Here is a 57,671-nt window from a genome sequence, read left to right as displayed (position 1 = left end):
CTTCCTCGACCTGACCCCCTCACAGCCGACCGTGGATGTGCTGCGCGACCAGGGCTTCATGATGGGCTTCGGCATCGACGTGAAGGATCCCAACAAGATCGGCGATGAGGACGATGCCCGCATCGTCGGCCACGACGTCACCAACGGCAATGAAGAAGGCGGCCGCAAGGCGATGGAAAACCTTCTGCAGAAGGACAACTCCATCACCGTCATCCACACCATCAACGAGCCCGCCGCTGTCGGCGCCTACCAGGCGCTCAAGGCGGTCGGTCTCGAAAGCCAGGTGCTGATCGTCTCGGTCGATGGCGGCTGCCCCGGCGTGAAGTCGGTGACCGAAGGCGTCATTGGCGCCACCTCGCAGCAATACCCGCTGCAGATGGCGGCACTCGGCATCGAGGCGATCGCCGCCTTCGCCAAGGACGGCGCCAAGCCGAAGCCGACCGAAGGCAAGAACTTCTTCGACACCGGCGTCAACCTCGTCACCGACAAGCCGGCCAATGGCGTGAAGTCGATCGACACCAAGGAAGGCCTCGCCAAGTGCTGGGGCTGATGGCTGTCTGACAGCCAGCGACAAGCTGACGGCCGGGGGCTTGATCCCCGGCCGCTTCGGGTGGACGATGCGTCACGCGAATAATCCCGGCAGCAGACCGGACAGGCGCGAGCGGGTATCGGCATGGAGCTGAAGCCCAGGGGAGGAAACATGGCTCAAGCACAGGAATTCGAGAAGGTTCTCTCGAGCAGCGACACAAGCGTTGCCGCCTTTGACGAGCACAAATCGGCCGTCAAGCGCATCCAGCATTTCCTGCACTCCACGCCGGCGGCGGTGCCGCTGATTGTGCTGGTCCTGTCGATCGTAATTTTCGGCATCGCCATTGGCGGGCGTTTCTTCTCATCCTATACGCTGACGCTGATCCTGCAGCAGATCGCCATCGTCGGCATCCTCGGTGCCGCGCAGACACTGGTCATCCTGACCGCCGGCATCGACCTGTCGATCGGCGTGATCATGGTGATTTCGGCCGTGATCATGGGCAATTGCGCGGTCAGCTACGGCATGCCGGCCGTGCTCGCAGTGCCCATCGGGCTTGCCGCCGGCGCAGCCTGCGGCCTGCTTAACGGTTTGCTGGTCGCCTACATGAAGCTGCCGCCGTTCATCGTCACGCTCGGCACCTGGAACATCGTCATGGCGACCAACTTCATCTATTCGGCCAACGAGACGATCCGCGATACCGACGTCGACGCCCAGGCGCCGCTGCTGCATCTCTTTGCCCTGAGTTTCAAGATCGGCACGGCGGTGCTGACACTGGGCGTCATCGCCACGGTCGTGCTCGTTTTGATCCTCTGGTACGTGCTCAATCACACCGCCTGGGGCCGCCATGTCTACGCCGTTGGCGATGATCAGGAGGCGGCGAAGCTGTCTGGTATCCAGACCAAGAAAGTGTTGATGACGGTCTACACCCTTGCCGGGTTGATCGCCGCTTTCGCTGCCTGGGTTTCCATCGGCCGCAACGGCTCGATCTCGCCGTCAGCCGCCGTCACCGACTACAACCTGCAGGCGATCACCGCGACGGTGATCGGCGGCATTTCACTGTTCGGCGGGCGCGGCTCAATTCTGGGCACGCTTTTCGGCGCGATGATCGTCGGCGTCGTCTCGATGGGCCTCAACATGCTGGGCGCCGATCCGCAATGGAAGGTGCTGCTCACCGGTGTGCTGATCATCGGCGCCGTGGCGATCGACCAATGGATCAGAAAGGTTTCGGCATGACCGTGGAACCCATCCTCACCGCGCGTGGCCTGATCAAGCGCTATGGCCGCGTCACCGCCCTCGATAATGCCGACTTCGACCTCTACCCAGGCGAAATCCTGGCCGTCATCGGAGACAATGGCGCCGGCAAATCATCGCTGATCAAGGCGATTTCCGGCGCCGCCGTGCCCGACGAAGGCGAGATCCGTCTTGAAGGCAAAGCTGTCGCTTTCAAATCGCCCATGGAGGCGCGCGAGGCGGGCATCGAGACGGTCTACCAAAACCTGGCTTTGTCGCCGGCTCTGTCGATCGCCGACAACATGTTCCTCGGCCGCGAGATCCGCAAACCCGGCTTCCTCGGCGACTGGCTTCGTATGCTCGACCGGCCCGCAATGGAAAAGCGCGCCCGCGACAAGCTGACCGAGCTTGGGCTGATGACCATCCAGAACATCAGCCAGGCGGTGGAAACGCTGTCGGGTGGCCAGCGTCAGGGCGTGGCGGTGGCGCGCGCCGCCGCTTTCGGCAGCCGTGTGGTGATCATGGATGAGCCGACCGCGGCACTCGGCGTCAAGGAGAGCCGCCGCGTGCTGGAACTGATCCTCGACGTCAAGAAGCGAGGCCTGCCGATCGTGCTGATCTCGCACAACATGCCGCATGTCTTCGAGGTTGCCGACCGCATCCATATCCATCGGCTGGGTCGCCGCCTCTGCGTCATCGATCCCAAGCAATATACCATGTCCGACGCCGTCGCCTTCATGACGGGAGCGAAGGTTCCGCCGGAGGCTGCACTCGCTGCCTGATCCGCTCGACGGATAAATTGCCGCAGGGGAACTGGCGGCATGCTGGTCTAAATCGATTGAACGTATGTTGCGATGCACTAGGATAGGCTGGGACTGAGAGCGAAAGCCGGTATGATCGCAGCACGATCACGAGAGGCAGTATGACGCGAACAATGACAGCCAAAGCCCCCGATCTCGAAATACCCGATCCCAAGACGCTGGCCGACGAAGTCTTGCTGGCTCTCAAATACCGGGTCGGCAAAGGCACCTCCGTTGCCACGCAATATGATTGGCTGACAGCCTCGATCAAGGTCGTGCGCGACCGCATCGTCGATCACTGGATGCAGGCGACGCAGGAGGCCTACGCCCAGCAGGAAAAGCGCGTCTATTACCTGTCGCTCGAATTCCTCATCGGCCGGCTGATGCGCGATGCCTTCTCCAATCTCGGCCTGATGGACAATATGCGAGAAGCGCTCAAGTCGCTGGGCGTCGACCTCGACCTCATCGCCGGGCTCGAACCGGATGCAGCGCTCGGCAATGGCGGTCTTGGCCGGCTCGCCGCCTGCTTCATGGAAAGCATGGCGACCGTCGACATTCCCGCGCATGGCTACGGCATTCGCTACGCCAACGGCATGTTCCGCCAGGAGATCCATGATGGCTGGCAGGTCGAACTGCCCGAAACCTGGCTCGACCACGGCAACCCATGGGAGTTCGAGCGCCGCGAACGCGCCTTCGAGGTCGGCTTCGGCGGCTCGGTGGAATCGATCACCTCCAAGGATGGCCGGCTCGAACGTCACGTCTGGAAGCCGACCGAGCATGTCCAGGCCGTCGCCTACGACACCCCGGTGGTCGGCTGGCGCGCTAACCGCGTCAACACGCTGCGGCTTTGGTCCGGCATGCCGATCGATCCGATCCTGCTCGACAAGTTCAACGCCGGCGACCACATCGGCGCGCTGGCCGAAAGCAACAAGGCCGATGCCTTGTCGCGTGTGCTTTACCCCGCAGATTCCCACAAGGCCGGCCAGGAACTGCGGCTGCGGCAGGAATATTTCTTCTCCACCGCGTCGCTGCAGGACATCGTCCAGCGCCATCTCAGCCAGTATGGCGATCTCGCCTCGCTGCCCGACAAGGCGGCGATCCATCTCAACGACACCCATCCGGCGATCGCCGTGCCGGAGCTGATGCGCCTGCTGATGGACGTCCATGGCATGGATTTCGACCAGGCCTGGGATATTACCAAGCGCACCTTCGGCTACACCAACCACACGCTGCTACCGGAGGCGCTGGAAAGCTGGCCGGTGCCGCTGTTCGAACGGCTTTTGCCGCGCCATATGCAGATCGTCTACGCCATCAATGCGCAGGTTTTGCTTGAGGCCCGCGCCACCAACCAGTTTTCCAATGAGCAGATCAGCCGCATCTCGCTGATCCAGGAAAATGGCGACCGCCGCGTGCGCATGGGTAACCTGGCCTTTGTCGGCTCGCACTCGATCAATGGCGTGTCGGCGTTGCACACCGAGCTGATGAAGGAGACGGTGTTTGCCGATCTCCACAAGCTCTATCCCGATCGCATCAACAACAAGACCAACGGAATCACGCCACGCCGCTGGCTGATCCAGTGCAATCCAGGCCTCACCGCGCTCGCCCGCGCGGCGATCGGGGACCGTTTCCTCGACGACATCGACGCCATCAAGGGGCTCGAAGCCTTTGCCGGTGACGCCGCCTTCCGCGACAAGTTCGCCGCCGTCAAGCGCTCCAACAAGATCAAGCTCGCCAATCTGGTCGCCGACCGGCTCGGCATCAAGCTCGACCCGTCGGCGCTGTTCGACATCCAGGTCAAGCGCATCCACGAATACAAGCGCCAGCTGCTCAACATCCTGGAAGCGATCGCGCTCTACGACCAGATCCGCTCGCATCCCGAACAGGACTGGATGCCGCGCGTCAAATTCTTCGGCGGCAAAGCGGCGCCCAGCTACCACAATGCCAAGCTGATCATCAAACTGGCCAACGACGTTGCCAAGGTCATCAACAGCGACCCGTCGGTGCGCGGCCTGCTGAAAGTGGTGTTCGTGCCGAACTACAATGTCAGCCTGGCCGAGGTGATGATGCCGGCCGCCGACCTGTCCGAGCAGATTTCGACTGCCGGCATGGAGGCGTCGGGCACCGGCAACATGAAGTTCGCGCTGAACGGCGCCTTGACCATAGGCACGCTCGACGGCGCCAATGTCGAGATCAAGGAATGCGTCGGCGACGACAACATCTTCATCTTCGGCCTGAGCACGGCGGAAGTCGCCGAGCGGCGCAGCAATGGCTACAACCCGCGCGCCGTGATCGAGGGCTCCCCTGAATTGGCGCAGGCTGTTGCCGCAGTATCGTCGGGCGTGTTCTCGCCCGACCAGCCGGATCGCTACCGCGAGCTGGTCGACGGTCTCTACAACAGCGATTGGTTCATGGTGGCGGCGGATTTCGACGCCTATGCCGCCGCCCAGCGCGATGTCGACGCCGTCTGGCGCAACAGCCCCGATTGGTACGCGCGCGCTATCCGCAACGTTGCCCGCGTCGGCTGGTTCTCTTCCGATCGCACGATCCGCCAATATGCGAAAGAAATCTGGAACGTGCCCGCCTGATATGATTGCATGAGGCCCACGACAATGGGTCTTGTGCACAAGAACTGGTTCCCAGGGAGGGACACCGCCTGATGAAGAAACCGCGCGCGACCGCGACGACGAGCGGGTCGGACGGGCTGGCGTCAGCCGGCGATGTCGCCGCAATTGTTGCAGGCACGCATGGCGATCCTTTTGCAATCCTGGGCGTGCATGATGCCGGCAAGAGCCTGGTTGCCCGCTGCTTCGTCCCCAATGCCGAGTTCGTCACCGCATACACGCTGGCCGGCAAGAACGCCGGCGAACTCACGCGGCGCGACGACGCCGGTTTCTTCGAAGGCAGACTGTCGATCAAGAAGCGCCAGCCGCTGCGGTATCACGCCAAAAATGCCGGCGGCGACTGGTGGCTGACCGATCCCTATTCCTTCGGCCCGGTACTCGGCCCGATGGATGATTATTACATCGCCCAAGGGTCGCATCTCAGGCTGTTCGACAAGCTCGGCGCCCATCTCCTCGACCATGAAGGCGCGTCGGGCGTCCATTTCGCGGTCTGGGCGCCCAATGCAAGGCGCGTCTCCGTGGTCGGCGACTTCAACGAATGGGACGGCCGCCGCCATACGATGCGCGACCGCCGCGACACCGGCATCTGGGAACTGTTCATTCCCGATATCGGCGCCGGCCACCCCTATAAATACGAGATCATTGCCCCGGACGGCGTGCGCCTGCCGCTCAAGGCCGATCCGTTCGCCTTCAAGTCGGAATTGCGCCCGGCCACAGCCTCAGTGACGGCGGTGCCGCCGGCGCATGAATGGGGCGACGAGGCGCATCGCGCTTACTGGCGAAAGGCCGATCCCCGGCGCGAAGCCATATCGATCTACGAGGTCCATGCCGGTTCGTGGCAGCAGCACGATGATGGCAGCTTCCTGTCATGGGACGAACTCGCCAACCAGCTGATCCCCTATGCTGTCGAGACCGGCTTCACCCACATCGAGTTCCTGCCGATCTCCGAACATCCCTATGACCCGTCATGGGGTTATCAGACAACCGGACTTTATGCCCCCTCAGCGCGCTTCGGCGACCCCGACGGCTTCGCCCGTTTCGTCGACGGTGCGCACCGCGCCGGCGTCGGTGTCATCCTCGACTGGGTGCCGGCGCATTTCCCGGTCGACGCGCATGGCCTGGCCAATTTCGACGGCACAGCACTTTATGAGCATGCCGATCCGCGCAAGGGTTTTCATCCCGACTGGAACACCGCGATCTACAATTTCGGCCGCCGCGAGGTGGTGTCGTTCCTGGTCAACAATGCGCTGTTCTGGGCCGAGAAATACCATGTCGACGGTTTGCGCGTCGATGCGGTGGCCTCGATGCTCTACCTCGATTATTCGCGCAAGGCCGGCGAATGGATCCCCAACGAGAAGGGCGGCCGCGAAAACCTCGAAGCAGTCTCCTTCCTGCAGAAGATGAACAAGGAGGTCTACGGCCACCATCCCGGCGTGATGACCATCGCCGAGGAATCGACCTCATGGCCGAAGGTCTCGGCGCCGGTGCATGAAGGCGGACTGGGCTTCGGCTTCAAATGGAACATGGGCTTCATGCACGACACGCTGGAGTATTTCGCCAAGGAGCCGATCTTCCGCAAACATCACCACAACGACCTGACCTTCGGCCTGACCTACGCCTTTTCCGAGAATTTCGTGCTGCCGCTGTCCCATGACGAGGTCGTGCACGGCAAGGGCACGCTGCTCGGCAAGATGGCCGGCGACGACTGGCAGAAGTTCGCGACTTTGCGCGCCTTTTACGCCTTCATGTGGGGCTATCCCGGCAAGAAGCTGTTGTTCATGGGCCAGGAATTCGCCCAGCACCGCGAGTGGAGCGAGGCGCGCGCGCTCGACTGGAACCTGCTCGACTTCCACCCGCATCGCGGCGTCTGGCAGACGGTGCGCGACCTAAACTATCTCTATCGCTCGCGCCCAGCGCTGCATGCACGCGACTGCGAGCCGGACGGCTTCTCCTGGCTGATCGTCGACGACAAGGAAAATTCGGTCTTCGCCTGGCTGCGCAGCGCGCCCGGCGGCAACCCGATCGCCGTCATTTCCAACTTCACGCCAGTGCCGCGCGACAATTATCGCGTGCCATTGCCCAAGGTCGGCAAATGGCGCGAAATCATCAACACCGACGCTTCGGACTACGGTGGTTCGGGCAAGGGCAATGGCGGTGTGGTCGAAGCCAGGGCGGAAGGAGGAGGCATTTCGGCAACGATGCTTTTGCCGCCGCTGTCGACGATCATGCTTGAACTCGTTGCGGACTAGGTCCGTCAACTCGTTTCGGATTAGGTCCGTCGACTCGTTGCGGACCGGGCGATGCTCCAGACTGGTAATTTGGGAGGGTAAAAATGGCAGACTTGAAGAGAACCCAGCCGCTGGCGCGCGATGCCATGGCCTATGTGCTGGCCGGCGGCCGCGGCAGCCGGCTCAAGGAATTGACCGACCGCAGGGCCAAGCCGGCTGTCTATTTCGGCGGCAAGACGCGCATCATCGATTTCGCGCTGTCCAATGCGCTGAATTCCGGCATCCGCCGCCTCGGTGTCGCCACCCAGTACAAGGCGCATTCGCTGATCCGCCACCTGCAGCGCGGCTGGAACTTCCTGCGGCCGGAGCGAAACGAAAGCTTCGACATCCTGCCGGCCAGCCAGCGTGTCTCGGAAACGCAGTGGTATGAAGGCACCGCCGACGCCGTCTACCAGAACATCGATATTATCGAAGCCTATGGCCCCGAATACATGGTCATCCTCGCCGGCGACCACATCTACAAGATGGACTACGAGCTGATGCTGCGTCAGCACGTCGACGCCAATGCCGACGTCACCGTCGGTTGCCTCGAAGTGCCGCGCATGGAAGCGACCGGCTTCGGTGTCATGCATGTCGACGGCAAGGACAACATCATCGCGTTCGTCGAAAAGCCCGCCGACCCGCCCGGCATTCCCGACAAGCCGGAATTCGCGCTGGCTTCGATGGGCATCTATGTCTTCAAGACCAAGTTCCTGATGGAGCAGCTGCGCCGCGATGCCGCCGAGCCGGGTTCAAGCCGCGACTTCGGCAAGGACATCATCCCCTACATCGTCCAGCACGGTAAGGCGATCGCGCATCGCTTCGCCAAATCCTGCGTGCGCTCGACGGCCGAGAACGAGGCCTATTGGCGCGATGTCGGCACGGTCGACGCCTACTGGGAAGCCAATATCGACCTGACCGACATTACCCCCGAACTCGACCTCTACGACCGTGACTGGCCGATCTGGACCTATGCCGAATTGAAGCCGCCGGCAAAGTTCGTGCATGACGAGGATGGCCGGCGCGGTTCGGCCGTCTCCTCGCTGGTCTCAGGCGATTGCATCGTCTCGGGTGCTTCGCTGAAGCGCAGCCTGATCTTCACCGGCGCGCGCATCAACTCCTATTCGACGCTGGAAGAGGTCGTCATGCTGCCCGACGTTCATGTCGGCCGGAACGCAAAGTTGAAGCGCGTCGTCATCGACCACGGTGTAAGGATACCGGAAGGGCTGGTGGTTGGCGAAGACCCTGTTCTCGACGCCAAGCGTTTCCGGGTTTCGGAAAAGGGCATCTGCCTGGTCACGCAGGACATGATCGACAAGCTGAAGCTGTAAGACGGGGTACCATAAACGCATGCAGGTTCTGTCGGTCACGCCCGAGATATTCCCGCTGATCAAGACCGGCGGACTTGCCGACGTGACCGGCGCATTGCCGATCGCGCTGGCCGCCAAGGGCGTGACCATGCGCACGCTCATCCCCGGCTTTCCCCAGGTGATGGACGCCTTCAAGAAAAAGAAGGCTGTCTACCAATACCCGCTGCTGCAGGGCGGCAAGGCTTCGGTCCATGCCGTCAAGATCGCCGGGCTCGACCTGTTCGTGCTCGACGCGCCGCATCTCTACGACCGTCCCGGCGGCCCTTACGGCAATGCGGCCGGCGCCGATTGGCCCGACAATTGGCGGCGTTTTGCTGCGCTGAGCCAGGTCGGTGGCGATATCGCCGGCGGCGCCATTTCCGGCTACCAGCCGGATCTCGTCCACGCCCATGACTGGCAGTCGGCGATGACGCTGGCCTATATGCGCTACGGCAAGGCGGTCGGCGTGCCGTCGCTGATCACGGTTCACAACCTTGCCTTCCAGGGTCAGTTCGGCGCCGGCATTTTTGGCGAGCTCGGCTTGCCGGCCGCGGCGATGGCGCTCGACGGCGTAGAATACTATGGCGGCGTCGGCTTCCTCAAGGCCGGCCTGCAGGCGGCCTGGGCGATCACCACGGTGAGCCCCACCTATGCCCAGGAAATCCGCTCGCCGGAATTCGGCATGGGCCTCGACGGCCTGATCAACATGCGCTCTTCCGACCTCTACGGCATCGTCAACGGCATCGACACCGACATCTGGAACCCGGAGACCGACAAGCATCTGGTGTCGGCCTACTCCGCCGCGACGCTCAAGGCTCGGCTTCCCAACCGGGCGGTTGTCGAGGACCGCTTCAGCCTCGAGCGCGACGACAGTCCGATCGTCTGCGTCGTCAGCCGGCTGACCTGGCAGAAGGGCATGGACATACTGGCGGCTGTGGTCGACGGCGTCGTCGCCACCGGCGCGCGGCTGGCGATCCTCGGCTCAGGCGACGCCGGCCTGGAAGGCGCGCTGCTGGCTGCCACCGCCCGCCATCGCGGCCGTGTCGGCGTCGTCGTCGGCTATGACGAGGGGCTTTCCCACACCATGCAGGGCGGCTGCGACGCCATCGTCATCCCGTCGCGCTTCGAGCCTTGCGGGCTGACCCAGCTTTACGGCCTGCGCTATGGCTGCGTGCCGGTCGTCGCCCGCACCGGCGGCCTTGCCGACACCATCATCGACGCCAATGAAGCAGCGATCTCGGCCGGTGTCGCCACCGGCTTCCAGTTCGCGCCCAATAGTGGCGGCGCCATGCTGCACGCCATCCGCCGGCTGGTCGATGCGCATTCGAGCCCGGCCGTCTGGGAACAGATCCAGCGCCAGGGCATGAAGGCCGATGTCTCCTGGGACAAGAGCGCCGACAAATACGTTGAACTCTACCGCCTGCTGCTTTCGAAAAGGGTTGCCTGAAGCATGATCCGGACCGTCGCCACCAAACCCTATCTCGACCAGAAACCCGGCACGTCCGGCCTGCGCAAGAAGGTGCCTGTCTTTCAGCAGGAGCACTATGCCGAGAACTTCATCCAGTCGATCTTCGACGCGCTGGAGGGCTTTGAGGGCAAGACGCTGGTGATCGGCGGCGACGGCCGCTTCTACAACCGCGAGGTCATCCAGAAGGCCATCGCCATGGCGGCGGCCAACGGCTTCGGCAAGGTGATGGTCGGGCAGGGCGGCATATTGTCGACGCCGGCGGCGTCGCATGTCATCCGCAAATACAAGACCTTCGGCGGCATCATCCTGTCGGCCAGTCACAATCCGGGCGGCCCGCACGAGGATTTCGGCATCAAGTACAATGCCGGCAATGGCGGCCCGGCGCCGGAAAAGCTGACCGACGCGATCTTCGAAAAGACCAAGACGATTTCGAGCTTCAAGACCGCCGACATCGACCAGATCGACATCGACAAGATCGGCACGGTGACCGCCGGCGGCATGGCGGTCGAGATTATCGACCCGGTCACCGACTATGCCGAATTGATGGAGAGCCTGTTCGACTTCGACGCCATCCGCGCCAATTTCAAATACGGCTTCCGCATGCGCTTCGACGCCATGCATGCGGTCACCGGCCCGTATGCCAAGGAAATCCTCGAGCGCCGGCTCGGCGCGGAGAATGGCACCTGCCGCAACTACAAGCCGCTGCCGGATTTTGGCGGCCATCACCCGGATCCGAACCTGGTCCACGCCAAGCATCTCTATGACGAGATGATGGGACCGGATGCGCCCGATTTCGGCGCCGCTTCCGACGGCGACGGTGACCGCAATCTCATCATCGGCAAGGGCATTTTCGTCACCCCGTCGGATTCGGTGGCCATGCTTGCCGCCAATGCGCAATTGGCGCCGGGCTACAAGGACGGCCTCAAAGGCATCGCCCGCTCGATGCCGACCAGCGGCGCTGCCGACCGCGTCGCCGAACAGCTCGGCATCGGCATCTACGAAACGCCGACCGGTTGGAAGTTCTTCGGCAATCTGCTCGATGCCGGCATGGCAACGATCTGCGGCGAGGAAAGCGCCGGCACCGGCTCGAACCATGTCCGTGAAAAGGACGGGCTGTGGGCGGTGCTGTTGTGGCTGAACATCCTGGCCGTGCGCGGCGAAAGCTGCAAAGACGTCGTCACCGAACATTGGGCGACCTACGGCCGCAATTACTATTCACGTCATGACTATGAGGAGGTCGAAACCGGGCGCGCCAACGCCCTGGTCGACGAGTTGCGCGCCAAGCTCGCTTCGCTGCCCGGCACCAGCGTGCGCGGACTGAAGATCGCCAATGCCGACGACTTCGCCTATCACGATCCCGTCGACGGTTCGGTGAGCAAGAACCAGGGCATCCGCATCCTGTTCGAAGGCGGCTCGCGTGTCGTGTTTCGTTTGTCCGGCACCGGCACGTCGGGTGCTACGCTGCGCGTCTACATCGAGCGCTACGAGCCGGACAAAGCGCGGCATGATCTCGACACGCAAGAGGCGCTCGCCGACCTGATCGCGGCTGCCGATGATATCGCCGGGATCAAGAGCCACACCGGGCGCAACAAGCCGAGCGTGATTACTTGAGGGTGGTGACGTCTTTACCCTCCCCCTTGTGGGGAGGGTCGATCCGCGCAGCGGATCGGGTTGGGGGTGCTCGTAAAGCGCTTTCCCCGCGCCGACCCCCACCCCGCTCACTTCGTTCGCGACCCTCCCCACAAGGGGGAGGGTGGAGGATGCGCCGATGACCCAGCTCGGCGCAACCGTCACTCCCGAAGGCATCCGCTTCGCCGCCTGGTCGTCGTCCGCGCGGCGGCTCTGGGTGTCGATCTTCGACGACACTGGCGCTCGCGAAACCGACCGGCTCGAACTCCAGCCGGAAGGCGAGGGCGTCCATGCGCTGTTCGTCGCCGGCCTTGCCGCAGGTACGTGCTACGGCTTTCGCGCCGACGGCGAATATGCGCCGGAGCGCGGGCTGTGGTTCGATCCCGACAAGCTGCTCACCGATCCCTACGCCGTCGAGATCGACCGGCCCTACCAGCATCATTGGCGGCTTGCCGCCCGGCGCAACGAAGGCGCCGACACCGCGCCACTGATGCCGAAGACCATCGCGCGGGCTCAACCGAAGCCGCTGCCGGCCAAGCCGCCTTTGTTCCAGCCAGGCGGCCTGATCTACGAACTCAACGTCCGCTCCTTCACCAGGCTGCATCCGGACGTGCCCGAAGCGCAGCGCGGCACCATTGCAGCCCTTGCCCATCCGGCTATCGTCGAACATCTCAAGAAGATCGGCGTCTCCGCCGTTGAGCTGATGCCCGTGACGGCATGGGTCGATGAGCGCCATTTGCCGCCGCTGGGCCTCAGCAATGCCTGGGGCTACAACCCAGTTACCTTCATGGCGCTCGACCCGCGCCTGGCGCCCGGCGGCATCGCCGAGTTGCGCGATACTGTGGGGGTGCTGCGCAGGGTTGGCATTGGCACCATCCTCGATCTCGTCTTCAATCATACCGGCGAAAGTGACCGGCTCGGGCCGACGCTGTCGCTGCGCGGCCTCGACAATCAAGCCTACTACCGCAGCGAGCAGGACGGCAGGTTGGCCAACGATACCGGCACCGGCAATACCATTGCCTGCGACCATCCGGTCGTTCGCGACATGGTACTCGACACGCTGCGCCATTTCGTCCGCCATGCCGGCGTCGACGGTTTCCGCTTCGACTTGGCGCCGGTCCTCGGCCGCGTCGATGGCGTATTCGATCCGGCGGCCCCGTTGCTCGAGACCATCGCTGGCGATCCTCTGCTTGCCGATAGGGTGCTGATCGCCGAGCCGTGGGACATCGGCCCGAATGGCTATCAGCTCGGCAATTTCCGGCCGCCTTACCTCGAATGGAACGACCGCTACCGCGACGACGTCAGGCGCTTCTGGCGCGGCGATGCCGGCGCGGTCGGTGCGCTGGCGACAAGGCTCGCCGGCTCCTCCGATGTGTTCGGCAGGGAGGGCCAATCCGCCAGCCGCACGGTCAACTTCATCGCCGCGCACGATGGCATGACGCTGGCCGATATCGTCGCTTATGAAGCCAAGCACAACCAAGCCAATGGCGAGAAGAACCGCGACGGCCACAATGAGAACCTGTCCTGGAACAACGGCGTCGAGGGCGAAACCTCGGACAAGGCGATTGCCGAGGCCCGTTCCCATGATCGCTTCGCGCTGCTCGCCACTCTGTTTGCCTCGCGCGGCACCATCATGCTGACGGCGGGCGATGAATTCGGCCGCACGCAAGGGGGCAACAACAACGCCTATGCGCAGGACAACGCCATCACCTGGCTCGACTGGGCCGGGCGCGACGTCGGGCTGGTAGCCCATGTGTCGGCGCTCGCAGCTCTGCGCGGCGCGGTGCCGGCGCTTTCCGATACGCGCTTCCTGACCGGAGAGCCGCCGGACGGTTCTGATGTGCCCGACGTCGCCTGGCTGACCGAGACCGGCGCGCCGCTCGGCGAAGCCGACTGGAACGATGGCTCGCGCCATCGCCTCGTCATGCTGCTCGGCGATGGCGAGGAAGGCCGCCTGGCTGTGATCGTCAATGGCGATCGCCGCCAATGCGTCTTCACGCTGCCCGCGCGGCAAGGGTTTGAATGGCAGCCGGCTGTTGAAGCGCAAGCGGTCGACCTCGCGTGGCCGCTGCCCGGCCGCAGTGTCAGTTTCATGATCGAGCGCCGGACCGCAAAGGCCCGCGCCAGGAAGGGTCCGTGATGGCCGACGACAATGCCCAGCCGGGACCCGAACAGAGCGCCGACTGGTGGCGCGGCTGCGTCATCTACCAGATCTATCCTCGCTCCTTCCAGGACACCACCGGCGACGGCAGCGGCGACCTCTCAGGCATCACCTCACGGCTGGCGTACGTCGCCTCGCTCGGCGTCGACGCCGTCTGGCTGTCGCCCTTCTTCAAATCGCCAATGGCCGATATGGGCTACGACGTCTCCGACTATCAGGCGGTCGATCCGATGTTCGGCACGCTCGACGACTTTGACGCGCTGGTTGCCGAGGCGCACAGGCTCGGCCTGAAGGTGATCATCGATCAGGTGTTGTCGCACTCCTCCGACAAGCACGAATGGTTTGTAGAGAGCCGTGCCAGCAAGGATAATCCCAAGGCTGACTGGTATGTCTGGGCCGACACCAGGCCGGACGGCAACGCGCCCAACAACTGGCTGTCGGTCTTCGGCGGCCCGGCCTGGGAGTGGGACGCGACCCGCCGGCAATACTACATGCACAATTTCCTCGCCTCGCAGCCGGACCTCAACTTCCACAATCCTGAGGTTCAAGACGCGTTGTTGCAGACGGTGCGGTTCTGGCTCGAGCGCGGCGTCGACGGCTTCCGCCTGGATACGGTCAACTACTATGTCCACGACCGCTGGCTGCGCAGCAATCCGCCGCTGGCGTCGAGCGTCGCCGGCACCAATGGCGAAACCAACACCTATCTCTTCCAGGAGCATCTGTTCGACAAGACGCAACCGGAAAACCTCGGTTTCCTCAGGCGCTTCCGCGCTTTGCTCGACGAATATGACGGCCGCGCCAGTGTCGGCGAGGTCGGCGACGAAGGCCGTTCGCTGCAGACGCTGGCCGCCTACACATCCGGCGGCGACAAGCTCAACATGTGCTACACCTTCGACCTGCTCGGTCAGCAATTCTCAGCCGCCCATGTGCGCGGCTGCGTCGAGGCCTTCGAGGCAGCTGTCGCCGACGGCTGGGTCTGCTGGGCGTTCTCCAACCACGATGTCGTGCGCCATGTCAGCCGCTGGACGCGGCCGGGCGGCGATCCAGATGCGGTGGCGACATTCGCTATCGCTTTGCTCTCCTGCCTGCGGGGCTCGATCTGTCTCTACCAAGGCGAAGAGCTTGGGCTGGAGGAGGCGGAACTGACCTTCGAGGATCTGCGCGATCCCGTCGGCATCCGTTTCTGGCCGGGGGTAAAGGGCAGGGACGGCTGCCGCACACCGATGGTCTGGGAAGCGGGCGCCGACAATGCCGGTTTTTCCTCGGGAAAACCCTGGCTGCCGGTGCCGGAAAGCCACCGCGCTCGGGCGGTCGATATCCAGAACGCCGACGACAAGTCCGTGCTCGCCGGCTACCGGACGATGCTCGCCTTGCGCAAGGCGCATCTGGCGCTGGTCAAGGGCCCGATCCGCTTTCTCGATACCGACGGCGATGTCCTTGCCTTCATCCGGCAGGGCGAGGACGCGATATTGCTCTGCGTCTTCAATTTCGCCGACAAGCCGGCCGACTGGCGGCTGCCGCCGGATCTCCAGCCTGTCGAGACGATCGCTCTGGGTGGCGGTGCCCTCCTGCAGGAGGAGGGGCTGTTGCTGCCGGCCCTGGGCTGGTTTGTCGGCAAGGTAGGCTGATCTTCAGGGACGCCGTCCGGCGTCAACAAAGATCGTGTCCGCATGCAACCGTGCCGAGTGATCCGTGCAACGCCACCGGCGCCATGTTTTTCATTTTCGGGCTTCTTCGGTACTTTCGTCGAGCTTGGCCACGAACGGCATTCCTGGAATGTTTCCAGATGGTTGCGCCAATTACAACTGCTGAGGGCAAAACGCAAAATTACAGGACAACCGCGAGCTGCACCCAATTGAACCTGGTAATATAGATTAGCTATGGCTGGTTTAGGGTGAGGATGCTCACTTAGCGTCAAGCAAGACTCGGTTGAAATAATATTTCCGTCTGTCTAGTCTCCTGCCACCAGCTGCCGGGACGGGAACCGGCGGCGCGCTCGAAGGGGCCAGAAATCGGTTCCGGGGCGTCAACACTCGTAAGGCGCAGCCGATGGGCAGCGCCACAGGGAGAGACTTCATGCTGAAAAATATGCTGAAGGCGACGCTTGTCGCCGCGACCATGACCTTTGCCGCAGGCACGTTCCTGACGCCGGCCCTTGCCGAGACCGTCTATAACAGAGGCAGCGCCGCCGAAGCGGAGACGGTCGATCCGCACAAGACCTCGACCGTCTACGAAGCCGATATCATACGCGACCTGTTCCAGGGACTGGTCATGCACGATCAGAAGACGAACCTCATCCCGGGCGCCGCCGAAAGCTGGACGGTATCGGATGACGGCACCGTCTACACCTTCAAGCTGCGCAAGGACGGCTTGTGGTCGGATGGCAGCCCGGTGACGGCCGAGGACTTCGTCTATTCCTTCCGTCGGCTTGAGGATCCGGCGACCGCCGCCGAATACGCTTCCATGCTCTATCCCGTAAAGAACGCCGAGGAAGTCAACACCAAGAAAGGCAAGCCCGAGGACATGGGCGTCAAGGCGATCGACACCAACACCCTGGAGGTGACGCTGAAGGCGCCGACGCCATACTTCCTCGAGATGCTGACCCACCAGGCTACCTATCCGGTCAACAAGGCCTCGATCGACAAGCTCGGCGCCGACTGGATCAAGGCGGGCAATCTCGTTTCGAACGGCGCCTATACGCTGGCCGAGTGGATTCCCAACGACCACATGAAGCTGGTCAAAAATCCGAAATTCTGGGATGCCGCGACCGTCAAGATGGACGTCGTCAACTACATCCCGACCGAAGACCGCTCATCGGCGATGAAGCGCTTCGAGGCCGGCGAACTCGACAGCTACGGCGACTTGCCGACCGAACAGCTCGCTGACCTCAAGACCAAGTTCGGCGATCAGGTCCGTGTCGGACCGTATCTCGGCACCTACTATTACGCGATCAAGACCGACAAGGCACCGTGGGACAATGTCGAGCTGCGCAACGCCATCTCGATGGCGATCGACCGCGACTTCCTGGCCGAAAAGGTCTGGCAGAATTCCATGCTGCCTGGCTATTCGATGGTGCCTCCGGGCATCGCCGGCTACACGCCGGCAATGGCCAAATACGCCGACATGCCGCAGATCGACCGCGAGGACGCCGCCAAGAAGATCCTTGAGAAACTCGGCTATACGCCCGAGCATCCGCTGAAGATGGAGATCCGCTACAACACCTCGGAAAACCACAAGAACACCGCGGTTGCCATCCAGGAACAGTTGAAGCCGCTTGGCGTCGAGATCACGCTGCTCAACACCGATACCAAGACCCACTATTCCTTCCTCGAGCAGAAGGGCAACTACGACGTGGCGCGTGCCGCCTGGATCGCCGACTACAAGGATCCCGAGACCTTCCTCGGCATCACCCGCAAGGCCAGCGGCAACAACTATTCGAGCTACGTCAGCCCGGCATATGAGGCGGCCATGGACAAGGCCGCGGCTGCCGGCGGCAAGCCGGAAGAGCGCATGAAGGACCTCACCGAGGCCGAGCGCATCCTTGTCGATGACGTCGGCAACATTCCGCTTCTCTACTACAGCTTCCACGATATCGTTTCCTCGAAGCTGCATGGCTTCGATGACAATGTGATGGACATCCATCCGTCCCGCTTCGTCTCCAAGGACTGATAATCATCCTTGACTGGACCGCCCCGCCCCCTCCGGGCGGGGCGGACTGGTCGGTCATCGCACCGGTCCGAAAGTCGTGGTCGATTTTCGGCAAGCCCGGTGCGAAGATTTGGCGCCGGAGCGTGGCAATGCGTCTGCATGGACGTATGTCGCTCTGGCCGAAGCGGGGCGCCGATGCTGCGATACATCTTACGGCGGCTTCTGACCGCCATTCCGACGCTGTTCGTCATCGTGACCATGGCGTTCTTCCTGATACGCGTCGCACCGGGCGGCCCTTTCAATCAGGAGCGGGGCCTCAGTCCCGAGATCAGGGCCAATCTGGAAGCACAGTTCGGCCTCGACGATCCGCTCTGGCTGCAATATGCCCACTATCTCGGCAATCTTCTGCGCGGCAATTTCGGGCCGAGCTACAATTTGCCTGACTTCACCGTCACCGAACTGTTTGCCAAGGGGCTGCCGATATCGGTCCAGCTCGGCACCTCGGCGCTGATCCTAGCGCTGCTGCTTGGTTCGGTGCTCGGCACCATCGCCGCGCTCAACCAGAACAAGCTTGGCGACTATACGGTGATTGCGCTGGCGACCGCCGGCAGCACTATCCCCACCTTCGTCATCGCTCCTGTGATTCAGCTGGTGTTCGGATTGACCTGGAAGCTGTTGCCGATCGGCGGCTGGGGTGATGGCGCATTGATCAACAAGATCGGCCCGGTGCTGACGCTGGCCTTGCCGCAGATCGCCATCGTTGCCCGCCTGATGCGCGGGTCGATGATCGAGAGCTTGCGTTCGCATCATATCCGAACGGCGCGTGCGCTCGGCCTCTCCGACTGGTCGGTGGTGGTCAAGCACGCGCTGCGCGGCGCCATCCTGCCGATCGTTTCCTTCACCGGCCCGGCAGCCGCGGCGCTGCTCACCGGTTCGGTCATCGTCGAGACCATCTTCTCCATTCCCGGTGTCGGCCGCTATTTCGTCGATGCCGCGCTCAACCGCGACTACACGCTGGTGATGGGGACCGTGGTGGTGATCGCGCTCTTCACCATCGTCTTCAACCTGATCGTCGACGTCATGTACGCGGTCGTCGACCCGAGGGTACGCTATGACTGAGGGTGCGCTATGACTGACATCACAGCCGCCGCCGCTCCGCCGGCCGTCGTCGGCCGCTCGCTCTGGGGCGACGCATGGGCGCGCCTCAAAGCCAACCGCGCCGCCATGTTCAGCCTCTATTACCTGGCCTTCATTGGCGTCATCAGCATCTTCGGCCCCTGGTTCGTGCCGCATCAGTACACCACCATCTATGCCGACTATGTGCGCACGCCGCCAAGCTTTTCAGCCTATCCGAAGCCCGACATGATCGAGACGGCGCTCAAGGATGCCATCAAGCGCATGCGCGTCGACATCAAGGAGTGGAAACTGGACGGCAGTCGCGTCACCGTCACCGTCACCTCGACCAAACCGATCGACGACCGCAACATCCGCTATCTTGACCGCTCCGATGCCTTCGACGATACCAAGATAGAGAGCAAATCGGCCGACGGGCTCGAATTGACTATGACTGCGTCGGTCAAACAGCAGTACTTCCTGTTCGGCACCGACAACACCGGTCGCGATCTTCTCTCGCGAACGCTGATGGCAGGGCGCATCTCGCTGGCCATCGGCCTGCTTGCCGGCATTGTCGCCGTGGTCATCGGCGTCCTCTACGGGGCGGCGGCCGGCTTTTCCGGCGGGAAGATCGACGAGGTGATGATGCGCATCGTCGACGTGCTCTATTCCTTGCCCTTCATTTTCTTTGTCATCATGCTGGTGGTGTTCTTCGGCCGCAATTTCGTGCTGATGTTCCTGGCGGTCGGGGCGGTGCTGTGGCTCGACATGGCGCGCATCGTGCGCGGCCAGGCGCTGTCGATCCGGCGGCAGGAGTATGTCCAGGCGGCCGAAGCCATGGGCGTCGGCCAGCGCGGCATCCTGCTGCGCCATGTCATCCCCAATCTGCTCGGACCAGTGGTGATCTACATGACGCTGCTGGTGCCGCAGGTCATCATCCTGGAAAGTTTCCTGTCCTTCCTCGGCCTTGGCGTGCAGGAGCCGATGACCAGCTGGGGCGTGCTCATCTCGGTCGGCGCCAAGAACATTGGCACCGCCAACTGGCTGCTTTTGTTCCCCGCCTTCTTCCTCGTGTCGACGCTGTTTGCGCTGTACTTCGTCGGCGACGGCCTGCGCGATGCGCTCGATCCGAGAGACCGATAATATGGGGACCAAATAAAATGGGGACCGTTGCGATGGAAACGCCCGAAACGATCCTCAGCGTCAAGGACCTTCGCGTCCGTTTCCGCACGCTCGACGGCGCGGTCGAAGCGGTCAAGGGCATCAACATCCACGTCAAGGCAGGGGAAACCGTTGCCGTGGTCGGCGAATCCGGATCCGGCAAGAGCCAGACCATGATGGCGGCGATGAGCCTGCTGGCGTCCAATGGCGAGGCGACGGGTCACGTCGATTATCGCGGCCGCAACCTTTTGACCATGAGCAAGCCCGACCTCAACAAGGTGCGCGGCGCCAAGATCAGCATGATCTTCCAGGAGCCGATGACCTCGCTCGATCCACTCTATTCGATCGGCAACCAGCTTATCGAACCGATCCGCAAGCACCGCGGGCTGAACGCAGCCGAGGCACGGAACGAGGCGCTCAAGTTGCTCAGGCTGGTGCATATCCCCGATCCCGAGCGGCGGATGAAATCCTATCCGCACGAAATGTCGGGTGGCCAGCGCCAGCGCGTCATGATCGCCATGGCATTGGCCAACGACCCCGACATCCTGATCGCCGACGAGCCGACGACGGCGCTCGACGTCACCATCCAGGCGCAGATCCTGGTGCTGCTCGCCGAATTGCAGCGCAAGCTCGGCATGGCCATCGTCTTCATCACCCACGATCTCGGCATCGTCCGGCGCTTTGCCGACCGCGTCTATGTCATGCGCTATGGCGAGGTGGTCGAGGAAGGCGAGGCGGAAGCACTTTTCGCCAACCCGCAGCATGCCTATACCAAAATGCTGCTGGCCGCCGAACCGACCGGCACCAAGGCGGCGCCGCCGCCCAGCGCTCCGGTGCTGCTGGAGGGCCGCAATGTCGAAGTAACCTTCAAGATCGGCGGCGGCTTCCTTGCCGGCGAACCGCTGCTGCTACGCGCCGTCGATCACATTTCGATCCGGCTGAAGCGCAACCAGACCATCGGTATCGTCGGCGAGTCCGGTTCGGGAAAATCGACGCTCGGCCGCGCACTTCTGCGCCTGTTGCCCAGCGACGGTGTCATCCGCTTCGGCGACCGCGACATCTCCACCGCCGACCGCCAGGCGATGCGGCCGCTGCGACGTGAGATGCAACTCGTCTTCCAGGATCCGTTCGGCTCGCTGTCGCCGCGCATGACCGTCGGCCAGATCATCACCGAAGGGCTTCTGGTGCATGAGCCGAACCTGTCAGGCAAGCAACGCGATCAGCGCGCCGTCGAGGCCTTGCTCGAGGTCGGCCTCGACCCCAACGCACGCAACCGCTACCCGCACGAATTCTCCGGCGGCCAGCGCCAGCGCATCGCCATCGCGCGTGCCGTGATCCTGAAGCCCAAACTGGTGGTGCTGGACGAGCCGACTTCGGCGCTCGACCGCTCGGTGCAGAAGCAGATCGTCGAATTGCTGCGCAAGCTGCAGGCCGACCACGAACTGTCCTACCTCTTCATCAGCCACGATCTCTCCGTGGTGCGCGCCATGGCCGACTACATCATCGTCATGAGGCAGGGCAAGATCGTCGAGGAAGGCCCGACGGAAGAGATCTTCAGCAACCCGCAGGCCGCCTACACCCAGACGCTGATGGCTGCGGCGATAGATGTCACGCGCTTCAGGCTGAGTGCTTAAGGCGTGACGTTCAGCAGATAGTCAGGGTAGGGCCAGTTCGCTTAGCCCGCTGACCTGGGGCATCTGTTGGCCCTTGTCGCGACAATGGCCTCTTGCCGCTGCTTCAGCAGTTCGATTCTGGCCGTCTCACGCTTGGCCACTGCGCTCTTCACGCGCGTGCCGCCGAGCAGCCAGTTCGGCACGCTGGTGTTGGCGACCTTGCCGCGGGTGATGGCGGTTTGCGAGATGTCGCGCGCGGTATCGCCTACGGCGGTGTTGAGCTCGGCGCATGTCATGCTGTCGTATTTCGCCGGGTTCACCGCGCTGCCCAGCGATGAGCAGCCTGCCGCCAGGGACAAAGCGAGCAGCGCTGACAGCCGGCTTGAAATCAACAAATTCATCTTCCGCAAACCTCGTTCCGGCCGCTGTCTCGGCGGCATTCCTATTATCGAGGTAGCGCGGAAGGTTGTCGCGTCAAAACACCATGCTGACAGCGACGCCGACGGTTTGCATCAAGCTATCTTGTGGGTCGGGAGAACAAACACCTAAGTGTCTGTTTTTTCTGGTCGGAGTGGCAGGATTTGAACCTGCGACCCCCTCGTCCCGAACGAGGTGCGCTACCAGGCTGCGCTACACTCCGTGACCAGACCGCGGGCTTATAGCTGCCGCATACCGTTCCTGCAAGCGGCAATGGCAGCGCTTCTGTCGCATTTCGTTGGCTTTCGTCGGCATTCCCGCAAAGCCAGGATGTTCTGTTGGGATAAACCCGGCTTAAAGCCTTGTGTGCTAAGTCGCAGCCTCGATAAATCGTGCTTTCGCCATCTGGAGCTCTGCTGCCTTGCCCCTGAAAATCGTAGGCGACGCCCGGTCCAACAGTTTCGAATTCGAAACCGAAGCGCTGATCAAGGCGTCTGGATTCCGTGAATACGATGCGCGCTGGTGGTTCGGCCACGCCGGCTCCGCGCAGCCGCCGGAGCTGAACCTGATCGGCGTCCAGGCGCTGGGCATGGGCCTGGGCACCTTGATCCGCCGTCTTGGCGCCGGGCCCGACATCGTCACCGGGCATGATTTCCGTTCCTATTCGCTTGCCATCAAGCTGGCGCTGGTTTCCGGCTTGATGGCCGCGGGCGCAAAGGTGAAAGACATTGGCCTGGCGCTGTCGCCCATGGCCTATTTCGCCCAGTTCGCGCTCGACGCGCCTTCCGTCGCCATGGTCACGGCATCGCACAACGAGAATGGCTGGACCGGAGTCAAGATGGGTGCGGCGAGGCCGCTCACCTTCGGACCGGAGGAGATGAGCGCCCTGAAACAGATCGTGCTGTCGGGCGATTTCGATCTTGCCGGCGGTGGCTCCTACGAATTCGTCTCCGGTTTTCGCGAGACCTATCTCGACGATCTGGTGAGCGACAAGCGCATCGCGCGAAAGCTGAAAGTCGTGGCCGCTTGCGGCAACGGCACTGCCGGCGCCTTCGCGCCACAGGCGCTGGAGCGCATCGGCTGCGAGGTGATCCCGCTCGATGTCCAGCTCGACCACAGTTTTCCGCGCTATAACCCCAACCCGGAAGACATGCAGATGCTGCACGCCATCCGCGACAAGGTGCTGGAGACCGGCGCCGATGTCGGGCTGGGCTTCGATGGCGACGGCGACCGTTGCGGCGTGGTCGACAATGAGGGCAACGAGATCTTCGCCGACAAGGTCGGCGTCATGCTGGCGCGTGATATCTCCAGCCAGCATTCCAGCTCGACTTTCGTCGTCGACGTCAAGTCGACCGGCCTGTTCCACACCGACAGCGTCCTGCGCGCCAATGGCGCGGTCACCGATTACTGGAAGACCGGCCATTCCTACATCAAGCGCCGCGTCGCCGAGCTTGGCGCCGTCGCCGGCTTCGAGAAGTCGGGCCATTTCTTCTTCAATCCGCCGATCGGCCGCGGCTATGATGACGGTCTCGTCACGGCAATTGCCATTTGTGAGATGCTCGACCGCAACCCCACAAGTTCGATGGCCGATCTCTATCGCGCGCTGCCGCTGACCTTCGGCACGCCGACCATGTCGCCGCATTGCGGCGACGAGGTGAAGTACGGCGTGGTCGATCGGGTGGTGGCGGACTTCCAGGCGATGCAGCGCGCCGGCAAGACTTTTGCCGGCCAGAAGATCGCCGAGCTGATCACCGTCAACGGCGTGCGCGTCGTGGCCGAGGATGGCACCTGGGGCCTGGTACGGGCGTCGTCGAACAAGCCGGAGCTTGTCGTGGTTGTCGAAAGCCCGATATCGTCCGACCGCCGCCGGCAGATGTTCGAGGCCGTCGACGCCGTGCTGCGCCGCAGCCCCGAAGTCGGCGCTTACAACCAGACGTTCTGATTGGACCTTTCATGACCGAGCGCATCGTCAGTTTTGTCATGAGCGGCGGTGTCGGTTCGCGGCTGTGGCCGCTGTCGCGCGAGGACAACCCGAAACAGTTCCACGATCTCTCCGGCGACGGCTCGATGCTGGCCAAGACCTTGCGCCGGCTGACGGCGCGGCCGGAAGGTGAGACGCCGATCTTCCTGATCGCCGCCGAGCGCCATGCCGAGCGTGTCCATGCCGACCTTGCCGGACTAGACCTCGCCGGCGGTGGCCCGCTGTTCGAGCCGACCGGGCGCAACACGGCTGCCGCCGTGGCGCTGGCCGCGCTGCGCACATTGTCGGAGTTCGGCGACAGCCTGGTGCTGGTGGTGCCGTCAGACCATGAAATCGCCACGCCCAAGCAGTTCTGGCAGAGCGTCGAGGCGGGCAGCCAGGCAGCGCTTGCCGGCCGTCTGGTGGTGTTCGGCATCAAGCCGACGCAGCCCGAGACCGGCTATGGCTATATCGAAGTCGCAGCCGAAAGCGGCGGCGTCTTCGACGTGTCGCGCTTCGTCGAAAAGCCCGACCTCGCCACTGCGCAGAGCTATCTCAGTGCGGGCACCTTCTACTGGAACACCGGCATTTTCCTGTTTCGCGCCGGCGCCATGCGCGACGCATTTGCGGCCTTCCAGCCCGACATCTGGCAGGCCACCGAAGCGGCCTACAAGTCAGCGACTTCGGATCTGTCCGGCCTTTACATGCCGCTCGACCTCTATGCCGCCATCCCGTCGAACTCGATCGACTACGCCATCATGGAACGGGCCAAGGACATCGCCATGGTGCCGGCCGGCTTCCGCTGGAACGACCTCGGCTCCTGGCAGTCGCTGCTGGATGTCGGCCCTGCCGACGCCAAGGGCAATGTCGTCGTCGGCGATGTCGTCGCCATCGATTGCGAAAACTCCTACATCAGAAGCGACGGCCGGCTTTTGTCGGCTATCGGCATGAAGGATGTCGCGATCGTCTCGACGGCGGACGCCACCTTCGTCGCCCCGGTCAGCCACAGCCAGCACGTCAAGAAAATCGTCGAGCAGCTGGAAAAGTCGGGCCGGCTGGAAACCAGGTTCACGCCGGCACACGACCGCGTCATCGAGAGCGGCGCCTGGCGTCGGCGCGTGCATCACTGGCTGTTCGAGGAGACCTTGCCGCTGTGGTCGACTTCAGGCGTCGATGAGCGTCATGGCGGCTTCCACGAGGCGCTGGGTTTCGATGGCAATCCGCTGTTGAAGCCCAAGCGTATGCGCACGACGGCCAGACAGGTCTATGCCTTTGCGGTCGCCAGGGCGCGCGGCTGGGACGGTCCGGCGGACCGGTTGATTAGCCACGGCATCGCCTTCATGGCCGGCAAGGGCCGCACCGACAGAGGCGGCTGGGTGCGCACGCTCAATGTCGACGGCTCCGTCAACGACCCAACCGAGGATGCCTACGACCATTCCTGCGTGCTGCTGGCGCTGGCGCATGCGCATATGTGCGGCAATCCGGATGCGCTGCGGCTGGGCCAGGAGACCTTCGTGTTCCTCGACGCGCATCTCGAGGACAGCCGCATGACCGGCTTCCTCGAGACGTCGGACGGCGAGGGCGAGCGGCGCTCCAACCCGCATATGCATCTGCTCGAGGCCTTCCTCGCCTGGTATGAGGCGACCGGCGACCGCACCTATCTGCGCCGCGCCGCGCGCATCATCGACCTTTTCCGCAGTCATTTCTTCGATGCCGAGAGCTGGACGCTGGGCGAATATTTCGACGCCGGGTGGAAGCCGGCCGCCGGCGAGAAGGGCACATGGACCGAGCCCGGCCATCATTTCGAATGGGCCTCGCTGCTCACCGATTTCGTCGCCCGCAGCGGTCAGGGCGAGTTGAGCAATTTTGCCCGCAAGCTCTACGCCTCGGCCATCGCCAACGGCCTCAACCGCGCCACCGGCCTTGCCTACGGTGCGGTCTCCCGGCAGGGCCTGCCGCTCGACCTCGTATCGCGCAGCTGGCCGCAGGCGGAAGCGATCAAGGCGGCGATTGCGCTTGACGGTTCAGGTGGCCCCGACCTCAAACCGGAGATCGAAGCGCGCGTCGGCCGCCTGTTCCGCTGGCACATCGACCCGGCGCCGCTCGGCCTGTGGATCGACCGCATCGACGAACGCGGCCGCTCCTTGGCATCGGACGTGCCGGCCAGCATCTTCTATCATCTGGTCTGCGCGCTGACGCAGTATCTGGACGGCACGGCGCAGAAGGGGTGAGGCGTTGGAGCTGCCAATCTCCCCCCTGCGGGGGAGATGCCTGGCAAGGCAGAGGGGGGTGCTGTCCCGCCGACGTCTCGGCTACTCGAAGATCAGACCAAAGGTTGGCGATCCGTCACACCCCCCTCTGGCCTGCCGGCCATCTCCCCCGCAAGGGGGGAGATCAGCTGTCACTTCGCTTTCAACCCTCAATATGGGCTCGCCACGTCCCCGGTCTCGACATACACCGCCTTCAGCTGCGAATAGAGCGCCAGCGCCGCCAGCGAGTTCTCGCGCCCGATGCCGGATTGCTTCACCCCGCCAAACGGAATTTCCACTGGCGTCAGATTGTAGGCGTTGATCCAGCAGGTGCCGGCCTGCAGTTCGGCGATCACCCTATGAGCGCGCTGCAGGTCGCGGGTGAAGACGCCGGCGGCGAGGCCGAATTCGGTGTCGTTGGCGCGGTCGATCACCTCGTCCTCGCCGTCGAACTTCAGCACGCTCATCACCGGCCCGAAAATCTCCTCGCGCGCAATGCGCATCTTATCGGTGACACCGGTGAACACGGTTGGCTCTACAAAGAAGCCGCCATCGAACCCTTGCAGCGACGGCACGTTGCCACCGCAGGCGAGCGTTGCTCCATCCTGCCTGCCGGCCGCGATGTAGGAAACGACCTTCTCCTGCTGCGCCTTGTTGACCAGCGGCCCCATCTGCGTCTCAGGATCGAGCGGATCGCCGATGCGGATCTTTTTCGTCCGCTCGACCAGCCGGTCGACGAAGCGGTCATGGATGCCGCTTTGTACGAAAACACGCGTGCCGTTGGAGCAGATCTGCCCGCTCGAATAGAAATTGCCGAGCATGGCGCCGCCGATGGCGTTTTCGAGATCGGCATCGTCGAACACGATCAGCGGCGACTTGCCGCCGAGTTCCATCGTCGCATGCTTCATCTTCGAACCGGCGAGCGACAGCACCTTGCGGCCGGTCGGCACCGAGCCGGTCACCGAAACCTTGGCAACGACATCATGGCCGACGAGGCCGGCGCCGACTTCGCCATAGCCTTGCACGACGTTGAACAGCCCGTCGGGCAGGCCCGCCTCTGAGTAGATCTCGGCCAGCGCCAGCGCCGACAGCGGCGTGTTCTCCGAAGGCTTGAATACCATGGCGTTGCCCATGGCGAGCGCCGGGGCGGATTTCCAGCCGGCGATCTGGATCGGATAGTTCCAGGCGCCGATGCCGACGCACACACCGAGCGCCTCGCGGCGCGTATAGGCAAAAGGTCCACCAAGATCGATCGCCTCGCCGTTGAAGGCGGCAACCGCGCCGCCGAAATATTCGAGGCAGTCGGCGGCCGATAGTGCATCCGCCACCAGCGTCTCCTGGATCGCTTTGCCGGTGTCGAGCGTCTCGATCCGCGCCAGATCGGCGTTGCGCGCGCGCAAAATGTCGGCGGCGCGGCGCAGGATGCGGCCACGCTCGACCGGCTTCATCCGCGCCCAGGCCGGTTGTGCGGCCCGCGCGGCTTCGATGGCGAGCTCCAGCACGTTCGGAGTCGCCGAATGCAAAGTGGCGATGACCTCACCGGTCGCCGGATAGATCACCGGCAGCGGCGCGCCGCCTTCGTCCTCGATGTAGCGGCCGTTGACATAGTGCGATGCCGTTGGCTGGGCGCGCATGCTGTTCTCCAGATGTATTCGCTATTGCGGAGCAGTCCGCCGGACAATGCCCTATCGATCCGCCACCTGCCAGCGCGGATTGATCCAGGGTTCCTGGTTGGATGGCGCCAGCGGCGTGCGGCCGAGAATGTGGTCGGAGGCCTTTTCGCCGGTCATGATCGAGGGCGCGTTGAGATTGCCATTGGTGACGCGCGGAAAGATCGAGGAGTCGGCGACCCGCAACCCGTCGATGCCGATGACGCGGCACTCCGGATCGACGACGCTCGTGATGTCATCGGCCCGACCCATCTTGCAGGTGCCGCACGGGTGATAGGCGCTCTCGGCATGATCCCGGATGAAGGCGTCGAGATCCTCGTCCGACTGGACATGCGAACCCGGCGAGATTTCCTTGCCGCGGAAGCCGTCAAAAGCCTTCTGGCCGAAGATCTCGCGGGTCAGCCGGATGCAGTGGCGGAACTCGGTCCAGTCGTCTGGATGCGACATGTAGTTGAAGCGGATGACCGGCGTCGCTTTCGGGTCGGGCGAGCGCAGCGTCACCGAACCGCGCGACTTCGACCGCATCGGCCCGACATGCGCCTGGAAGCCATGCGCCTTCGCCGCCGCCTTGCCGTCATAGCGCACCGCCGCCGGGATGAAGTGATACTGGATATCGGGGTAGTCGACACCGGCCTGCGAGCGCACGAAGGCCGCGGCCTCGAAATGGTTGGTGGCGCCGAGGCCGGTCTTGAAGAACAGCCACTGCGCCCCGATCAGCGTCTTGGAGAATGGGTTGAGAACCGAATTCAGCGTGATCGGCTGGGTCGATTCCTGCTGGATGTAGAGCTCCATATGATCCTGCAGATTGCGGCCGACACCGGGCCGGTCGGCCACGACCTGGATGCCGTTCCCCGTGAGATGCGCGGCCGGGCCGATACCGGATAGCATCAGGATCTTGGGCGAATTGATCGACGATGCGGCGACGATCACCTCACGTCGTGCCTTAACGACCTGAATCTGTTTGTGAGCTTCGATCTCGACTCCGACGGCACGCTGATTCTCGATGATCACCCGGCGGGCGAAGCCTCTGATCACGCTGACATTTTGCCGCTTGAGCGCCGGCTTCAGATAGGCCGACGCAGCCGACCAGCGGCGGCCGCCGCGAATGGTTTGCTCCATCGGTCCGAAGCCTTCCTGCTTCCAGCCATTGTAGTCGTCGGTCAGTTCGAACCCGGCTTGGCGGCCGGCCTCGACAAAGGCGCCGTAGAGCGGATTCTTGCGCGGGCCACGCTGGACGTGCAGCGGGCCGCCGTGGCCGCGCCAGCCGTCCTCGCCGCCGTCACTGTCCTCCATGCGCTTGAAATAGGGCAGCACGTCGGCGAAGCCCCAGCCGGCCGCCCCCTGTTCGGCCCAGTGGTCGAAGTCGCGTGCGTGGCCCCTGACATAGACCATGCCGTTGATCGAGGACGAGCCGCCGATCACCTTGCCGCGTGGCGTCGCCAGCACGCGGCCGCCGAGATGCGGCTCCGGTTCGCTGGCAAAGCCCCAGTCGTAAAGGCTCATGTTGAGCGGGATCGACAGCGCCGACGGCATCTGGATCAGCGGCCCGATATCGGTGCCGCCGAACTCGATGACGATGACCGAATGCTTGCCGTCTTCCGACAGCCGGTAGGCCATGGCCGAGCCGGCCGAGCCGGAGCCGATGATGACGAAATCTGCTTCAAGCATGGTTCACATGCGCCCATCGTTCATATGCGAAATAAAATCGGCGAGAGAGACATTGCCGCCGGTTGCCACAACCAGGACGGTTTTACCCGCCACATCCACCTTGCCGCCGAGCAGCGCCGCCAGAGAGGCGGCGCCCGATGGCTCAAGCACCAGCTTCATCCGCTCGAAGGCGATCTTCATCGCTCGCCTAACCGATTGGTCGTCGACGGTGATGCCGCGCACGCCGGCGGTCTTGACCGCCGCGAACGGCGCGTCGCCCGGCCGCCGCGACATCAGCCCGTCGCAAATCGATTTCGGCGCGATCGGCATGGTCTCGATGGCGCCATGCGCTAGCGATGAACCCATGCCGTTGAAGCCTTCCGGCTCGACGCCGATGATCTCGGTTGCCGGCGACAGATAGTGGAAGGCGAGCGACATGCCGCCGATCAGTCCGCCGCCGCCGACCGAGCAGAACAGAAGGTCGGCACTGGCGTCCTTTGCCTCGAGTTGTTCGAGCGCTTCGAGCCCGGCGCCGGCCTGGCCGGCAACGATCTCCGGATCGTCGAATGGATGCAGCAACGCCAGCCCTTCGGTCTCGGCAATCTCGCGGGCCTTGGCGGCTGCGACCTCTTCACGGGCGCGCTCGCCATGATCGGTCAGCACGACGCGCGCGCCATAGCCTGCGGTCGCATCGCGCTTGGCGGCCGGCGCGTCGATCGGCATGACGATGGTGACGGGAATGCCCAGTGCCTGGCCGGCAGCCGCCAACCCTTGCGCGAAATTGCCGGAGGAGTAGGCGACGACGCCTTTTATGGCCTCATCCGGCGACAGCCGCTTCAACCGCCAATAGGCCCCGCGCACCTTGAACGATCCCGCCCATTGCAGCGATTCCGGCTTGATAAAGACGCGGGCCGCACCCGTCTCGTTGGCCAAGGCTGTCGATTCCAGCAAAGGCGTGATCTGCGTCGCCTTCGACGTCACGGCATAGGCCTGTCTGAGGTGCTCGAGGGAGGGGACAATTGTCATCATTCGCCTCGCGGAAAGCGTTTCTGTTCCTCGAGATTGTCGAGGTTCATGTGGTTGCGCATGTAGCGTTCCGACGCCTTCTGCAGTGGCTGGAATTCCCAGGGGTAATGCGTGCCGTTGCGCAGCGCGGGATAAACCACCCAGCGCCGCGCCTGGCTGACGCGCACCGCGGCATCGAATGCCGTCATGTCCCAGCGCGCTCGCACGGCTCCCGTGAAGGCCGCCACCAGATCGGCATGCGCCGGATCGGTGGCAAGATTGGTGCGTTCTTGCGGATCGGCTTCGAGATCGAACAGAAGCGGCGGGTCGATCTCGCAATGGATGAATTTGTAGCGGCCGTCGCGGATCGCCACCAACGGCGCGTTGGAGCCCTCGGCGGCATATTCCATCAGCACCGGCGCGGTGCGCGGCTCGCCATCAAGCAGCGGCAGCAGCGACTGCCCGTCGGTCCACGGTGCGATGGCGGAGATGTCGATGCCGGCGAAGTCGCACAGTGTCGGCGTCACGTCGAGGTTGGAGACCGGCGCCTCGACCAGCCCTGCAGGAATGCCTTTGCCGGCGATCATCAAAGGTACTCGCGCCGAGCCCTCGAAAAAATTCATCTTGAACCACAGGCCGCGCTCGCCAAGCATGTCGCCATGGTCGGAGCAGAACAGGATGATGGTGTCGTCCAGCATGCGCGTTCGCTCCAGCACTGACATCAACTCGCCGACCTTGTCGTCGAGATAGGAGATGTTGGCGTAGTAGCCGCGCCGCGAGCGGCGGATCTGCTCCGGCGTGATGTTGAAACTGTCGTAGTCGCTGGCCCGGTAAAGCCGTTGCGAATGCGGGTCCTGATGGGCATAGGGGATGAATCCCACCTCCGGCTCAAGCGCCGGACAGTCTTCATAGAATCCCCAATATTGCCGCCGTGCGACATAGGGGTCGTGCGGGTGGGTGAAGGAAACCGTCAGGCACCAGGGCCGGCTGGCCTCGTCCTCGGAGGTGCGGGCAAGATCGTAGAGTTTTTGCACCGCGTGGAAGGCGACCTCGTCGTCATACTCCATCTGGTTGGTGATCTCGGCAACGCCGGCGCCGGTGACCGAGCCCAGATTGTGATACCACCAGTCGATGCGCTCGCCGGGCTTGCGGTAATCCGGCGTCCAGCCGAAATCGGCGGGATAGATGTCGGTGGTCAGCCGCTCCTCGAAACCGTGCAACTGGTCCGGCCCGACGAAATGCATCTTGCCCGACAGGCAGGTGTAGTAGCCGGCGTTGCGCAGATGATGTGCATAGGTCGGGATCGAGGAAGCGAATTCGGCGGCGTTGTCATAGACCTGGGTGCGCGACGGCAATTGCCCGCTCATGAAGGCGGCGCGGCCCGGCGCGCAAAGCGGCGAGGCCGTGTAGTTGTTGCCGAAGCGCGCCGAGCGTGCGGCCAGCGCCTTGAGATACGGCACATGCAGGAAGTCCGCCGGCCCGTCCGCAAACAGCGTGCCGTTGAGCTGATCGACCATGACGATCAGGATGTTGGGTCGCCTTGATATCACTGAGGCTGTCACTGTGTCTGTCGCCCGCCGAGCTTGATTTCGAGATAATCTTCGACCAGCGCGATCGCGGTTTGAGCATCCGGCACGCCGTCCTTCAGCGCGCGTCTGATGTACAGCCCGTCGATCATCGCCGCGGTTGCTTCCGCCGCGCGGTCGGCTTCGTTGCGCGGCAGTATGCCGATCAGTCCGCTCATCAGGTTGGAATGTAGCCGCCGCGCATAGACCCTGAGCAGCCGGCGCAGGGCCGATGATTTCTGTGCCTCGACATAAAAGGCGAGCCAGGCGGCAATGGTTTCCGGTCGGAACTGGATGTCGGAGAAGTTGACGGCCACAACCGCCGAGACGCGTTCGCGCGGCGAGCCGGCCGATTGCAGGGCGCGCCGCATGTCGATGGTCAGCTCGGCCAGTATGTGCCGCATCGTCGCCAGAAGGAGCTCGTCCTTGGCGCCGAAATAATGATGGGCGAGGGCCGAGGACACACCGGCACGGCCGGCGATCTCCGACATGGTCACATCAAGCGAGCCGCGCTCGCCGATCGCCGAGATCGTCGCGTCGATGAGCGCCTTGCGGCGCAACGGTTCCATTCCGACTTTCGGCATTGGGAGATCCAGATCAAAACAGAGATTATTTTTTATTGACGGATCAATCAATAAAAAACTCGCGCTCGGATCAACCGATCGTGTCGCTCTGGCCCATCCCTTGGACTGGAAAACGGTTCACTGTTGAACAATATTAGAGGCTGATGCCGCGCTATGACATGTTAGGCTTGCGGCGAACGGAGGTTGCCATGACCGGATGCATCGTCGGCTGGGCGCATTCGCGCTTCGGCAAGCTTGAAGGCGAGACGCTCGAGGGCCTGATCACAAAGGTCGCGGTCGACGCGCTCGACCATGCCGGCATTGGCCCGGACGAGGTCGACGAGATCGTGCTCGGCCATTTCAACGCCGGCTTCTCCCCTCAGGATTTTACCGCCAGCCTGGTGCTGCAGGCCGATGACCGGCTGCGCTTCAAGCCGGCGACGCGGGTCGAGAACGCCTGCGCCACGGGTTCGGCAGCGGTCCGCCAAGGCATCCGCGCCATCGACGCCAATGCCGCCCGCATCGTGCTGGTGGTCGGTGCCGAGCAGATGACGACGACGCCCGGCCCCGAGATCGGCAAGAACCTGCTCAAGGCTTCCTATCTGCCGGAAGAGGGCGACACGCCGGCCGGTTTTGCCGGCGTCTTCGGCAAGATCGCACAGGCCTATTTCCAGCGTTATGGCGACCAGTCGGATGCGCTGGCGATGATCGCAGCCAAGAACCACAAGAACGGCGTCGACAATCCGTACGCGCAGATGCGCAAGGATTTCGGCTACGAATTCTGCCGCCAGGAAAGCGAGAAGAACCCCTTCGTCGCCGGTCCGCTGAAGCGCACCGACTGCTCCCTGGTTTCCGATGGCGCCGCCGCTCTTGTGCTCACCGACACCTCGACGGCGCTGAAGATGCGCCGCGCCGTCGCGTTCCGCGCCAACGAGCATGTTCAGGATTTCCTGCCGATGTCGAAGCGCGACATCCTGTCCTTCGAAGGCTGCGAGCAGGCCTGGAACCAGGCTTTGAAGAAGGCCGGCGTGACGCTCGACGACCTCTCCTTCATCGAGACGCATGACTGCTTCACTATTGCCGAGCTGATCGAATATGAGGCGATGGGCCTAGCCAAGCCGGGCGAGGGCGCCAGGCTGGCGCTGGACGGCACGACGGCAAAAGACGGCAGGCTGCCGGTCAATCCTTCGGGCGGGCTGAAGGCCAAGGGCCATCCGATCGGCGCCACCGGTGTGTCGATGCATGTGCTGACTGCCATGCAGTTGACCGGCGAAGCAGGCGGCATCCAGGTGCTGGGGGCAACGCTCGGCGGCATCTTCAACATGGGTGGCGCTGCCGTCGCCAACTACGTTTCCATCCTCGACCGGATCAGGTAGAAGCGGCCCGTATATTTCGGGGTGGTGATGACAAATCCGGTTCTGGTCGAAGTCTTGCGCGGCGCGATCGTCGAGAGCGCCCATCGCGGCGCTGTCGCAATCTTCGACGGTGACGGCAAGCCTGTCCTGGAGATCGGCCATACGGCGCGGCCGGTGTTTCCGCGCTCGGCGGTCAAGGCGATCCAGGCGCTGCCGCTGGTTGAAACGGGTGCTGCCGATGCGTACGGCTTCGGCGACCGCGAACTGGCGCTGGCCTGCGCTTCGCATTCGGGCGAACCCGCGCATGTCGAACTGGCGCAGGCGATGCTGGCCAAGGCCGGGCTCGACAAGTCGGCGCTGGAATGCGGCGCGCATTGGCCGTCGAGCCACGACGCGACGATCGCACTGGCCCGCACAGGCGTCTCGCCGAACGCACTGCACAACAATTGCTCGGGCAAGCATTCCGGATTTCTCTGCACCTGCGTGCACTCGGGGATTGCCCACCAAGGCTACGTCAAGGCAGGCCATGGTTTGCAGGAGATGGTGCGCGACGCCATGCAGGCGGTGACCGGCGCTGCCCACGATGCGGATCACCGGGCAACCGATGGCTGCTCGATTCCCACCTATGCCGTGCCGCTGAAAAGTTTTGCCCTTGGCTTTGCCCGCATGGCGACGGGCACGAGCTTTGGCCCTGAGCGTGCCAAGGCGGCCAAACGCCTGCTGTCTGCCTGCATGGCCGAGCCTTTCCTGGTCGCCGGCACCGGCAAGGCCGATGTGGCGCTGATGCAGGCCGCGCCCGGCCGCATATTCGTCAAGACGGGCGCCGAGGGTGTCTATTGCGCCGCCGTTCCGGAGCTTGGCCTCGGCATCGCGCTAAAATGTGATGACGGCGCCGGCCGCGCCGCCGAGGTGATGATTGCCGCTGTGCTGGCAAAACTTCTCAGCGCCGACGGCGCACTGGAGGCGAACCTTCTGGAGCGGGCCAATCCGCCGATCGAAAGCCGCATCGGCGCCAAGGTCGGCTCGCTGCGGCCGACGACGGCGCTCAGCTGACCCTGTTTCGCTCAACCGTCAGATGCGCATAGCCGCTTACGCTTGACCGCGCGAGGTCGCCGGTCGCCGGTTCGGCCCAGCGCTGGCCGATGATGGCGCCGTTCTTGGCGCCGTCGATGACGTTGTCGGAAATGATGGCGTTTCCAGCGCCTTCTACCACAGTGACGGCGATGCCGGTTCCGGCCTGACGGATGATGTTTCCCGTCGCCACAACATTGCGCATATAAGCGCCCCAGCCGATCTGCATGCCGTAGAGCGGCGCGTTCTCGATGACATTGCCCGAGACGGTGGTGTCGGCCTCGACGCTGATACCGACGCCGAAGCCCGGCGCGTCGGCGGGGTAGGGGCCGGTGGCCGAGAGGTTGCGCACGATGTTGTTCGAGCAGACACCCATACGGCCGCCGTCGTTGAAATTGACGATCGAGATGCCGTTAGCGGCACCATCGACGATGTTGTTGCCGATGATGGCGCCTTCGAAGGAGAATTCGGAATAGAGCGCCGTTTCGCCCGACCGCGAGCACGTGTTGCCGGTCATCTGCAGATTGCTGGAACTGTTGGCGCGGATCGCCGAGAAGGCGCAGTCCGAGACGAAGTTGCCGGTGAGCGAGACATTGCCGGCACGGAAGGCGTTGATGCCATTGCCGTTCTGCCCGGTGCCGCCGCCGCGCGCGCCGATCCGCTGCACGCGGTTGCCGCTGACCATCGTGCCGTCCTCGGCCTGCTGCCAGCGATGGACAAGAATGCCGCCATTGCCGCAGTCGGATACGGTGTTGTCGGATATCGCCAGGCCAGCGGCCTCGACGGAGTAGATGCCGGCGTCCGCAGCCCCCGAAATCTCGGAGCGCTCGATGCGGCCCGACGCATGCTCCAGCGCCAGCCCATGCTTGCCGCTGCCGGTGATCGTGCAATTGTCGATGACGAGATGGGCGACGCGGCGCAGGTCGAGCAGGCCTTGGGCATCGTCGGCCAACTCGCCGTTGGCGCCGTCGAAGACCAATGCGGTGAACTCTATATGCTCGGCCTGTTCGGCCGTCAGCAAATGGCCATTGCCGCCATAGAGGATGCGCGAGGCGCCCGGCACGCCCGAAAGCCTGACGCGGGCGGGCAGGGTCAGGTTGGACACGACATAGGTGCCCGGCGGCAGGAACACCGGCGCGTTGCGGTCGCTGGCCTCGGCTAGCATCCTGGCGAAGGCCTTGCTCTGGTCGTCCGGTGCGTCCGGCTCCACGCCAAGCTCGGCGGCGTTGATCGAGCCGCGCACCGCCGTTTTCGCCAAGGCGTTGCCCACCGAAAGGCCGAGCACGGCAAAGCCGGCCGTCCCCTTCAGAAGCGTTCGTCTGTTCAACATCGGCACATCCCTTGCGATCATCCGGCTGATCGCAGGAATTGGGCCAGCCGCATCGGTCTCCGCTCGGCCATAGTCCGGCCAATGACCGGGTCCGGCAAGTGGCTTGTGCAGTCACGGAAGCGGGCCTAAGTTTATCCGATGAGCAGAGCTTTTACCCGCGAGGAAGACAGCGAAAACGCCATTGCCGGCATCGGCGAGCGGCCGATCAGCCAACACCGCAATCTGGTGACGGAGCGCGGCCTGGCGATGATCGAGGACAATCTGGCCGATCTGCGCGACATTTTGGCGAAAGCCGAGCGAAAAGCCGATCGCGAGCGCATTGCCGTTGTCTCGCGCGACCTGCGCTACTGGACAGCGCGCCGCGAAAGCGCCGAGCTTTCCGTGCCGGAACCGGGCAGCGACCAGGTGCGCTTCGGCATGGGTGTCACGCTGGAAGGCGATGACGGCAAGAGAGTGCACTGGAAGATAGTCGGCGAGGACGAGGCCGACCCCTCAAAGGGCAGCATCTCACACGTCTCGCCAATGGCCGTGGCGCTGTTCGGCAAGAAGGTCGGCGACGTCGCAAGCGTCAACGGCAAAGAATGGGAAATCCTCAAGCTGTCGGACGCCTGACGCCAGCTCACCCTATTTGCACAGCCAGCTTTCGCAACGCGGGCTCATACTTGGCCATGACATCGCGAGCAGCACGTATTTGCCGTTCGACGTCGTCACACGGCACCGGCCTTAGGATGATGCCGTCGTCGGTTTCGATGATCTGGAGTTCATCGCCCACTTGCAGGCTCAAGCTGTCGAGCGTTTCCCGCGGCAGGATTACAACGCCCGATCCGTCCTCAAGTCCGTGAATGATGGTGTTCATAGCTATACCATAGGTTGCGCCCGATATTGCAACGCAACTTTGATAAGCAGTGCAACTGTTTCAATCAGCCCGCCAGCAGCCGGTCCAGCAACCGATCCGCAGCCTCCGGGATAACCGTCCCTGGCGGGAAGATTTCCGCGGCACCCGCTTCCAGCACTGCGCCGTAATCCTGCGGCGGGATGACGCCGCCGGCGACGATCAGCATGTCGCTGCGGCCGAGCTTCTTCAGCGCGTCGCGTAGTTCGGGGATCAGCGTCAGGTGCCCCGCCGCCAGCGATGAGGCGCCGATGACATGGACGTCCTGCGCCACCGCCAGCCTGGCGATCTCGTCGGGTGTCTGGAACATCGCGCCGACCGTCACGTCGAAGCCGAGATCGGCGAAGGCCGTGGCGATCACCTTCTGGCCACGGTCGTGGCCGTCCTGTCCCATCTTTGCGACCAGGATGCGCGGCTTGCCGCCGGACTTCTTCTCGAAAGCTTCGAGCTTCTCCAGCAATCGGTCGACCGTCAGATTGTCGCCAAGCGCATTGCGATAAACGCCGGAGATCGTTTGCACCGAGGCGACGTGACGGCCAAAGACCTTTTCGAGCGCCAGCGAGATCTCGCCGACCGTGGCATTGGCGCGCGCGGCGCGGATGGCAAATTCCAGCAGGTTTTCGTTACCCTGCGCAGCGCGGGTCAGCGCATCGAGCGCGCTCTCGACCGCGCCGACATTGCGCGTGCCTTTCAGGTTCTGCAGCTTCGACAATTGCCGGGCCTTGACCTCGGCATTGTCGATCTTCAGCACGTCGACGTCGATTTCGTTCTCGGGGCGATGCGCGTTTACGCCAACCAGTATCTGCTCGCCGGAATCGATACGCGCCTGCGTGCGCGCCGCCGCTTCCTCGATGCGAAGTTTTGGAATGCCCTGTTCGGTTGCTGCCGCCATGCCGCCAAGCGCCTCGACCTCTTCGATATGGGCGAGCGCACGCGCCGCCAGATCGTGCGTCAGCCGTTCGATATAGGCCGAGCCGCCCCACGGATCGATGATGCAGGTGGTGCCGGATTCCTTCTGCAGGATCAACTGCGTGTTGCGGGCGATGCGCGCCGAGTGGTCGGTCGGCAGCGCCATCGCCTCGTCGAAGGAGTTGGTGTGCAGCGACTGGGTATGTCCCTGCGTCGCCGCCATCGCCTCGATCATGGTGCGGGTGATGTTGTTGTAGGGGTCCTGCGCCGTCAGCGACCAGCCGGAGGTCTGGCAATGGGTGCGCAGCGACAGCGAGCGTTCGTCGTTCGGTGCAAAATTCTTCTGCATCAGGGTCGCCCACAACAGGCGCGCCGCGCGGAGCTTGGCGATCTCCATGAAGAAGTTCATGCCGATCGCCCAGAAGAAGGAAAGCCGCGGGGCGAAACGGTCGATGTCGAGCCCGGCGGCGACGCCGGCGCGGGCATATTCGATGCCGTCGGCGATGGTGTAGGCGAGCTCCAGGTCCGCGGTCGCGCCGGCCTCCTGCATGTGATAGCCGGAGATCGAGATCGAATTGAACTTCGGCATGTGCTGGGAGGTATAGGAGAAGATGTCAGACACGATCCGCATCGAGGGCTTCGGCGGATAGATGTAGGTGTTGCGGACCATGAACTCCTTCAGAATGTCGTTCTGAATGGTGCCGGCGAGATCCTTCTGAGCAACGCCCTGTTCTTCGGCCGCGACGATATAGAGCGCCATGATCGGCAGCACCGCGCCGTTCATGGTCATCGACACCGTCATCTCGCCCAGCGGAATGCCGTCGAACAATTGCCGCATGTCGAGGATGGAATCGATGGCCACGCCCGCCATGCCGACATCGCCGGCAACGCGCGGATGGTCGCTGTCATAGCCGCGATGGGTGGGCAGATCGAAAGCGACCGAAAGGCCCTTTTGGCCGGCGGCGAGATTGCGCCGGTAGAAGGCGTTGGATTCCTCGGCCGTCGAGAAGCCGGCATATTGCCGGATCGTCCACGGCTGCTGGACATACATGGTCGGGTAGGGACCGCGCACGAAGGGCGGCATTCCCGGATAGGTGTCGAGATGCGGCAGCCCCTTGAGATCGCCCTGGCTGTAGAGATGCTTGACGGCAATACCTTCCGGCGTCAGCCGCTGGCCCTTGACCTCGACCGGCGCGCGCCGTGGCGCCGACCAGCCAATGTGGCTGAAATCCGGGATCACTGTGCGGCTCCGATTGCCTGGTCGATGCGGACCGGAAACAGCGCCTCGCACACCGCCACGCCCTCTGTGAAAGGCGGCCGCCGCTCAGCCGCCAGCGTCTCGACCGGGGCATCGTTTTTCAGCGGGTAAAGCGTGGTGCCGATGATTGCCCGTTCACCCGACCGGTAGGCCTCGGCGCGGCGCTCGGATGCTGCCTTGACGCGCTTCTGGATATGCCCTTGCTGCAGGCTTGCCAGAACGCCGCCTTCCGCTTCGATCCGCTGGAACTCTTCCCACGCCGCTTCGCACAGGCCCAGGGTCAGCGCCTCGACTGCGCCCGACCCAAATGCTGGGTCGGCGACATGGTCGATATGGCTTTCATTGGCCATGATCAACTGCGCATTGCGGGCGATGCGGCGGGCAAAGCCGGCCGGCAGCCCGAGGGCGACGGTGTGTGGCAGGATGGAGATCGAGTCCGCGCCGCCTGCTGCCGCTGCAAAGCTGGCGATGGTGGTGCGCAGGATGTTGGTTTCGGGATCCGCCGCCGTCATCATGCGGAACGACGTCTCGGCATGGATGTTGGCTGTCGATGCCGGGATGGAACAGGTTTCCTGGATGCGCGCCCACAGCCTGCGCAAGGCCCGGACCTTGGCCATCGACAGGAACTGGTCCTGGTCGACGCTCAGCGCAAAGCCGATATGGGGAGCGGCATAGACAAGCGGCTGGCGCGCATCCTCGAACATCCTGAGGTATGACACGGCGGAAGCGAGCATGGTGCCGAGTTCCTGCGCTTCCGTGGCGCCGGCATTGTGGAACACCCGCCCGTCGGCCTCCAGCAGCACACCCGGCACGCCCAGCGAGAAGAAATGCGCCAGCGATTGCGGCATCGATGCCTGCAACGCCTCGATCGACATGCGCAGCCGGCCGGTTCCGGCAAAGATTGCCGCCGGGTCGATGCCGAAGGAGAGGTTCAGCTTTGCCGGGTCGGAGCGGCGCTTGCTCAGGAACGCCACCAGCCAGTCGGCGACGGCACGGCTCCAGGGATGGGCGTCGATGCGGATCTGCGTGCGGTTGAGCGGTACGCCATCCAGCACCGTTTCCAGCGCCTGCGCCGTCCTTGGCAGGCCATAGCCGAACGCATTCGGAGCACCCTCGAAGACAAGCGACAATCCCGTCGCGCCTTGTGCCACATCGTCCAGGGCCTGCGCCTTGGCGCGGCCGATATCGGGATCGTCAATGCGCTGGCTGACGATCCAGGGCAATTTGGGGTTGGCGCGCACAAGCGGCTCGGCGCCGGCGGCGCGATCGTAGAGCGGTTCGATGCGAATCTGATCGTCGGTATGCGAGACCAGTTTTTCCTCGAAGGAGGCGCCGGCGAGCGCCTTTTCGGCCAAGGCCAGCCAACGCTGGCGCTCGACGTCAGCGGGTTCGATGCTCCTGGTCAAGGATCCGGCGCCCATCCATGTTCCTCGTTTTTATGCGGCCGCACCAGCGTCAGCCGTCCAGTCTACGGTTCCCTGCCAGATATCGCAATGCAATGCGCTTGCGCGGTTGGGATTCGCTTCCCTGACATAGGGCAGCCTGCGTGGACGAACCATGGAACGATTGCCAAACAGCGGCAAAATCCGCAAGTTCCAAAAACCGATTTGGAGGATTGGTTCAATTTAGACGATTGGCCCAATCTGGATGAATAGCCAACTGGATGGATAGCCCAATTGGAGAATAGCATTGTCGCTGCGCAATGGCCTGACTATACCCTGCGGCACGGCCACAGGCTTTTAACACATCAGTTTGCGGAGACATGGTCATATGGCTGACGACACCAGCATTTTCCTCGGCGCCAGCCGCAAGCCCGACGACAGCTATCAGCGCGCCGAACAGCTCTTGCTGCAATATGGGAACCGCCATGGCCTGATCACCGGCGCCACCGGCACCGGCAAGACAGTCAGCCTGCAGATCCTGGCCGAGGGGTTTTCCAATGCCGGCGTGCCTGTGTTCTGCGCCGATATCAAGGGCGACCTGTCCGGCATTGCCATGATGGGCAAGGCGCAGGATTTCCTGGTCAAGCGGGCCGAGCAGGTCAAGCTCGACCCTTACGACTTCCAGGAATTCCCGGTCATCTTCTGGGACCTGTTCGGCGAGCAGGGCCATCCGATCCGCGCCACCGTCTCGGAAATGGGGCCGCTGCTTCTGTCGCGGCTGATGAACCTCTCCGAAGCGCAGGAAGGCATCATGAACATCGCCTTCCGCATCGCCGATGAGGATGGCCTGCTGCTGCTCGACATGAAGGATCTGCAAGCACTGCTGGCCAACATCGCAGCGCGCGCCGACGAGATCAGCTCGCGCTACGGCAATGTCACCAAGCCGTCGGTCGGCGCAATCCAGCGCACGCTTCTGGTGCTGGAACAGCAGGGCGCGGCGCATTTCTTCGGCGAACCGGCTTTGCGCATCGCCGACATCATGCGCACCACCCGCGACGGCCGCGGCGCCATCAGCGTGCTCGCTGCCGACAGATTGATGATGAACCCCAGGCTCTACGCCACCTTCCTGCTCTGGCTGATGTCGGAGCTGTTCGAGGAATTGCCCGAGGTCGGCGATCCCGAAAGGCCGAAGCTGGTGTTCTTCTTCGACGAGGCGCATCTGCTTTTCGACGATGCGCCGAAGGTGCTGATCGACCGCGTCGAGCAGGTGGTTCGCTTGATCCGTTCGAAAGGCGTCGGTGTCTATTTCGTCACGCAGAACCCTTTGGACATCCCTGAAAAGGTTCTCGCCCAGCTCGGCAACCGTGTGCAGCACGCGCTGCGCGCCTATACGCCGCGTGAGCAGCAGGCGGTCAAGACCGCCGCCGACACCTTCCGGCCCAATCCCGATTTCGACTGCGCCACCGCCATCACCCAGCTCGGCACCGGCGAGGCGCTGGTCTCGACGCTGGAGGTCAAGGGCGTGCCGTCCATGGTGCAGCGGACATTGATCCGGCCGCCATCGTCTAGGCTTGGCCCGATCACAGCGGACGAGCGCCGCAAGTTGATCGACCAGAGCCCGGTCGTCGGCCAGTACGACCAGACCATCGACCGCGAATCGGCCTTCGAGATGCTGCAGAAGAAAGCCATGGGCGCGCAGGACGAGCAGGCGCAGCAGGCCGACACTGGCCGCTCGCGCTGGACCATTCCGGGCTTCGGCAATGACGATCCGCCGCCGCCGCAATCAGGCGGTCGCCGCGCCCCGGCGCCGCGCCCGTCCAACCGCCAGACGGTGGCCGAAGCCGCGATCAAAGCGGTGGTGCGCTCGGTCGGCTCGTCGGTCGGCCGCGCGATCGTGCGCGGGATTCTGGGCAGCCTGTCCAGGGGGCGGTGAAAAGTGTCAGCCAGCCCGCCTCGGACATGATCAGCGGCCAAAATATCGCTATTGACGGCGGTTGGTAGGGATGGCCGGCCTCCTGGAACTGCGCGACGACCGCGCCCGTCTGGTCCTGGCGCCGCAAAAGGGCGCAGCGATCGCCCGCTTCGACGCACTGGTCTGCGGCGCAACGGTGCCGCTGCTCCGCCCCGACGATGGCACCGGCGCCTCCGGCTGCCAGCTTCTGGTTCCCTGGTCGAACCGCATCTCAGGCGGCGGTTTCGCCTTCGACGGCCGCTTCCATGCGATCGAGCCGAACGTGCCGGGGGAGGCCTTTCCAATCCATGGCGACGGCTTCCAGAGGGAGTGGCGGATTGCCAGCCACAGCGCCACCGAGGCAGAACTGGTCCTCGACGCCGGTGAAATCGGCCCCTACCGATATACGGCGCGGGTCGCCTATGCGCTGCATGACGGGGCCTTGGATGCCACGCTCACGGTGGAGAATCGCACCGGCATTCGCCTGCCTTACGGGCTCGGCTTTCATCCGTGGTTCCCGCGCAGCGCCGGAACGACGCTCGAGGCGAAGGCGGCGCGGGTCTGGCTGGAGGACAAGCATCATCTGCCGGTCGGCGTGGCGCCGGTGGCCGATTACCCCGCGTGGAATTTCTCGAACGCCTCCCTGTTGCCGCGAAGCTGGGTCAACAACGCCTTCGACGGCTGGGACCGCCGCGCCAGGATCACCCGGCCCGAGGACAGGATCGCCATCTCGCTCACCGCCTCGCCATTGCTCGACGTCTTCATCCTCTATTCGCCGTCGCAGGATGCCGATTTCTTCTGCTTCGAGCCGGTGTCGCATACCGTCGATGCGCATCACGGCAAAGGGCTGACCCCGCTTGAGCACGGCGCTACGCTGAGTGCAAACATGCGCCTCGATTGGCGTTCCGCTGCTTCGCTCTGATGCGTCATGTGCACACCCACTCGCGGATCTTGCATTTTTGTCCGTTCCGCTCGCACGCCTGCAGTGTCAGGTCTTCGGCATCCCGGCGTGTTTGCGCCGTCTCGGCGCCCCAACTGGTCAGCCGCCCTTCCGGCTTCTCGCCTACGGCGAGGGCGCCGCAATGCTTGTAGGGAAAGCCGGTATTGTCGTCGTCGTCCCAATGGCGATGATTGCGGAATACGCTGACCACGGCGCAGCTGCCGCCGCCGGCGTTCTGGCAATGCTTCAGCGCGATGTCCATCGCCTCCTGCCGCTTGTCGGCGCCCCAAAAGAAGCCGTGCTTCTCGTCGGGGCTCGAATAGGCGATCGCCGCCCAGATGCCTCTCTCCTCCTGGGCCGGCGGCTCGGGCACGTCCGCCGCCGGGGCGAGGTCCGCCGCGCCCAGCCGCCCGGCGCAAAGCAACAGCATGCCGACCGCCGCAATGGCGGAATTAACCCTCATTGTACGCCTCCTTGTTTTCCTGCTGCCGAGGCCACGGAAATGACGACGCAGCTGTTGCCGGTTGGCAGCAGCATCGCGTTGCCCCCTCCATTGGCCAGTTCATAGACGCTGATTTGTCCAAGATTGTTGGCGAGCTTGCTGTCTTTCGGAAGCAGGGCCGGAACATCGGCGCAATTGGCCGCGAATGGCGCCACCCTGACCATCGTACCTTCGCAAACGGATGCGGTGGGTGCCGCGAACACCAGGCCTGCCGCCGGGCCGCTGTAGCCCTGTGTGGCGTAGTTCATGCCGACCAGGGCTTCCACGAGGTGTTTGTCGGGGGCCTCGTTGTTCCAGATCGACTGGACGCTGTACGTCGTGCCGGTTGTCAGCATCTGCCCAAGGGCCGGGAAAATGTTGGAACAAGACTGCAAGCCTGCCTCTTTGGCGTGTTGCAGAAATGGCGTCTCGGCCAGGGCCGGATTGGGCTGGTTGGTCTCCGCGACCGCCGGCTGCGGCAATAGATTGTGGAGCAGGTCGTAGCGCATGGCCGCGAAGCCGGCCGTGGCGACGACGGCAATGGCGAGCAACGAGAAGACAGCGGTCCTCGCGCGGTTTCGTTGCGGTCTGCTCCGGTCTTCGATGCCGACCCGGACAGCATCCTTTCCCTGGTTGCGGGCCATTATCCGGTCATGGATCGATTGCTGGTTCATCGCGATTGCCTCGTCAATTGATCGCCGCAACGGCCGCGGCCAAGCCCTTGAGGGTCGCGGTTACGCTGATCGTCCTGCCATCCGTGGTCGGGAAGGAGATGACGGATGCCGCGGCCTTCGAAATCTGTTCGCGCATGATCGGACCAACCGGCAGCATGCCGACGCAGACGGCCTGATTGCATCCGTCGAGTTGAATTTTTATCGGCTCCTTGCGCCCCTCGAATGTCAGCGAGACAGGAGCGTCGCTCTTGGCGATCGGCGGGGCGCGCAAGATCATGTAGGGGTTGCCTTCCTTGGTGGCGGCAAGCGACCAGCTGAACGCAACCTGTCCTGCCTGGTCCTCGATGATCTGGGTGACATTGCAGACCTTTTGGCGCGCCTTCAGGTTCTCGTCGCAGATCAGCGTCCAGTTCTCGAACGGACGGGTGGTCCGTTGATATTCGCCAAGCTTCGCATCCGCAGGGATCGCTACGTCGGAAGGTTTTACCCTGTAGCCGGAAGGGATTGCTTCCTGCCCGGCCGCTAACGGGCCGGACAGGAGCATTGACGTCATGGATATCGCGACAGCAAGGACTGCCTGCCTGATCATGGCCGGGCTCTAGTTCAGCGTAAGGCTGACGCCCGCGCCGACGCCCCAGTGTCCGCCTGCCGTCGTGCCGGACAGGTTCGCTCGAACACGTCCTTCCTCGCTGGTGTAGCCGGCGCCGAAGGCCAGGGCGCCTTCACCGCGCCAATAGCCTCCGCCGGCGGCCACGCTCAGCTTGCCGGGACGATCGTCGTAGCGCAGCGAGCCGGCCGCCAAGCCGATTGCCGCAGCCTGGCGCGCCTCGCCCCTGACCTCTCCCATGTCCATGTTGAGCTGGCTGAGTTTGGAGTCCGCATACGCATTGGCTTGCTGCAGCGTGGTGGCCGCCACCTGGTTGGTGTAGTTCTTCGAATTGTCCAGGTTCAATGCTAACCCGCTGTTGAACTGCTGAACATTGACCGCATCGGTGTTGGCAACGCCCGGCCCGACATTGTGGATGACCACCGGCGTGTTGGGATCGCCACCGGCAAGCGTTATCGAGTTGGACTTGTTGCCGTTCCCGTCCTTGTCGTACTGGACGGCGAACTGGTTGAGGTCGCCGACGCTACCCTGCATGGCTTCGACCGCCTGGTTGGTGGCGAAGAGCTGGCTGCCGTTGATGGCGTCGGTGGAGGTGCCGCTGATCCGGCCCGCCGCGACATTGGTGACGGTGCGCTCGTTGCCGACGGTGCCGACGCTGACCGTGCTCGTCGGAGCTGTTCCGGCGAAGGTATAGGCAACGCCGTTGATCGTGGTGCCGGTGGTGGCGACCGCCGCCGCCGTCGTCGAGCCCGCGCCGAGCGCGACGCTGCCCGGCTCGTTGGCCTTTGCGCCGGCGCCGAGCGCCACCGCCTGCGCTCCGTTGGTGGTCGCGTTGGTGCCGAGGGCGATGCTGTCGGCCTGGTTGACCGTCGAATTCTGGCCGATCGCGATGCCTCCCGGCGCCGTCTGCTGCACGATGGCGCCATTGCCGATGCCGATGCCATTGTCGCCATTGACGGTGGTGCGCGGACCGACCGCAACCGAATCGACGCCGACCGCAAGCGAATCCGCGGCCGTCGAATTGGCGTGGAAGTACAGGCTCCCCGTCACCGCGAACGAGCTCAGCGCGCCCTTCAACTGGCGAAGCGTGACCGCGTCCTGGTCCTGCGTGCCGTCGGCCACGTTGATGATCTGGCGATAGGAGGTGGAGGTGCCGACCGAGACGGCGCCGAGCAGGCTCATGTCCGCGGTGTTGTAGGGAATGAGGCCGGTGCCCGAGAGGATCGATCCCGATACGGGTGCGACCGCCCGATCCGAAACCGAGCCGGCGCCGAGCGCCACGCCGCCGATGACGCTGGCCTGGGTGTCGCGGCCGAGCGCCAGCGCATTGTCGGCGCTCGCGGTCGCCTGGTAGCCCAGGGCGGAAGAGCCGATCCCTTGCGCGAAGGAGTCCGCGACGGCAAGCGTCCTGTCGTTGGTGCGCACATAGCGGATGCCGTCGCCATTGGCGTCGGTGTAGGCCAGCGAGGTGTCGCCGGTAATATTGCTGATCGAATTGCCGAGATTGGTGATGTCAGCAGTATTGGCAGCGATATCGGTGGTGTTCTGCGTCACCTGCTGGTTGGTCGCAAACAGCTGCGAGCCGTTGACCGCATCGGTCGAGGAGTTGCTCAACTGCCCGGCCGCGACGTTCTGGATCTGGCGTTCGGCGCCCACCGAGCCGACCGAGAATGCACCCGCGGGCGTCGCGCCGGCGAAGGTGTAGGAAACGCCGCCGATCGTGGTGCCGCCGACCGCCGTGGTCGCGGTCGACACCGCATTCGCGCCGATCGCCACGTCGCCGGCATTGTTGGCCACAGCATTCGGGCCGATGGCAACGGAATCCGTCCCCAGCGCCTGCGAATCCGCCAGCGTCGAATTGGCGTGGAAATACTTGATGCCGCCGCCCGTGCTGATGCTGTTGATCGTGTTGCCGAGATTGGTGATGTCGGCGGTGTTGGCGGCGATGTCGGTCGTATTCTGCGTCACCTGCTGGTTGGTGGCGAAGAGCTGCGAGCCGTTGATCGCGTCGGTCGACGAATTGCTGAGCCGGCCCGCCGCGACATTGGTGATGGTGCGTTCCGCGCCGACCGCGCCGACGCTGACGGTGCTTGCCGGCGTCGTGCCGGCGAAGTTGTAGGCGACGCCGCCGATCGTCGTGCCGGCGGTGCCGACCGCCGCGGCGGTTACCGAGCCCGAGCCGAGCGCCACGTCGCCGGCGTTGCTGGCGTTGGCGAGGGCGCCCAGCGCGATTGCATTCTGGGCGCCGGCATTCGCTCCTACGCCGAGAGCGGTCGCTTGAAAGGCGGTTGCAAACGCGTTCTGGCCGATCGCGGTGCTGGACGTGGCTGTGGCATTGGCGTTGGCGCCGACGGCGGTGCTGTATTGGCCCGAGGCCTTGGAGATGTATCCCATCGCCGTTGCGTCAAGCGCCGATGCGACGGCGCCGCTGCCGAAGGCCGAGGCGTTGGCGTCGGAGGCGCTCGAATTGGTGCCGGCCGCGATGGCGTTTGTCCCCGTCGCGGTCGCGACTGGTCCGATAGCAACGGAGTCCGTGCCCGTTGCGGACGAGTCCGCCGCCGTCGAATTGGCGTGGAAATACTTGATGCCGCCACCGGTGCTGATGCTGTTGATCGTGTTGCCGAGATTGGTGATGTCGGCGGTGTTGGCGGCGATGGCCGTCGTGTTCTGCGTCACCTGCTGGTTGGTGGCGAAGAGCTGCGAGCCATTGATGGCGTCGGTCGACGAATTGCTGAGCCGGCCCGCCGCGACATTGGTGATGGTCCGCTCCGCGCCGAGCGCGCCGACGCTGACAGTGCTCGTCGGCGTCGTGCCGGCGAAGCTGTAGGCCGTGCCGCCGATCGTCGCGCCGCTGGTGCCGACCGCCGTCGCGGTCACCGAGCCCGAACCGAGCGCTACGTCGCCGGAGCTTGCCGTCGCCGTCGCGCCGTTGCCCAGCGCGACATTGCCGGCAAGGCCGGCTGCACCCGCCGTCGAGCCATTGCCCAGCGCCACGGAGCCTTGCCCGACGGCCTTGTTGTTGTTGCCGATGGCAACCGCGCCTGCGGCCTGGTTTGCGGCTGTGGCGGTTGCCGTGCCGTCGCTGTTGGCGATGTTGTTGGCGCCGCCGGTGAAGGCGCCGGTGCCGCTGGCATAGCTCGGATCGCCGATGGAGACCGCGCCGTTGCCGTAAGCCGTGTTGCCCGAACCGATGGAGACGGCCTTGCCGCCGGTTGCCACCGCATTGGTGCCCATGGCGACCGCTTCGGCCGAATCCGCCTTGGCGTTGTTGCCCACGGCGATGGCGCTCGTGGCGCTGGCGGTGGAGAGGGCGCCCAGCGCAACCGCATTCTGGGCGCCGGCATTCGCTCCTACGCCGAAAGCGGATGCTTGAACGCCGGTTGCAAACGCGTTCTGGCCGATCGCCGTGCTGGACGTGGCGGTGGCGTTTGCGTTGGCGCCGACTGCGGTGCTGTATTGGCCCGAGGCCTTGGATATGTACCCCATCGCCGTTGCGTCAAGCGCCGACGCGACGGCCTCACGTCCTACGGCAGCGGAATCGGCGCCGCTGGCGACAGATCCCCAGCCTGCGGCTGTCGCATAGTTGTTGCTGGCCGTGGAACTGGTGCCGAGGGCTGTGGAATTGCCTCCCGAAGCAACGGACAAGGTGCCCAAGGCATTGGCGCCTGCCCCGGTGGCACTGGCCTGGACGCCGAGGGCAACGGAATTGACACCGCTCGAGATCGTACCTTGGCCAAGTGCCATCGCTCCGCCTGTACCGGAGGCTGCCGCATTCAGGCCGATTGCGACGCCGTATTGGGTCGACGCACTGGCGTTGCTTCCCATCGCAACGGCATCGGCGGAAGATGCTTTCGCGGCGGTGCCGAGCGCGACGGCAGAAGCGCCGGAAGAGACCGAATTCGTGCCGATCGCGATGCTGTTGGGCAGTGCGGTGTTGGCCTGAACACCCGCCAGTGCGCCGACGCCGAATGCGATGGACTGGTTGCCCCAGGCACTGGCGGTGTTGCCCATCGCCGTTGCGCTCGTTCCGGTCGCTTTGGTCAGGACGCCTATGGCAACGGTGTTTTGCTGATTTGCCGTGACATCCGTACCAAGGGCGATGGCGCCCTGCGAGAGCGCGCCTGATCCCGCGAGGGTGCGCCCGCCAATGTTGATGGAGTTGATGCTGGTCGCGGTCGCCTGGAATCCAATGGCGACGGCATTCTGGTTGCTTGCGACGGCGCTGTTACCTTGGGCAATCGAATCCACGCCGGATGCCGTTGCCCCGAACCCGAGCGCGGTGGCGCGCAATCCGGTCGCCCGGGTAACAGGGCCGATCGCGGTCGAGTTGACTCCGTCGGCACGCGCATTATTGCCAAAAGCGGCCGCGCTTGTGGTTGCAACCGAATTGACGCCAATAGCGCTTGCTGCGTCCCCGTTGGCCTTGGCGTTCCCGCCCACGGCGAGGGCATTGACGCCGGTTGCGCCTGCGAAGACACCTATGCCTATGGAATTGAGGCCATTGACACCCATCGCATAGCCGATGGCGATCGTGCCGTCGCCCGTTGCACTGTTGGAACTGCCCAACGCCACGCTGTTATTGCCATTCGTCGCGGCGCCGTTACCGATGGCGACGGCGTTGCCGCCGGTCGCCGAACCGCCGCCAGCCTGATATTGTGCCTGGGCCGGTGTGGCGAGGCCGAGCGCGGCGATCGCGGCCAGGCCGCCGAGCACGCTGGCCGGGCTCACGCCACAGGCCAGAGCCGAACGCACGCTGGTGCCGCTTCCCAATGTTCCCAGACCCATATTCTTGCGACCGAATCCAAGAACCCGGTGAGCCATGCGCAGCACCGCCATCAGGCGGCGCCGCACCGAGCGGCTGTCGGCCGCGCCCGCGATCCAGTTTCCGACAAAGCTTGAAGAAAGTTCGATCCTTCTCCGCCCCTCGACGCGTTTGGTCATGCTAGTTTTTCCTCGCAATTGCCGAGGCGCTCTGATGTGCCGCACCATTCGCCTCGGTGGCCAAAAAATCTTCGAAATTGCGCGTCTTCTCCCGCAACGAGAGACCGACCTTCGCGCCTTGTTTTTCAATCAGCTGATAGGCGCTCGCGACCCATGGCTGCGTCGGTTCTGGAACCGTATGCAGTGCAGCCTCCGTCCGTTCCGGCGGCAGGTTTACCGCCACCAGCGCGCGGCAGAGATCGAAATGAAATCCCGGATCGCCTTCACCACAAGCCGGAGAGGTCAGTCCAAGCACGAAACAGGCCAGGAGATGGTCGAGTTCCGCAGCGCTGATCCGGCTGGCGTATTGGCGTTGCAGTGCAGCCCAGGCCGCTTCGGCGTTAGGCGCGAAGACCTCGATTTCCGCGAATTGAATGTCCATGGGACAATCCGACATGCTGTATCATCTGGTTGCTCCCCCGCCCCAAATGACTTCAATCGCGACCATGAGCACATTCGCGGTGCAGGTATTTTGGAATAATCCGGAATCTTTGTAGGAAAATCCGGTATTTGGTCCCTGCGCGACAACTGTGACTGCTCTGCCACACAACCTTCGACTATACTGAAGATCAATCGAGGTATCGCCGCGGACAATCATGCGCGCCGCAACAGTCGTTAACGTTGCAGCTTCACCTGCCTGGGGGTTCTGTTCCGGTATCTGGACATGGTGACCGTCAGGTGGCTCTGGTCCGAGAATCCACTGAGATGAGCGACTTCCGCAATGGACAGGTCGCTCTCGATGAGAAGTTTTTCGGCGAAATCGAGACGCAGCCGCAGCAGGTATTTGTGCGGCGGCTCGCCAAAGGTCTTGGTGAATGCCAGGATGAAATGGCTCGGCGAAAGGCCACAGAGTGCGGCCAGCTCGGCCACCGCGATTTTGCTGGAAAAATTTACCTCCAGGAATTCGCGCACCCGCCGGGCGCTGCGGTTCGACAGACCGCCCTTTGGGGCTTGTGGCAACTTTCGCGCTCCTGCGTAGTTCCGAAGCAAATGGACGCCGAACATGGTGACCAACGAATCGATATAGAACTCGTTTGGAGTTTCCCGATCCGTCAGTTCCGCCTTCAGCAACTGCGCGAGTTGCAGCGCTTGGAAGTCGACGGTCCCGTACGGCGGCGGCTGAAGCTCGGCATGGCCGGTGTCGAATTCACGCGTTGCCAGCTCGAAGAGACTCTCGGGGGTGAGCGCCACGATTACGCTTTCCGTGGTGGATGACCGGGTCACCTTGCCGCCGAGGTCGGCTGGGACGATCATGATCATGCCGACGTCGCCGTCGTATTCGTGGACTTTGTCGCTGCCCAGCGATGCCGCAATCCCTGGTGAGGGTGTAAGCAGAACCGAAGCGAAATGTTCCGCCGCTTTGAATGTGTGTGATCCCGGCCCATGAACGACATGAGCCGCGCCGCCTCGAAACGTGACCAGGTAGCGCCCCGCGCTTTCCGGTATTCCGTCGAAGATGCGACGATCCGCGCGCCGCCGCTCTGTCCCGGCGCTTTCCTGGACGTTGCCTCTATGTTGCATCTTCGTCTCTGCCACTGCTGCGCCGATCAATCCAATCCTGTGCTGTATCGAGGCGCCCAGAATTCACGTTTGCTCCTGGGCGTTCCTTCGAATCCTACAGATGCTGCTATATATTGCAAAGAAGAATTTGAGCTCATATGAAAATATTACCAGGATTTTGACTATAAATTTACAGGTTTGAATTTTAGCCAAGGCTACCTGACTATTTTCCGACCTTATCTTACCATTTTTGCCTAGTTATTGTGCATAGTGTGCCGTCACAATCCAGAGTTGTATTCCGAATATAGATCGCGCGGCCATTGACAGAGCTGGTCGACTATCTGTCATTGCCACGGACGATCCAGCAGCAGTTATCGCCCGAATCATGGCTTCTTTCCCTTGTGCTTCTTCATGGCGGTGGCCAAATGGCCTTGATCCGAAAATCCCGCGAGGTAAGCGACTTCGGCGATGGCGACCCTCCGGGAGCGATCCAGGGCTGCGGACAGAGCATATCCCGCTCCCCCGCATGGTTGCTCTTCTGGGATTGGCATTTTCGGGGATTGTGCCGAGGGCGTGCCGATCGACCCGATCGGCGCCTGCGCTGCGTTCCTGAACCTCGCCCGCATTTTTCATTCAGCCTTGCCTCAGCCGCTTTGCCAGCCCATCGAAATTCCGTGCCGTGCAAACAGCCAACCCGGAAATCCGGACGGTAATTTGTATCCCCCATAGTCCTGCCCAAAGGCAGCGTAGCGCATCCCGCGGATAGAAAAACATTGTAAGTGAAGAAAAAAGTTCGCGCGAGAAAAACATGGCCTGGCTTGGCCGGCGCTACCGAATTATCCAGCTCACGCAGGCCTGCTAAAGATCGCCTCGGCGTTTCTCGTACAGATCCCAGGACAGCTCGACCATGGCCAGAAGAACGTCTTCCTGGCTCCACCCGGCGGCAACCGCCGCCTCGACAATTCCGCGGACGAGCGGCAGCAATTGGCGCTCGCATTCGGCCGACAGGTTGGCCTCGGCGCCGTCGGCAGGCGGACTATCGAAATCAAATCCCACCATCGGCGTTCCCCCGCCATCAATGATCTAATGAAATGTATGTCTCTGCAATCATACTCCCGTCTAATATACATCAATCGGTAACGAAACACAGCAGCGTCGAGATTGACAGGGCATGGCCGCCCCGATTGCAGCGGCTCCGTGGTTTGTCTGGACGTCTTTTTTGGCCTCCTGTTGCCGGCATTGCATATCTTGGATGCGAACCCCAGGCATTCGCGTGAAGCTATCGGGATCCTGACGAGCTTTGCCGCATGGAGCGGAACCTGCCGCTTCATGGCATAGATGAAGTCGATCAGGTCACCGGGCCGAGCAGGACCGAGCCATCCGGCACCCCGCCATCGATCGGGATGGCTCTGCGGTTTGCGCTCGCCGCCATCGGCTGGCCGATGTCGGACGTCACGATGACCGGGCTCTTCGACGGCACGCGGTCGTAGAGGTCGATGATGTCCTGATTTATCAGGCGCACGCAGCCTGACGAGACGGATTTGCCGATCGAGTTCCATTCCGGCGAGCCATGCAGGCGGTAGAGCGTGTCGACGTTGTCGTGGAACAGGTAGAGCGCGCGGGCGCCGAGCGGGTTCTTGAGGCCGCCGGGCATGCCGCCGTTCTTGGCGCTGTATTCTTCCAGTTCAGGCTGGCGGGCGACCATCTCATCGGGCGGCGTCCATTTCGGCCATTTCTGCTTCCACTGGACGACGGCGTCTCCCGACCATTCGAAGCCGGCGCGACCGAGGCCGACGCCGTAACGGATCGCTTGGCCGCCTTCGCGCACCAGATAGAGGAAATGGTTGGTCGTATCGACGATGATGGTGCCTGGCCGCTGGCCGGTCGGATCGGGAACAATCTGGCGTAGGAACTGCGGGTCCATCTTCTTGATCGGGATCGCTGGGAGCTCGAACCCGCTGTCGGAAATCGGGCCGTACATCGTCGCATAGTCGCCGAGCGGCGGCTCGTCATAGGTCGGCGGTGGCGGTTCGACCGGCGCCGGTGCCGGTCCGGTGGTGGTGCAGGCGGAGACCGCAATCGAGGCGGCACCAAGGGCTGCGGCATTCAGAAAGCCGCGACGGCTCAGGCGATAGGGGTCGATTTCGGTCTTCAACATGGTTGCCTTTTTTAAGTCTCGAATCGCAAGAAAGCGTGAATGCCTTCAAGCGCGCAGTGGTCGGCCTCTCCCAATGCCTGACGCGATAGGCGGTTCCGATTCTGGCCTGAGGGTGGACAAACAAAGGCGAAGCTGTGACCGCTCTGCCACTGTTGCTCGAAGGCAACAGAGTGATCAGCCGCCGGTCAGCAGGCCGTCAAGCGACGGCAGGATCAGCGCCGGCGGGAAATCCCGGTATTCCTCGGGCTGGTTGGCGCGGTTGATCCACACGGTGCGAAAGCCGAATTTGGTGGCGCCGGCGATGTCCCAGCGGTTGGACGACTGGAACGAGACGGCGCCCGGATAGAGCCGCCAGCCCGTCGCCACCATGTCGTAGGTCGACGGGTCGGTCTTGAAGCGCCTGACGGCGTCGACCGAAAAGATATCGTCCAGCACCTGGTCGAGGGCGGCCGACTTGACCGCCGCTTCCAGCATCTCGGGCGAGCCGTTGGACAGGATTGCGAGCTTGGCGCCGGATGCTTTCAGCGCCTTGAGCACGGCCGGCACTTCCGGATAGCAGTCGAGCCGCCAATAGGCTTCGAGCAGCTTGGCCTTCAGTCCCTTGTCGGCGGAGGGAACCTTGAGCAGGGCGAAATCGAGCGCCTGTTCGGTGAGCTGCCAGAAATCGGCATAGCCGCCCATCAGCGTGCGCACCCAGGAATATTCCAGCTGCTTGGCGCGCCAGATTTCCGAAAGCAGCGGGCCGTCGGGGCCGATCTCGCCGTCATGACGGCGCACGGCTGCGTGCACGTCGAACAACGTGCCATAGGCGTCGAAAACGTAAGCCGCGTAATGCATGGCGACAGTTTTGAGGGCAGGCGGCGCAAGGTGCAAGCATCGATTGTAGTCTTGATCGCTTTGTTGGGCGCTCTGGCCTCAACAAAAACCGCTCCATGCCGGTTGACGGCGCCGGTCAAAGCATCTTCCAATGCTTGGCACAGGCAGCTTTGAAGCGGAACCGAACAATGACACTGGCGACTGCGGCGCTATCGGCGACATGGACCTTCGTCGACGGCGACTGGTACGAAGGCAACGTCGCCATTCTGGGTCCGCGCAGCCACGCCATGTGGCTCGGCACCAGCGTCTTCGACGGCGCCCGCTGGTTCGAAGGCGTCGCCCCCGATCTCGAACTGCATGCCGCCAGAGTGAACGCCTCGGCGATCGCGCTCGGCCTCGCGCCATCGATGAACGTCGACCAGATCGTCGGCCTGACCTGGGACGGGCTGAAGAAGTTCGACGGCAAGACAGCGGTCTACATCAGGCCGATGTACTGGGCCGAGCATGGCGGCTATATGGGCGTGCCGGCCGATCCGGCCTCGACCCGTTTCTGCCTCTGCCTTTACGAATCGCCGATGATCTCGCCGACCGGCTTTTCGATCACCGTGTCGCCGTTCCGGCGGCCGACCATCGAGACCATGCCGACCAATGCCAAGGCCGGCTGCCTCTATCCCAACAATGGCCGCGCCATTCTCGAAGCCAAGGGACGCGGCTTCGACAATGCGCTGGTGCTGGACATGCTGGGCAATGTCGCCGAGACCGGAACCTCGAACATCTTCCTGGTCAAGGACAGCCACGTGTTGACGCCGGCGCCCAACGGCACCTTCCTGTCCGGCATCACCCGCTCGCGCACCATGACGCTGCTTGGCGATTACGGCTTCAACACCACGGAGAAGATGCTGTCGGTGCGCGACTTTCTTGAAGCCGACGAGATATTTTCGACCGGAAATCATTCCAAGGTCGTGCCGATCACCCGCATCGAGGACCGCGATCTGCAGCCCGGGCCGGTGGCCAAGAAAGCGCGCGACCTTTATTGGGAATGGGCGCATTCGACTTCCGCCGGTTGAGCCGCTAAAAGGCAATTGGCGCTTCATTCCGGAGTTGTTCCAGATCAATGCAGCCCTATCTTAATCCGGTATCCGCACCGGATTTTTCCATGAGGAGTATGACCGATGGCTTTTGAATTGCCCGCCTTGCCCTACGACTACGAGGCCTTGCAGCCTTACATGTCGAAGGAGACGCTGGAGTATCACCACGACAAGCACCACAAGGCTTATGTCGACAACGGCAACAAGCTGGCCGCCGAAGCGGGCCTTGGCGATCTGTCGGTCGAAGAGGTGGTCAAACAGTCGTTCGGCAAGAATGCCGGCCTCTTCAACAACGCAGCCCAGCACTACAACCACATCCATTTCTGGAAGTGGATGAAGAAGGGCGGCGGCGGCAACAAGCTTCCGGGCGCCCTGCAGAAGGCTTTCGACGCCGACCTCGGCGGCTACGACAAGTTCAAGGCCGACTTCATCGCCGCCGGCACCACGCAGTTCGGTTCGGGCTGGGCCTGGGTCTCGGTCAAGGACGGCAAGCTGGCGATCTCCAAGACGCCGAACGGCGAGAACCCGCTCGTCCATGGCGCATCGCCGATCCTCGGCGTCGATGTCTGGGAACATTCCTATTACATCGACTACCGCAACGCGCGGCCGAAATATCTCGAGGCCTTCGTCGACAGCCTCATCAACTGGGACCATGTCCTTGAAATGTACGAAGAGGCGAAAGCCTGATCGACCCAGAGAAGCCCCGGTACTCCGGGGCTTTTCTTTCTCAGCTGAAGCAGCAGGCACACAAAATTCGGCAGAATCTGGCCGGCGGACAGGGAATAATCCCGGCCCGCCCTCCGTTAACGTTAGGTCGCGACCCCTCATCATCCTGGAGCCAATTGAATGAGAAAGCTTGTTATCGCCATCTCTATGCTCAGCCTCGCCGCCTCGGCGGCTTTTGCCGACCCGATCCTCGACCGACAGGGACTGATGAAGGAACGAGGCAAGATCGTCGGCGGCCTGTCAAAAATCGCCAAGGGCGAGGCAGACTTCGATGCCGCCGCCGTGCTGACGGCGCTGCAGGCGCTGCAAGTCAATGCCGAGAAGTTCGATGTCGACACGCTGTTCCCGGCCGGCAGCGACAGCGGTGATACCACCGCCTCGCCCAAAATCTGGAAAGACATGGCGGGCTTCAAATCGACCGAAGACAAGTACCTCGCCGACGTCAAGGCCGCAGTCGCCGCCGCACCCGCCGATGTCGATGCGCTGAAGGCGCAGATCGATACGCTCGGCAGTGATTGCGGCACCTGCCACAAGACCTATCGGGTGAAGAAGAGCTGATCCCGGGCAATGCCCTTGTGGAAAAAATTTGTCGGCGCCGCCCTTGTCCTGGGCGTCGTCGGTGCCGGCGCCGGCTGGCTGTTGTCGGCGCCGGTCAAGCTCGACACTGACACCCTGGCGCAGCTCGGCCCCGGCGACGCCGCCAGGGGCAAGCGCATTTTCAATGCCGGCGGCTGCACCTCCTGTCACGCCAAGCCGGGCTCGCAAGGCGACGGCCGTTTGCAACTGGTCGGCGGCCTCGAGCTCAAGACGCCGTTCGGCACCTTCGTGCCGCCCAACATCTCACAGGATCCCAAGGACGGCATCGGCGCCTGGACGGTCGAGGACCTT

43 protein-coding genes, 1 tRNA gene and 1 pseudogene (2 of these 45 running past the window's edge) are annotated in these 57,671 nt (G+C 63.5%); 25 read left to right on the top strand and 20 right to left on the bottom strand.

All coding sequences use genetic code 11. The annotated features are described in order from the left end of the window. From NKH22_RS14375 to NKH22_RS14310, 14 genes and pseudogenes are all read left to right on the top strand, one after another. On the top strand, window positions 1-550 hold the 3' portion of the coding sequence (locus tag NKH22_RS14375; RefSeq protein WP_081725578.1) for a sugar ABC transporter substrate-binding protein. 428 nt of this gene lie to the left of the window's left edge; only the last 550 of its 978 coding nucleotides appear in the window; the start codon falls outside the window, past its left edge; the stop codon is at window positions 548-550. Between the two features lie 150 nt (window positions 551-700). Then, complete coding sequence (locus tag NKH22_RS14370) at window positions 701-1,762, top strand: ABC transporter permease (protein WP_023670725.1); 1,062 nt, start codon at window positions 701-703, stop codon at window positions 1,760-1,762. Beyond that, entirely contained in the window at window positions 1,759-2,541 is a 783-nt protein-coding gene (locus tag NKH22_RS14365; protein ID WP_023670726.1) for an ATP-binding cassette domain-containing protein, read from the top strand. Before NKH22_RS14370 ends, NKH22_RS14365 begins: the two co-directional genes overlap by 4 nt. Window positions 2,542-2,681: 140 nt before the next feature. Then, entirely contained in the window at window positions 2,682-5,144 is a 2,463-nt protein-coding gene (locus NKH22_RS14360; protein WP_023692757.1) for a glycogen/starch/alpha-glucan phosphorylase, read from the top strand. Between the two features lie 71 nt (window positions 5,145-5,215). After that, window positions 5,216-7,429 carry a 1,4-alpha-glucan branching protein GlgB gene (gene glgB / locus NKH22_RS14355; RefSeq protein ID WP_023692758.1) on the top strand — a complete coding sequence of 738 codons (2,214 nt, stop codon included), beginning with the start codon at window positions 5,216-5,218 and terminating at the stop codon, window positions 7,427-7,429. An 83-nt stretch (window positions 7,430-7,512) separates the two neighbouring features. Then, on the top strand, window positions 7,513-8,778 hold the full coding sequence (glgC, locus tag NKH22_RS14350; RefSeq protein ID WP_023670729.1) for a glucose-1-phosphate adenylyltransferase: 1,266 nt from the start codon (window positions 7,513-7,515) through the stop codon (window positions 8,776-8,778). Window positions 8,779-8,797: 19 nt separating this feature from the next. Continuing rightward, window positions 8,798-10,243: a glycogen synthase GlgA gene (glgA, locus tag NKH22_RS14345; protein WP_023692759.1), complete on the top strand. Its 1,446-nt coding sequence runs from the start codon at window positions 8,798-8,800 to the stop codon at window positions 10,241-10,243. Between the two features lie 3 nt (window positions 10,244-10,246). Continuing rightward, window positions 10,247-11,875: an alpha-D-glucose phosphate-specific phosphoglucomutase gene (locus NKH22_RS14340; protein ID WP_023692760.1), complete on the top strand. Its 1,629-nt coding sequence runs from the start codon at window positions 10,247-10,249 to the stop codon at window positions 11,873-11,875. 157 nt (window positions 11,876-12,032) lie between these two features. Continuing rightward, window positions 12,033-14,033, top strand: a complete 2,001-nt coding sequence (glgX, locus tag NKH22_RS14335) for a glycogen debranching protein GlgX (protein ID WP_352909918.1) — start codon at window positions 12,033-12,035, stop codon at window positions 14,031-14,033. Next, window positions 14,033-15,682: a beta-galactosidase BglA gene (gene bglA, locus NKH22_RS14330; RefSeq protein ID WP_352909916.1), complete on the top strand. Its 1,650-nt coding sequence runs from the start codon at window positions 14,033-14,035 to the stop codon at window positions 15,680-15,682. Before glgX ends, bglA begins: the two co-directional genes overlap by 1 nt. 421 nt (window positions 15,683-16,103) lie before the next feature. After that, a pseudogene (locus tag NKH22_RS14325) lies at window positions 16,104-17,471 on the top strand (peptide ABC transporter substrate-binding protein); the annotation flags it as partial. 426 nt (window positions 17,472-17,897) lie between these two features. Then, a complete protein-coding gene (locus tag NKH22_RS14320) occupies window positions 17,898-18,821 on the top strand; it encodes an ABC transporter permease subunit (RefSeq protein ID WP_023684574.1) in 924 nt (307 codons plus the stop codon). A 9-nt stretch (window positions 18,822-18,830) separates the two neighbouring features. Next, window positions 18,831-19,958, top strand: a complete 1,128-nt coding sequence (locus tag NKH22_RS14315) for an ABC transporter permease (RefSeq protein ID WP_352909913.1) — start codon at window positions 18,831-18,833, stop codon at window positions 19,956-19,958. 32 nt (window positions 19,959-19,990) lie between these two features. Next, complete coding sequence (locus tag NKH22_RS14310) at window positions 19,991-21,610, top strand: ABC transporter ATP-binding protein (protein ID WP_023702233.1); 1,620 nt, start codon at window positions 19,991-19,993, stop codon at window positions 21,608-21,610. A gap of 41 nt (window positions 21,611-21,651) precedes the next feature. Here NKH22_RS14310 and NKH22_RS14305 read toward each other — a convergent pair whose 3' ends face one another. Together NKH22_RS14305 and NKH22_RS14300 are read right to left on the bottom strand one after the other, a co-directional pair. Then, on the bottom strand, window positions 21,652-21,990 hold the full coding sequence (locus tag NKH22_RS14305) for a hypothetical protein (protein ID WP_023684572.1): 339 nt from the start codon (window positions 21,988-21,990) through the stop codon (window positions 21,652-21,654). A 162-nt stretch (window positions 21,991-22,152) separates the two neighbouring features. Continuing rightward, a tRNA-Pro gene (locus NKH22_RS14300) sits at window positions 22,153-22,229 on the bottom strand. A gap of 198 nt (window positions 22,230-22,427) precedes the next feature. Between NKH22_RS14300 and NKH22_RS14295 the strand changes: the two genes are divergently transcribed. Both NKH22_RS14295 and NKH22_RS14290 read left to right on the top strand, forming a co-directional pair. Next, on the top strand, window positions 22,428-23,948 hold the full coding sequence (locus tag NKH22_RS14295) for a phosphomannomutase/phosphoglucomutase (RefSeq protein WP_352909910.1): 1,521 nt from the start codon (window positions 22,428-22,430) through the stop codon (window positions 23,946-23,948). An 11-nt stretch (window positions 23,949-23,959) separates the two neighbouring features. Beyond that, window positions 23,960-26,197 (top strand): mannose-1-phosphate guanylyltransferase/mannose-6-phosphate isomerase, encoded by a 2,238-nt coding sequence (locus tag NKH22_RS14290; protein WP_352909907.1) that lies wholly within the window; start codon window positions 23,960-23,962, stop codon window positions 26,195-26,197. A 188-nt stretch (window positions 26,198-26,385) separates the two neighbouring features. Here NKH22_RS14290 and betB read toward each other — a convergent pair whose 3' ends face one another. From betB to betI, 5 genes are read right to left on the bottom strand one after another with little or no spacing between them, the layout of a single operon-like run. After that, window positions 26,386-27,849 (bottom strand): betaine-aldehyde dehydrogenase, encoded by a 1,464-nt coding sequence (gene betB / locus NKH22_RS14285; RefSeq protein WP_023709830.1) that lies wholly within the window; start codon window positions 27,847-27,849, stop codon window positions 26,386-26,388. 51 nt (window positions 27,850-27,900) lie between these two features. Further along, entirely contained in the window at window positions 27,901-29,553 is a 1,653-nt protein-coding gene (gene betA, locus NKH22_RS14280) for a choline dehydrogenase (RefSeq protein ID WP_023709829.1), read from the bottom strand. A gap of 3 nt (window positions 29,554-29,556) precedes the next feature. Then, on the bottom strand, window positions 29,557-30,561 hold the full coding sequence (locus tag NKH22_RS14275; protein WP_023821047.1) for a threonine/serine dehydratase family protein: 1,005 nt from the start codon (window positions 30,559-30,561) through the stop codon (window positions 29,557-29,559). Further along, the gene (gene betC, locus NKH22_RS14270) at window positions 30,558-32,087 is read right to left on the bottom strand and encodes a choline-sulfatase (protein WP_352910008.1); all 1,530 of its coding nucleotides are present in this window, start codon (window positions 32,085-32,087) and stop codon (window positions 30,558-30,560) included. Before betC ends, NKH22_RS14275 begins: the two co-directional genes overlap by 4 nt. Before the next feature lie 8 nt (window positions 32,088-32,095). Beyond that, a complete protein-coding gene (betI, locus tag NKH22_RS14265) occupies window positions 32,096-32,686 on the bottom strand; it encodes a choline-binding transcriptional repressor BetI (RefSeq protein WP_023821049.1) in 591 nt (196 codons plus the stop codon). A gap of 188 nt (window positions 32,687-32,874) precedes the next feature. Here betI and NKH22_RS14260 point away from each other — a divergent pair, with 188 nt between their 5' ends. Together NKH22_RS14260 and NKH22_RS14255 are read left to right on the top strand one after the other, a co-directional pair. Next, entirely contained in the window at window positions 32,875-34,041 is a 1,167-nt protein-coding gene (locus tag NKH22_RS14260) for an acetyl-CoA acetyltransferase (RefSeq protein WP_023821050.1), read from the top strand. 27 nt (window positions 34,042-34,068) lie between these two features. Continuing rightward, window positions 34,069-35,073, top strand: coding sequence for an asparaginase (locus NKH22_RS14255; RefSeq protein ID WP_023702222.1), 1,005 nt, complete (start codon window positions 34,069-34,071; stop codon window positions 35,071-35,073). On the opposite strand, the gene NKH22_RS14250 is transcribed toward NKH22_RS14255, so the two are convergent. Then, entirely contained in the window at window positions 35,066-36,421 is a 1,356-nt protein-coding gene (locus NKH22_RS14250) for a TIGR03808 family TAT-translocated repetitive protein (RefSeq protein ID WP_023749711.1), read from the bottom strand. The genes NKH22_RS14255 and NKH22_RS14250 overlap by 8 nt on opposite strands. A gap of 138 nt (window positions 36,422-36,559) precedes the next feature. On the opposite strand from NKH22_RS14250, the gene greA reads away from it, so the two are divergent. Beyond that, window positions 36,560-37,033, top strand: a complete 474-nt coding sequence (gene greA / locus NKH22_RS14245) for a transcription elongation factor GreA (RefSeq protein WP_023702220.1) — start codon at window positions 36,560-36,562, stop codon at window positions 37,031-37,033. A 7-nt stretch (window positions 37,034-37,040) separates the two neighbouring features. Here greA and NKH22_RS14240 read toward each other — a convergent pair whose 3' ends face one another. The 3 genes from NKH22_RS14240 to NKH22_RS14230 all read right to left on the bottom strand — a co-directional run bounded on the left by NKH22_RS14240 (window position 37,041) and on the right by NKH22_RS14230 (window position 40,901). Then, window positions 37,041-37,277, bottom strand: coding sequence for an AbrB/MazE/SpoVT family DNA-binding domain-containing protein (locus tag NKH22_RS14240; RefSeq protein ID WP_023702219.1), 237 nt, complete (start codon window positions 37,275-37,277; stop codon window positions 37,041-37,043). A 64-nt stretch (window positions 37,278-37,341) separates the two neighbouring features. Then, window positions 37,342-39,462: a methylmalonyl-CoA mutase gene (gene scpA, locus NKH22_RS14235; protein WP_023684565.1), complete on the bottom strand. Its 2,121-nt coding sequence runs from the start codon at window positions 39,460-39,462 to the stop codon at window positions 37,342-37,344. Further along, complete coding sequence (locus NKH22_RS14230; RefSeq protein WP_352514197.1) at window positions 39,459-40,901, bottom strand: methylmalonyl-CoA mutase subunit beta; 1,443 nt, start codon at window positions 40,899-40,901, stop codon at window positions 39,459-39,461. The genes scpA and NKH22_RS14230 overlap by 4 nt, the downstream gene beginning before the upstream one ends. A 349-nt stretch (window positions 40,902-41,250) precedes the next feature. Here NKH22_RS14230 and NKH22_RS14225 point away from each other — a divergent pair, with 349 nt between their 5' ends. Then, on the top strand, window positions 41,251-42,795 hold the full coding sequence (locus NKH22_RS14225; RefSeq protein WP_352909902.1) for a helicase HerA-like C-terminal domain-containing protein: 1,545 nt from the start codon (window positions 41,251-41,253) through the stop codon (window positions 42,793-42,795). A 70-nt stretch (window positions 42,796-42,865) separates the two neighbouring features. Beyond that, entirely contained in the window at window positions 42,866-43,735 is an 870-nt protein-coding gene (locus NKH22_RS14220) for an aldose 1-epimerase (RefSeq protein ID WP_023705454.1), read from the top strand. A 4-nt stretch (window positions 43,736-43,739) separates the two neighbouring features. Here the strand turns inward: NKH22_RS14220 and NKH22_RS14215 are convergent, their stop codons facing one another. From NKH22_RS14215 to NKH22_RS14175, 9 genes are all read right to left on the bottom strand, one after another. After that, a complete protein-coding gene (locus NKH22_RS14215) occupies window positions 43,740-44,216 on the bottom strand; it encodes a DUF4189 domain-containing protein (protein WP_023684561.1) in 477 nt (158 codons plus the stop codon). Continuing rightward, a complete protein-coding gene (locus NKH22_RS14210; protein WP_023735546.1) occupies window positions 44,213-44,908 on the bottom strand; it encodes a hypothetical protein in 696 nt (231 codons plus the stop codon). Before NKH22_RS14210 ends, NKH22_RS14215 begins: the two co-directional genes overlap by 4 nt. A gap of 13 nt (window positions 44,909-44,921) precedes the next feature. Next, entirely contained in the window at window positions 44,922-45,497 is a 576-nt protein-coding gene (locus tag NKH22_RS14205; RefSeq protein ID WP_352793480.1) for an invasion associated locus B family protein, read from the bottom strand. Between the two features lie 9 nt (window positions 45,498-45,506). After that, window positions 45,507-50,456, bottom strand: coding sequence for a YadA-like family protein (locus NKH22_RS14200; protein WP_352909899.1), 4,950 nt, complete (start codon window positions 50,454-50,456; stop codon window positions 45,507-45,509). A 1-nt stretch (window position 50,457) separates the two neighbouring features. Further along, window positions 50,458-50,877, bottom strand: a complete 420-nt coding sequence (locus tag NKH22_RS14195; RefSeq protein ID WP_023747502.1) for a hypothetical protein — start codon at window positions 50,875-50,877, stop codon at window positions 50,458-50,460. Between the two features lie 233 nt (window positions 50,878-51,110). Continuing rightward, the gene (locus NKH22_RS14190; protein WP_306413643.1) at window positions 51,111-52,046 is read right to left on the bottom strand and encodes a helix-turn-helix domain-containing protein; all 936 of its coding nucleotides are present in this window, start codon (window positions 52,044-52,046) and stop codon (window positions 51,111-51,113) included. Between the two features lie 807 nt (window positions 52,047-52,853). Then, window positions 52,854-53,054, bottom strand: coding sequence for a hypothetical protein (locus NKH22_RS14185; RefSeq protein WP_023684556.1), 201 nt, complete (start codon window positions 53,052-53,054; stop codon window positions 52,854-52,856). 289 nt (window positions 53,055-53,343) lie between these two features. Then, the gene (locus tag NKH22_RS14180; protein WP_023692792.1) at window positions 53,344-54,153 is read right to left on the bottom strand and encodes a L,D-transpeptidase; all 810 of its coding nucleotides are present in this window, start codon (window positions 54,151-54,153) and stop codon (window positions 53,344-53,346) included. Window positions 54,154-54,327: 174 nt separating this feature from the next. Continuing rightward, the gene (locus tag NKH22_RS14175; protein ID WP_023702205.1) at window positions 54,328-54,990 is read right to left on the bottom strand and encodes a haloacid dehalogenase type II; all 663 of its coding nucleotides are present in this window, start codon (window positions 54,988-54,990) and stop codon (window positions 54,328-54,330) included. Between the two features lie 167 nt (window positions 54,991-55,157). On the opposite strand from NKH22_RS14175, the gene NKH22_RS14170 reads away from it, so the two are divergent. The 4 genes from NKH22_RS14170 to NKH22_RS14155 all read left to right on the top strand — a co-directional run. Beyond that, window positions 55,158-56,036: a branched-chain amino acid aminotransferase gene (locus NKH22_RS14170; RefSeq protein WP_023747501.1), complete on the top strand. Its 879-nt coding sequence runs from the start codon at window positions 55,158-55,160 to the stop codon at window positions 56,034-56,036. 105 nt (window positions 56,037-56,141) lie between these two features. Beyond that, window positions 56,142-56,744 (top strand): superoxide dismutase, encoded by a 603-nt coding sequence (locus NKH22_RS14165; protein ID WP_023673687.1) that lies wholly within the window; start codon window positions 56,142-56,144, stop codon window positions 56,742-56,744. A gap of 159 nt (window positions 56,745-56,903) precedes the next feature. Further along, window positions 56,904-57,341 (top strand): c-type cytochrome, encoded by a 438-nt coding sequence (locus NKH22_RS14160; RefSeq protein ID WP_023684552.1) that lies wholly within the window; start codon window positions 56,904-56,906, stop codon window positions 57,339-57,341. 9 nt (window positions 57,342-57,350) lie between these two features. Further along, a protein-coding gene (locus NKH22_RS14155; RefSeq protein WP_023747500.1) for a cytochrome c crosses the window boundary here: on the top strand, window positions 57,351-57,671 show its 5' portion. 630 nt of this gene lie beyond the right edge of the window; 321 of the gene's 951 nt are visible here — the first part of the coding sequence; it begins with the start codon at window positions 57,351-57,353; its stop codon lies beyond the right edge, outside the window.

The organism is Mesorhizobium sp. M1252 (assembly GCF_040318265.1).
Lineage (GTDB): Bacteria > Pseudomonadota > Alphaproteobacteria > Rhizobiales > Rhizobiaceae > Mesorhizobium.
This window is presented reverse-complemented; position numbering and strand designations above follow the sequence as displayed.

Excerpts from the sequence above, each read along its gene's own strand:
- NKH22_RS14370 (WP_023670725.1), top strand. The coding sequence starts at position 701 with ATGGCTCAAGCACAGGAATTCGAGAAGGTTCTCTCGAGCAGCGACACA.
- NKH22_RS14365 (WP_023670726.1), top strand. The coding sequence starts at position 1,759 with ATGACCGTGGAACCCATCCTCACCGCGCGTGGCCTGATCAAGCGCTAT.
- NKH22_RS14360 (WP_023692757.1), top strand. The coding sequence starts at position 2,682 with ATGACGCGAACAATGACAGCCAAAGCCCCCGATCTCGAAATACCCGAT.
- glgB (WP_023692758.1), top strand. The coding sequence starts at position 5,216 with ATGAAGAAACCGCGCGCGACCGCGACGACGAGCGGGTCGGACGGGCTG.
- glgC (WP_023670729.1), top strand. The coding sequence starts at position 7,513 with ATGGCAGACTTGAAGAGAACCCAGCCGCTGGCGCGCGATGCCATGGCC.
- glgA (WP_023692759.1), top strand. The coding sequence starts at position 8,798 with ATGCAGGTTCTGTCGGTCACGCCCGAGATATTCCCGCTGATCAAGACC.
- NKH22_RS14340 (WP_023692760.1), top strand. The coding sequence starts at position 10,247 with ATGATCCGGACCGTCGCCACCAAACCCTATCTCGACCAGAAACCCGGC.
- glgX (WP_352909918.1), top strand. The coding sequence starts at position 12,033 with ATGACCCAGCTCGGCGCAACCGTCACTCCCGAAGGCATCCGCTTCGCC.
- bglA (WP_352909916.1), top strand. The coding sequence starts at position 14,033 with ATGGCCGACGACAATGCCCAGCCGGGACCCGAACAGAGCGCCGACTGG.
- NKH22_RS14320 (WP_023684574.1), top strand. The coding sequence starts at position 17,898 with ATGCTGCGATACATCTTACGGCGGCTTCTGACCGCCATTCCGACGCTG.
- NKH22_RS14315 (WP_352909913.1), top strand. The coding sequence starts at position 18,831 with ATGACTGACATCACAGCCGCCGCCGCTCCGCCGGCCGTCGTCGGCCGC.
- NKH22_RS14310 (WP_023702233.1), top strand. The coding sequence starts at position 19,991 with ATGGAAACGCCCGAAACGATCCTCAGCGTCAAGGACCTTCGCGTCCGT.
- NKH22_RS14305 (WP_023684572.1), bottom strand. The coding sequence starts at position 21,990 with ATGAATTTGTTGATTTCAAGCCGGCTGTCAGCGCTGCTCGCTTTGTCC.
- NKH22_RS14290 (WP_352909907.1), top strand. The coding sequence starts at position 23,960 with ATGACCGAGCGCATCGTCAGTTTTGTCATGAGCGGCGGTGTCGGTTCG.
- betB (WP_023709830.1), bottom strand. The coding sequence starts at position 27,849 with ATGCGCGCCCAGCCAACGGCATCGCACTATGTCAACGGCCGCTACATC.
- betA (WP_023709829.1), bottom strand. The coding sequence starts at position 29,553 with ATGCTTGAAGCAGATTTCGTCATCATCGGCTCCGGCTCGGCCGGCTCG.
- NKH22_RS14275 (WP_023821047.1), bottom strand. The coding sequence starts at position 30,561 with ATGATGACAATTGTCCCCTCCCTCGAGCACCTCAGACAGGCCTATGCC.
- betI (WP_023821049.1), bottom strand. The coding sequence starts at position 32,686 with ATGCCGAAAGTCGGAATGGAACCGTTGCGCCGCAAGGCGCTCATCGAC.
- NKH22_RS14260 (WP_023821050.1), top strand. The coding sequence starts at position 32,875 with ATGACCGGATGCATCGTCGGCTGGGCGCATTCGCGCTTCGGCAAGCTT.
- NKH22_RS14255 (WP_023702222.1), top strand. The coding sequence starts at position 34,069 with ATGACAAATCCGGTTCTGGTCGAAGTCTTGCGCGGCGCGATCGTCGAG.
- NKH22_RS14250 (WP_023749711.1), bottom strand. The coding sequence starts at position 36,421 with ATGTTGAACAGACGAACGCTTCTGAAGGGGACGGCCGGCTTTGCCGTG.
- greA (WP_023702220.1), top strand. The coding sequence starts at position 36,560 with ATGAGCAGAGCTTTTACCCGCGAGGAAGACAGCGAAAACGCCATTGCC.
- NKH22_RS14240 (WP_023702219.1), bottom strand. The coding sequence starts at position 37,277 with ATGAACACCATCATTCACGGACTTGAGGACGGATCGGGCGTTGTAATC.
- NKH22_RS14230 (WP_352514197.1), bottom strand. The coding sequence starts at position 40,901 with ATGGGCGCCGGATCCTTGACCAGGAGCATCGAACCCGCTGACGTCGAG.
- NKH22_RS14225 (WP_352909902.1), top strand. The coding sequence starts at position 41,251 with ATGGCTGACGACACCAGCATTTTCCTCGGCGCCAGCCGCAAGCCCGAC.
- NKH22_RS14220 (WP_023705454.1), top strand. The coding sequence starts at position 42,866 with ATGGCCGGCCTCCTGGAACTGCGCGACGACCGCGCCCGTCTGGTCCTG.
- NKH22_RS14215 (WP_023684561.1), bottom strand. The coding sequence starts at position 44,216 with ATGAGGGTTAATTCCGCCATTGCGGCGGTCGGCATGCTGTTGCTTTGC.
- NKH22_RS14210 (WP_023735546.1), bottom strand. The coding sequence starts at position 44,908 with ATGAACCAGCAATCGATCCATGACCGGATAATGGCCCGCAACCAGGGA.
- NKH22_RS14205 (WP_352793480.1), bottom strand. The coding sequence starts at position 45,497 with ATGATCAGGCAGGCAGTCCTTGCTGTCGCGATATCCATGACGTCAATG.
- NKH22_RS14200 (WP_352909899.1), bottom strand. The coding sequence starts at position 50,456 with ATGACCAAACGCGTCGAGGGGCGGAGAAGGATCGAACTTTCTTCAAGC.
- NKH22_RS14195 (WP_023747502.1), bottom strand. The coding sequence starts at position 50,877 with ATGGACATTCAATTCGCGGAAATCGAGGTCTTCGCGCCTAACGCCGAA.
- NKH22_RS14185 (WP_023684556.1), bottom strand. The coding sequence starts at position 53,054 with ATGGTGGGATTTGATTTCGATAGTCCGCCTGCCGACGGCGCCGAGGCC.
- NKH22_RS14180 (WP_023692792.1), bottom strand. The coding sequence starts at position 54,153 with ATGTTGAAGACCGAAATCGACCCCTATCGCCTGAGCCGTCGCGGCTTT.
- NKH22_RS14175 (WP_023702205.1), bottom strand. The coding sequence starts at position 54,990 with ATGCATTACGCGGCTTACGTTTTCGACGCCTATGGCACGTTGTTCGAC.
- NKH22_RS14170 (WP_023747501.1), top strand. The coding sequence starts at position 55,158 with ATGACACTGGCGACTGCGGCGCTATCGGCGACATGGACCTTCGTCGAC.
- NKH22_RS14165 (WP_023673687.1), top strand. The coding sequence starts at position 56,142 with ATGGCTTTTGAATTGCCCGCCTTGCCCTACGACTACGAGGCCTTGCAG.
- NKH22_RS14160 (WP_023684552.1), top strand. The coding sequence starts at position 56,904 with ATGAGAAAGCTTGTTATCGCCATCTCTATGCTCAGCCTCGCCGCCTCG.